Genomic DNA, 55,306 nt, shown 5'->3' with positions numbered 1-55,306 from the left:
GCTGCGCTTCAGCGTGACGAGCTCGAACAACGCGTCGGAGAGCATCACATTGCCCTTGTCGGCGTTCACACCCTCGAAGATGGCCGCCATCGCGGTGGCGACCTGCTGGCCGATCTCCGGCGGGCAGCCGATCATGTCATTCAGCACCTGGAAGGTTAGTGGAAATGCGTACTGGCTGATCAGGTCGGCCGCGCCGTCACCGCAGAAGGCGTTGATCAACGGAATGGCGGCATCTTCGACGACTGTATGCAATGCGTGCAGATCGACTTCGACCAGGCTCGCCGCATTTGCCTGTCGATAGCGCAGATGCTCGTTTCCCACACTGCGCAAGGCATTCGGCCGCCATTCCAGCATGGGCAGAACCGGGCATTCTGCGGGAATATTCTGTTGCCAGGTGCGCGGATCCGCCGGAAAGTGGGCGGGGTCGTTGAGGATCCGCACCGCAGTGTGATAGCCGATCACCAAAGTGGCCGGCACACCGGGCGATAGGTCCACCGGTACCAGCGATCCGTACCGTCGCCGCATATCACGGTACGCACGCTGCGGATCGGATGCGAAATCCTCGGAATAGAGCGATACGCGTGGGCCGTCGGTATCGAACGGCGACCCGAACGCAACAGAGCCGGGCTTTGCGGAATCAGCTTGCAATGGATCAATTACTTCCGGGACTCTTGACGACGGAACAGGAACTCGACGAGCGTGATCAGTGACATCAGGCAAGTGCCGCGCTGACGGGCATCGAGCGATGTCAGTGGAGTGTCCGGCGCGAGATCCAGTGCGTCACGGATCTCGTCGAGCGGATAACGCATGGCGCCTTCGAACTGATTGACCGCGACCGAATACGCCACCCCGCGCTCCTCGAGCACCGACAGCACCTCGTCGGCCTTATCGATGCGCCGAGTATCCACCAGCACCAAGGCGCCGAGCGCGCCGCGCGCCAATTCCTCCCACAGCGGGACGAAGCGCCGCTGTCCCGGCGTCCCGAAAAGATACAGCGCGAGTGTGGGATTCAGTGTGATGCGGCCGAAATCCATCGCCACAGTCGTCTGCGATTTGCCGGGTAGCCCGGCCATATCGTCGACGCCGACACTGGCCTCGGTGATCGTCTCCTCCGTGCGTAGCGGGCGGATCTCCGAAATGCTGTTCACGAATGTCGTTTTACCGACACCGAAATTGCCTGCCACCAAGAGCTTTACCGACCGGGTCACGGTCTCCGGCACATAGTCGACAGTGCGCTCAGGCCGGGAGAGCACGGAGCCCATTGAGTACCTCCTCGAGCAGGGTGATCTCCGGCATGACTTCGGCCGGGGTCGGAGTGGCCAGGTGTTCGCTGTCCAACAGATCGGCGACGACGATCTTCACCACGGACGGCGGCAAGTCGAGATAGGCGGCGATCTCGGCAATCGACAGGGCGCTGCGTCGGCTGCACAGGTTCAGCACCTGGCGCGCATCGGGAGTCGCACCGGGTGCCGGATCCTTGGCGGCGACAACCAGCGTGACCAGGTCCAAGTCACGACTGGGACGGATTCGCCCCCCGGTACGCACATAGGCCCGGACCAAGTCGGGGTCTCGCCGGGACCTCGTCATGACGACAAGCCGCCCTCAACCCTCCCGCGCGGCTGGGCGCCTAACTCGTGCCCCACCCGCCCGGCGAGCTCGTTCATGCGGTGCGCGACCAGACCGATATCGGTCTCGGGCGTCGTCGAAACACCGAGCAGCGCCCCCTCACCCGCCGCGGTGATGAGGATCATACCCTGGTCGTATTCGGTCATGTTCTGACGCACACCGTTGTCGAGGCCACCACAGAATTCGCCGAGCGCTTTACCTAGTGAGCGCAGACCCGAGGCGGCCGCGGCGAAACGCTCGGCATCATCCTTTTTGACACCGTCGGAGTGCGCGATCCGCAGTCCGTCATCGGACAGCAGCACCGCGAACCGGACGCCGGGAACGTTGCTGAGATCCTCGAGTAGCCAACCCAGCCTATTGCTGCTGTCGGTCACCGGTGTGCTCATCAGGATGACATCCCTTCGCTGTTATCGGAGGCAGCAGCCTCACGGCCGCTCTTGGAACCCATCTGCCAGGCGGAGGCGATTTCGGGACGTGCCTGTCCCGCTTCGGATTCGGTGCCGGTCTGCGCGGGCACCGAAGACACCGCCCGACGACGTCGCTTGGGAAGGCCGCCACTGGTGATCTCGTGCACAGCGAACTCCTCGTTCTCGGCGGGCTGTTCGCCCACCCCGGCCAAGACCGGAACCGGGGATAATTCGAAGGGCCTATCCTCGCCGGCAGCGGTCGGCACGGGTTCCGGGGCCGGGGTGACAGCGGGAACGGCCGGTGCGGAGCTGTTCGTCACCGCGCTGACGAGCAGTGCCTCGGGGATGTAGACCATCGCCCGCATACCGCCGTAGACGTTCGGGCCGTCGATGTAGACGGTGAACCCGTAGCGCCGGGCCAGTGCCGCGATGCCAGGGAAACCGACGCGCGGGGACGGGCCGAGCTGGTGGATGTCGATCGGGCGCTCGTTGGCGAGCACCTGCCGGGCCTCCTCCATCTGCTCCGCGTTCATCCGCACACCGGCATCGTCGATGATGACGGTGACGCCGTGGTGGCCCTCCTGGAAGGTCACATCCACATAAGACGTCGGCGGGGAGTAGCGCAGCGCGTTGTCGAGCAGGGTGGCCAAGGTGTGCACGAGCGGTTCCACCGCCCGGCTGATGACGATGCGGTCGAGCTGGTTGGCCCGCACCCGCAAGTAGTCGCGGACACGCCCGATCGCGCCACCGACCACATCGGTGAGCGACTGCGCGGGCCAGCGCCGACCCGGCAGACCACCACAGACGATCACATACGACTGCGCCTGACGCAGCATCTGCTGCACGGTGTGGTCGATGCGGGTCAGGGTGGCGTACACCTCGTCGTCACGGTGCTCGCGCAGCGCCGCGCTGACCACCTGACTGACATCCGCGCCGAGGCTGACCACGGAGGTGCCGAAGGAACGCACCGCCGCACTGGTCGCGGCCCGCGAGGCGGATTCGATCTCGGCGCGAGTACCCTCCTCGGTCGCTTCGATCGCTTGCTGAGCCTTTTCCTCGGCTTCTCGCGCGGCCTGCTCGTGTGTCTCCGACTGCACCATGCGCAGATCGTCGGCGTACCGCTCGGCAATCCATTGCAGGCACTGGACGAACCGGGAATTCTCTTGCCCCGTCGGGACCTCGATGGCCGAAACCGGTGCCTCGAAGCGGCGCACCGCATCGATCATCGCCGGCAGTGTCTGGTTGGCGAAGTGCTCGAGAGTTTCCTCCTGCACCCGATTCGCTCTATTGAGGGCGTCGGCGCGGATCTTCTGTTGTTTCGCGTACTGCGCTACATACAACGCCGCCGCCACGGCAATAATGAGAGCGGGGGCGAGGATCCATGAAAGCACCACGGCGATATCTTGATTCATCAGCTCTCTCGTCGTTGCGACAGCCGGTGTCACAGCGCGTTTTCTCGCCTTCCTCGCGACGCCGACCAGGATCTACATTCGTCGAATGCGGCCACTTCGACACCGGCACCAACCCCAGAGTGCCCGCAGGGCAAGCGATTCGAGGAATCACCCACCGCGCGGATCGAGCCGATCAGTAGCTCGGCACCCGACGACCCGCCCACAGTAGCAGCATCGCCCGGAAGTCTCTCTCGATCGGAGGACCACATTCCCTATTCCTCGAACCCGCCAGCGTCTCCATAGATTTCGCAGACCACTCGATCGGTGCGATTTGCCTGCCCGAATTTTCCGTCGACGCCGCCGGTTCGGTAGCCGGGCGCTATGGCCGAATGCCTCGAATAGCGAACCGCCAGTACCGGATACTATGCGCGAATGGCAAAGCTCAAGGTGTCCGTCGACGTGCCGATTTCCCCACAGGATGCCTGGTCGCACACCTCCGACCTGACCGAGCTCGACAAGTGGCTCCTCATGCACGAAGCGTGGCGCAACGAAGTACCCGCCGAACTCACTGTCGGCACCCAACTGGTCGGTGTCGCATCGGTCAAGGGACTGCGCAACCGGGTCACCTGGACGGTCAAGGCCGCTGAACCGCCGCGACGACTCGCCTTGAGCGGCGCGGGCAAGGGTGGCACCAAATTCGAGCTCGAACTGCTCGTCGCCGCCAAGGGTGCGGGCTCGGAGGTCACCGTCGATATCGCTCTGGGCGGCGCGCCCCTCTTCGGCCCGATCGGTTCCGGTGTCGCGCGGGCGCTGAAGGGCGATATCGAGCGCTCACTGGAGCGTTTCGTCAGGCTCTACGGCTGAGGGAGTTCGAACGTGCCGCATGCCAAGGCCTCGGATGGCGCCCGGATCGCTTATCAGAGCGCCGTCGACGGACCGTCGGTGCCGACTCACCGAACAGGCCGATAAACACCCGAGCGACCCGCCTGATTCGACGAATTCCGAAGCATCGCAAGCCCACTTGTCCCGGAATTCCTGAACGAAAACCGGCCAGGGGCCGAGTTCGACTGGTGCACAGTCGAACTCGGCCCCTGGGGGCTAATGCACCAGTGCCGGTGCCTCCGCGACCTCGGCCGTCTGCGGCTTGGTGCGCGGCAGGAAGGCCGCGGGCACTACGGTCAGTACGATGAGCGCCAGCGCCACGATGTAGGTGTGGCTGAATGCCGTCGCGGCCTGGCTCAATCCCGTCTCGACCGCCCCGGGCGGTAGATGCGCCGCAATCGAGGGATCGTAGTTCGACGCGATCGCGGGCTTGGCGAGCGGATGGCGGTTCAGCAGGCTGCTGAGCACCACCGACATCGTCGCAGTGCCGATGGACCCGGCGGACTGGTTGATGATGTTCATCAGCGTCGTGCCGCGCGCGACGTGCTGGCGGGTCAGCGTCTGGATCGCCGCGGTCATGGTCGGCATCATGGTGCAGCCCATGCCGAGGCCCATCACGAACAGCGCGCCCAACATGTACGGGTACGACGTATCCGCCTTCAACTGCACAAAGAACACCATGCCGAGCGAGATCAGCGAAACACCGGTCAGCACGATCTTGCCCGGACCGATCTTATCGACCAGTCGGCCCGCGATCGGCATCGTCACCATCGCGCCGAGGCCCTGCGGTGCCAGCAGCAGACCGGCCGCCATAGCCGTCTCGCCGCGCACCTGCTGCAAGTAGGTCGGCAGCAACAGGCCCGCGCCGAAGAACGCGGTCGCGAACAGCACCATGGTCAGCACCGCGAAGGTCAGCGACCGGTTGCGGAACAGATGCAGATCGATCAGCGGATGTTCGATGCGCAGAGCGTGCAGGACGAACAGCGCGATGAGAACGACACCGATGGCAACCGGTATGAGCACCTTGGCCGCGATGACCGTGCCCTCGCCCGGAATCGAGGAGACGCCGAACAGGAACAGCGCCAGACCCGGTGAGGCCAACAGCATGCCGAGGACGTCGAAGGATTCCGACGGCTCCGGGTTATCCGCGGGGAACACGATGAAGGCGCAGATGAGCGCTATGATCCCGACCGGAACATTGATGAGGAAGATCCACTTCCAGCCGTAACTGTCGATCAGCCAGCCGCCCAGGATCGGACCGCCGATCGGTCCGAGCAGCATCGGCACGCCGAGTACCGCCATCACCCGGCCGACGCGTTGCGGGCCGGCCGCGTGGGTCATGATCGTCATGCCCAGCGGCATCAACATGCCACCGCCGAGGCCCTGGATCACGCGGAAGGCGATGAGCGACTCCATACTCCAGGCCTGGCTGCACAGTACCGATCCGAGCACGAACAGCGTCAGCGCGAGCATGTACAACCGTTTGGTGCCGAAGCGGTCCGCCGCCCAACCGGTCAGCGGTATGACGCTGGCCAGCGCGAGGGTGTAGCCGGTCATCGACCAGGCCGCGATCGCGGTGGTGGTGTGGAACTCGTTCTGGAATTTCGGGATCGCGACGGTTACGACGGTGATATCCAGGATCGACATGATCGCGCCGAGCACGACCACCCCTGCCACCTTGAAAACCGCGATGTCGAGTTTATCGGTCGCGGGATCCGCTGCGACCGACGTGGTATCCGGAGGATGTGTCACCGCTTAAGCCTTGCACCTCGCCGACCAAATGACCAGCAAATTCTGCGGCGTTCGCCATACCTCGGATTTGCCGGACTCCATCTGAAGTGTGCGCCAGTTCACACGCATGCCTTTGTGTGAGTATCCAAAGCGCTACCGGCTGCCTCAGGATCGGCAATTAGCCTCGGCAGCTGTGCGACTTAGATCACTTCTCACCATGGATCTCGGTCTCGAACTCGTCACCGGCGTAGCCGAGCTCGACCGTTTCGTGCGCTGGGTCCCGACTCGGCTCGGTACCTTGTACGTCCTAATCACCGGCCGAACTCGCGACCATGACGCGGTCCATTCCCGGTGCGGAACTCACGATTGTCGAGGATGCCGCGCACCCCGCCGCCGCGGAAGTGTCCGAGATCGTCAACCAATTGGTCGACGATTTCCTGGCAAACCGCGCCGGAGCACACTGATTCGCGCCGGTCTTGCGTATGGCCGCGCCGCGGCGAACTATTAGCTGTGCGGTGGCCGTGTTCGCGGGCCGTGCGGTCCGAGTGCCCTCGGTGGACCACGACGCGTCAGCCCTCGCGACAGAGCGGAGTGATCCCTCCGCACTAGGAGGACTCGATGTTCATCCAAGTTATTCAAGGAAAGGTTTCCGATGCCGATCGGCTGGGTCGCTGTATGGATCGGTGGACGAAGGAATTGCAGCCGGGAGCCGTCGGCTACCTCGGTATGACCAGCGGGCTGTGCAATGACGGGACGTTCATCGCATTGACGAGGTTCGAATCCGAAGAAGCGGCGCGACGCAATAGCGCTCGTCCCGAGCAGGGCAAGTGGTGGGCCGAGACCGAGCAGTGCTTCGACGGACCCGTGGCATTCATGGATTGCCCCGAGGTGACGCAGTGGCTGGGCGGCGGCTCGGATCAGGCCGGATTCGTCCAGGTCATGGAGGGCCACACGCGCAATCCGCGCCGCATGCGCGAATTGCTCTCCGAAGGCACCGAGCGCATCCATGAACTACGTCCCGAAATCCTCGGCGGCACCCTGGCCACCTATGGCAGCGACGGTTATGTAGAGGCCGTCTACTTCACCTCCGAAGCCGAGGCCCGCGCCCACGAAAAGCTCGAGATCCCAGACGATCTGCGCACCCTCTTCGACGAGGAAAGCGAACTCATGGGCGAAGTCGAATACTTCGACCTACACCGACCGATGCTGGTCTCCCCCCGCCGCTGACCCGAGCCATCGCACATCCAGTGACACCTTCGCACAATCTGCAGAGCCTGTGCGAGGCACTCACTGGATATGCGAATGAGCGGTACCGCCGATCACCGGCAAAGGCGGCCAGATCTTCACACACATCCGCGACACCTTCGGCAACAACTTCGGCGTCTTCAGCCCACCGCCGCAGGCATGATCCGACGGGACCTCGGCCATCAGCCGGGTCCCCTGGTCGGTTCGAACTTTGTTGCGGGGAGCCAACTTAAGCATATTTCGAGTCCATCGCGATTCGGCAGCTATCCGATTTATCGAGTGGATAGCTGCCGAATGCGCGGGCTAGCCTCGAAGTCCATTGCACTGCGCTATCGGATGCTGACGGCCATCAATCACGGTTGAACTCGCGAGAATCGAGGATCCCGATGAGCATGTCCCTGGTCACGGCACCGGACTACACATGATCCGCGCACGCTGCTCGGCGGCACTGGGCGCCGTCATTCTCATACTGGCACTGGGCGGATGCGCGTGCTCGTTCAACGACTACCCGGATGACGCCCGGGTAGCGGTCGAACAGTTCACCGAACTGCTGAACAAGCGACAGGCGGATAGCGCCGCGAAATTGACCTCCCAACCGGGCAATGCCGCCGTATCGCTGCGGCAGGTATTCGACGGACTGGGCCCGGGTGCTCCGGACTTCCGTTTGACGCAATTCATCGCCTTGGATAAGGGGGAGGCCCTCTTCGCCCTGCAGGGCGCGTGGACATTCGGACCCGATCGAAACTGGACATACGATGCGCAGGGCGCGGTGCGAAAGCTGGCGACCGGCTGGCGCATCTCCTGGGATCCCACCATCGTGATGCCGAAATTGGACAACACCCGCACGGTCCACTTGGTCAAGGCCTATGCGCCGCCGACACCGGTGGTGAAGGACGGCCTCGGACAAACGTTGATGACCGAGCAGACCATCGATGTGATCCGGCTCGATCCCACCCGCATCACCGATCCGGTCGCCACCACCGATGCGCTGGCCAAGGCCATCGAACCCATCGCTCCGCTGATCACCGGAGCGTCCATGCGCACGCAACTCGCCGCCGCCCAAGGTAAGCCGGTAGTCGCGGTGAATCTGCGACACGACGACTTCGAGGTCCTCGAACCCGACATCGCGCCGATTCCAGGGGTGGTGACGCAGGCGCGGCCACGGCTGATCTCCGCCGACCGGCGCATCCAATCACCCATGCTCGACGCCCTGCGCACGGCATGGCAGACGAACCGGGACCGGACCGCGGGCTGGGCGGTGCAGCTCTCCGGACCCGACGGACTTCCGATCGCCAACCTCGCCGGACAGCTGGGCGCACCGGCGCCGGATGTGCCCGCGACCCTGGATCCGCACTGGCAGCGCGCCGCCCAGGACGCGGTCAACTACGTCGGGAATCCGGCGGCCGTGGTCGTGATCCACCCCGCGACCGGAGCCGTGGTCGCCGCCGCCGACAACAATGCGGCCAGCGCGAACGAATCGATGGCCTTCACCGGGCTCGCCGCGATCGGCGGCACCATCGAACTACTGCGCACCGCCGCGGCGACCATCGCGCACAAACCACCGCAGAACGTATCCCTCGACGAGATCACCCAGGCCGCCCGCATGTTCGGTCTCGGCGTCGATTTCGAGCTGACGGGTCTGGACAAGGTGAGTTCGCAAATCCCGGCCCCGGGCACCGAAGAAGTCCGACGCGGCGGCCGGACGAATGAAATCCAGGCCAGCCCCTACGGTATGGCAATCCTCGCCGCCACCATCGCCAATGGGCGCATCACCCCACCGATGATCGAAGTCGGTCGCCCGGCCACGACTTCCGCCGCGTCGACACCATTGCCCGCCGAGGTGGTCGATCAACTTCGCGGCCTGATCGGCGGCGGCGGATATGTCACCACCACGGGCGGGCAGGGTTGGCTGCTGGCGAATACCGGCGAGTTGGCCTTCGCACTCCATGTCGAGAATCCGGACAGTCGCGAAACCCTGATTCAGGCAGCCAAGCGCATCTTTCATCCGGAACCGGATAACTAGTCGCCAGCGGATCGAGGCTCACAGCCAACCCCCAGCTTGTCCTGAGCTCCCCCCTTGCTCCGCCCTGCATTCTGATGGAATGAGCACAGCAGAGCCGCAAGCGCGCATCATCGTCATCGACGATGGGCCGATGATTGTCGAACTCCTTGCGGCAAGTCTGCGATTCCAGGGGTTCGAGGTGGTCACCGCGATCAGCGGGGCGGACGGGCTGGACAAGGTGCGCCGGTTCCGGCCCGATGCAGTGATCATGGATGGGATGATGCCGGGCATGGACGGGTTCGGGCGCAGCGTCGGCTATGTGCTGCGCGCACGGCAGCCGAGCCGGATATGAGACCGCGCGAATCACTCGGCCGCCGGGTCTCCGCCATCCCGCTGCGGGTGGGACTTGTTGTCGCCCTGGTCTTCCTGGCCGCCATGGTGCTGTTGTCCACGGGCTTCGCGGTCACCTCCGCCTTGAGTCGATCGCTGACCGCGCGCACCGACGAACAACTCTACGATGCCGCTCGAACCTGGGCCGAGCCGCGCGAGATGAAGCAGGTCGTCACGAATGATGGTGCGACCGTGTGGATTCCGGTCGACCTACCGCAGGTGCCGACACCGCGACTGTTCACCGATCAACCCCGCCGCTTCTACGAGTTGCACAAAGGTCCAGAGGGACAGATCTATCCGGGCACCGCGGTCACGGTCGCCAGCACCGGCACCACACCGGATATCGCTGGGCAAACCCGATCGGAGCCCACGACCGTCGGCTCGACAGACGGATCCGAGTTGCAGTGGCGCGCCCTGACCACCAGCAACCAGTACGGCTCGACGACCATCGCGCTGCCGCTCACCGATAACCAGGAGACGGTATCGCGATTGATCTACTTCGAACTCGGCACCGGAGCGGCCGCGCTGATCGCGCTCGGTGTGGTCGGATACTTCGTCGTGCGGCGCAGTCTGCGACCGCTACGCAAGGTTGAGGAGACCGCGGCAGCGATCGCGGGCGGCGATCTGCACCGGCGGGTTCCGGTGCGCGACGTCGATACCGAGGTCGACCGGTTGGCGCGGTCGTTGAATGCGATGCTCGCGCAGATCCAGCACGGCGTCGCGGCCACCGAAGCCTCCGAAGAGGATGCCCGACGCTCCGAACGCCGGATGCGCCAGTTCATCGCCGATGCCAGCCACGAATTGCGTACCCCGCTCACCACGATTCGCGGTTTCGCCGAACTCTATCGCCAAGGCGCGAGCAAGGATGCGTCCCTGGTGGTAGGACGCATCGAGGCCGAGGCCGAGCGCATGGGCCTGCTGGTCGAGGACCTGCTCATGCTTGCGCGGCTGGATGCCAAACGCCCACTCGACCGCAGCCAAGTGGATCTGCTGTCGCTGGCCGGCGATGCGGTGCACAATGCGCAGGCCATGGCAGCGCGGCAGCAGAGCGATCCGCAGCGCCCGATCACGTTGGAGGTCCGTCCCGGCGTCGGCACCATGGACGTGACCGGCGACGAGGCGCGATTGCGTCAGGTGCTGGCGAATCTGCTCGGTAACGCGCTGGCCCACACTCCGGCTACCGCCGCGATCACCGTGCGGCTCACCCCCTCCGCCGATGAGGTGCGCATCGATGTCGTCGACACCGGCCCCGGCCTCACGCCGGAGGCCGCCGCACGAGTCTTCGAACGCTTCTATCGCACCGACGACTCGCGCGCCCGGGCCAGTGGCGGAACCGGTTTGGGACTATCTATCGTGCACGCTCTCGTCGCGGCGCACGGTGGTCGGGTGCGAGTGGACAGTGAGCCGGGCAACGGCGCGACCTTCACGGTGATCCTGCCGCGTGCGGCGGCCGCCACCGGATAGCTCACCGCGTCGGAACGAGTTGCGCAGGCGGCGGTGCGGGCCTCGGCATTTCGTGCGGCAGCGGTGCCGTACCGCCGAAGGTGTCGCGGACCTCGGCGCACACTTGGATGAGTCGATCCACCTGAGTATCGGTGAGACCCGCATGGAGCGAGAAGCGGATGAGCGCGCGTTCGGGCGCGGTGGCCGGCCAGCACAGGACCGAACCGAAAACGCCACGGGCCTCCAGGAAGTCACGGATCGCGATGGTGCGCTCATCCGATCCGGTCTGTAGCGCGACAATATGGCTGGCCGAACCCTCCAGGTCGAACTCCAGGGCCAGCAGCGCACGTCGCACAATCGTGGAGATTTCGCGCAGCCGGACCCGCCGCCAATCGTCGGCGCGAATCACGTCCAACGTCGCGGCCAGACCGGCGATATCGTGCGGCAGCAGCGTCGCGGAGAAGACCGCGGGATCGGATTCCATCTTGAAGTAGTCGACGAAATCGATATTGTTCGCGGCGATGAATCCGGCGCGTCCCGCGAAAGCCGTCGCGAGGCTGGCGATTCGGAACGGCACCCGGTCGGTGAGTCCGAGCGCGACCACCACGCCGGCGCCGTAGGGCCCGTCGGTGCCGAGCGAATGCGATTCGTCGACTACCAGCACACTGCCGGTTTCGTCGACCACATCGCAGATCTGAGTCAGCGGACACCGACTCCCGTTGGTGCTGTAGATCGAATCCACCGCGACGATGCCGGGGCCATGCCTGCGGATCTCGTCGCGCAGATGGCCCGGAAAATTGTGACGGAACGAAAATACTGGTGCGCCAGCGGTTTTCGCGCCGTGCCAGAAAGACATATGTGCGATGTGGTCGACATAGACCGGCGTATGCGCGTCGGCGATCGACTGCATCAATCCGGCATTCGCATCCCAGCCCGACTGGCACAGAATTCCGGCCGCCGCCCGCATATGTTCGGCAAGCGCCCTTTCCAGCGCGATCTGCGGGTGGTCGTGGCCGTGCAGGAAGACACCCGACGGCGGCGCTCCCCCGCTTGTGTTCTGCAACGCCGCGCACATCGCGCCGACGATATGCGGCACGCGTGCCAGTGCGAGATAGTCATTGCTGGTCAGCACGACATCACCCGGCCTCGGTCTGCGACCGTGCAGAATATGCCGTCCGCCCCAAGCGATCGCAATCCGTTCCGTGTGGAATCGGTTGACGCGAAGGAATATGCGGTCGGCGACCGACATTGTCATCTGAACTCCTTTCACTGCAATCAGCTACTACAGAGCACATACCGAGCAGATTGAATCACTCCCCACCGCCAGATGCACCGAAATCGCCAACTCGACCCGGGAATCTGTCGCACACCGAGGCGGGCAGCGATCTGACGGCGGCCCCGGCACCGCCGCCGGGGCCGCACACCAATCTCCTAATTCCTCGCCGGCGCGGGCGCGGCCAGTGCGGTGAGCGCCTGCGGCAACGGGCCTTTATGCAGGACGCCGAGCCGTTGTGTCGCCCGGGTAAGGGCGACATAGAGTTCGGCCGCACCGCGTGGCCCGTCGGCCAGGATCCGCACCGGTTCAACCACCAGCACGGCGTCGAATTCCAGGCCTTTCGTCTCCGATGCAGGCACCGTGCCCGGCACGCCCGGTGGTCCGATCACGACGCTGGTGCCATCGCGATCGGCTTCGTCCCGCACGAATTCCACTATGGCAGTGGATAATTCGTCCTCGGACACCTGCTTGGACCACGGCTGGACACCGCACGCGCGGACCGACTCGGGTGGCTGGACTCCGGGCGCGAACTCGGCGAGCAGCGCGGCGGCGACGGTCATGATCTCCGCTGGGGTGCGGTAGTTCACCGACAGCGACCGGTAGACCCAGCGGCCAGGCACGTACGGCTCGAAGATCGTGTCCCACGATGTCGCTCCGGCCGCCGACCGGCGTTGGGCGAGATCGCCGACCACCGTGAACGATCGGCTCGGGCAGCGCCGCATCAATACCCGCCAGTCCATTTCGGATAGTTCCTGGGCCTCGTCGACCACGACGTGCCGGTAGGTCCAATCCCGATCCGCGGCAGCGCGTTCGACGAGTTCACGGGTGTCGCGTTCGAGGAAACGCTCGGCGAGATCATCGGCGTCGAGCATGTCCTGGGCGATCAGGCCGATATCGTCGTTCAAGTCCTCGCGCTCGATGAGTGTGTCGAACACACCGGCGGCGTACTCGGCCGCGGCCTTGCGTTCCCGTTCGGCGGCGCGCGCGGCGGCCTCATCGGCCGCCTTGTCGCGGCCGAGCAGGTCGACCAACTCGTCGAGCAACGGCACATCCGACACCGTCCAGGCCGCGCCGTCGGCCCGCCACAGCGACTGGTCGGCACCGGCCGCACGCAGCCGTTCTGCGGACGAATATAGCTGTGCCAGCAGCGTTTCCGGTGTCAGAATCGGCCAGAGTTCGTCGAGCGCGGCGGTGAACCGGTCGGTGTCGGCGAGTTCGGCGAGCAGGTCCGTCCGCAGGGTCTCCCACGCTTCGCGGTCCTCCCGGGTCAGCCAGCCGCGGCCGATCCGGGTTATGGCCCGTTCGGTGAGTACGTACGTGACGATCTCGCTGAACACCGCGCGAGCTTCGTTGTGCGGCAACCCACTTGCGCGTGCCTCCGCCCTGGCCCACTCCGCGGTCTCGGCATCGATCCGCACGGTGACGTCGTCGAGTTCGATCCGCATCGGATGTTCCGGCAACCGCTGCCGATCGGCGATCGCCGCCGCAAGTACGTCCAGCATCTTCAGCGAGCCCTTGCACCGCACGGCTTCCGGGGTGTCCTCGGCGGTGACGCGCAGACCTGGCACAAGGTTGCCAGTGGTCATGAATACGACGTTCGTCTCGCCCAGCGATGGCAGGACGCGGCCGATGTGGTTGAGGAAGGCCGGGTTGGGCCCGACTACGAGCACACCGTGACGTTCCATCCGCTCCCGCTGGGTGTAGAGCAGGTACGCGACGCGGTGCAGCGCCACCACGGTCTTCCCGGTGCCCGGACCACCCTCGATCACCAGCACACCCGGATGATCGAGCCGGATGATCTGGTCCTGCTCGGCCTGGATCGTCGCCACGATGTCGCGCATCCCTTCACCGCGTGGGGCGTTCACCGCGGCAAGCAGCGCCGCGTCCCCCCGCTCGCCCGCACTGGGGCGGCCGAGAACCTCGTCGGTGAAATCGACAATGCGACGCCCGCGAGTGTGGAACTGGCGCCGACGACGCATATTTTCCGGAGTCGCGGCGGTAGCGATGTAGAACGCGCGCGAGGCAGGTGCCCGCCAATCGAGCAACAGCGGTTCGTACTCGTTGTCCTCGTCGAAAATTCCGATCCGGCCGATGTAGGAATGTTCACCCGAAACGGTGTCCAACCGGCCGAAACACAGCCCGTTGTCGGCCACGTCCAGCCGCTTCGCCTCCTTGGCCAGTGCACGCACCTCGAAATCGCGCTCCATCGGTGACCCGCCGGTTCCCCGCAGCGCGGCGGTGTACCGCCCCTTCACGCGCGCGCGTTCGGCGTCGAGCCGCGCGTACAGCGCGGCCACGTAGCTGCGCTCGGACCGCAATTCGTCTTCGTACTCCTGGGTGGTCAAATGTCCCTCCTTTTCCTGACTCGACGGGTTCATTTCCGCAGGTACTGGCTTCGGCCAGTGATTGTGCGGGACGACCGGGGTCTTGCCGCAAGCCCCCGGGTGCGCTATAGGTTGAATATGGAGGGAGTTCTTCCCTTCTCCGCCGTTTCCGAGGCCGATAACGGTTGGGCGAGGACGATTCGGGCAACCAGGACTATCTCGACGGCCGCCGAGCCGCGGGTGCGGGGGCTCGCATCAGCCAGTGAGGTATTCGCCTCCCCCTTCTGAGCACAGGGCGTCATCGCGATGAGCATTCCGTCACGCTGATCTTGGATTCACACCGCAGGGCGGACGGCTCGCCAGGTCGGAGCTGGCCACGCAGACCGAACCGCCGTAGCCGGCGACGGCGCACTGCCTGTGGCGACGATCTGTCGGGGCACGTCGTTAATCTGCGGACATGGTCAGACCCGAGTCGGCACTACGCCGTCTGCTGCGTGAAACAGGCAAACTATTGCAACCGTATGGGTTTCACGGCTCCGACCCCAGGTGGATTCGGGTCGAGCCGGGCGGCGTCGCGTCCGTCGGCCGCACCCGAGTCTCCCGCACGTGGACCAGCGGACAGCAGGTGATCCGATTCGGGCTGGAGCTCAACGCGACACCGACGGCGTGGTGGGAATTCCGCAACTGGCGCAACGCTCAGCTGGGGCTGCCGCCCACTCCACTGGAAGAAGCTACCGGCCCAGACTTGATCAACACCCACCCTCTGCCCGAGGAGCTGACCGCGCTGTGGTCCCTGCGGCTCGACCCGGCACAATCCGGCCAGCACGTGCTGCAATCCGATATCGAGACCATTCGCACCGAACTGCCTCGGCGCGTACACGCCCACGCGCGCAGAGCATTACGGCTGCTGGAGCCGGAGCGATATCTCGATGAGTTACTCACTCATCCCGAGCCGCGCACCTGGGAGGCGATTGTCGTCCTGCTCGCCGATCAAGGGCCCAGACCACAACTCGACGACGCATTCGGCCAGCTCCGGAAGTGTTTCGCGGAGCGCGATGCGTCGACGTACGCGGAAGAGGTCATCGCGTACGCACAAACCCGAGCTGCTCTGGTCTGATCGAGTACGCGTTGACGTCGTTTTGCGGGCCGCCGGGCGAACTGTCGTCGTCCAGCTCGTGACGGTTCGTTTACGCGGAAATAACACAAAGAGGGAGTGCTCACTCACCAAGTGGTGTATGCTAGGTCACACCAAGCCCGGCGCCCGCGAAGGGCTCGAGCGTTGACGCTGCTCGAGCGTTGACGCTGAGGAGCGAAAGACGAATGGCGGTGTCGCGGGCGCGACGAATCCGGTGACGCCGACCGGCAGGCATATCCGATGGACGACACAACCCGCGGCCGACACGGCGAGCTCGGTGCCGCGTAGAGAAGCGACCAGGTGTTTTCCCATGCATGACCTTTCCAGTGAGCCCGTGCTTCCCCTGGCGCGTCACCGACTCGCGGTCACCGGTTCCCCGGAGGAGATCCAGTCGATGGTGGGCCGCGAGATCAACGACTACCGGTTATCGCTGGTCGGGCGAGGCGAGCAGCTGAGCGCACGCTTCCACGGGGTTTCGCTGCGCAATGCCGGTCTCTACTATCTGGCGTACGGTGCCCCGGTGCGGCTGCACATTCTCGACCCCGGCGGATTCGTGGTTCAGATGCCTCTCGCCGGTTCGGCGGCGATCTCCATGACCGGAGCCGAACCCTTCGTCTCCAATTCTCTTCGCCCAGCTGTCCTGCAGCCCCGCACGGGGGCGGGCATCAGTCTCGACGCCGCCTGCGAGCACCTGCTCATCCGGCTCGATGAGGATCTGGTCCGGTCTGTGCTGCGGAAGAAGCTGTGCCGCGATGTGAAAGGGCCTGTCGCTTTCGAGCCGCAGATGGACCTGACGATCGGCGCGAACCGCGCCTTCCGGGAATTGCTGACCCTGCTGACGAACATGCTGGACAACGACGTCAGCCATACTTCCCTGGCGATCTCGGAGTTCGAGACGCTCCTGGCGGGACAGCTGCTGATCGGTCAACCGAACAGATACAGCGACGAGCTGCACCGGCCGGCGCGACCTGCGGTCGCACGCACGATCTCCCGGGCCGCCGATCTCATCGAGGCCCACGCCGACCAGCACCTGACCGGCGACGACATCGCCGCCGCGGTCGGAATCAGCACGCGCTCATTGCAGGACGGGTTCCGCCGCTATTTCGGCGTGACGCCGAGAACCTACATCCGCAACGTCCGGCTCGAGCGCGTGCGCTACGAGCTGCTCTACGCGGACCCCGCCAGGGTAACCGTCACCTCGGTGGCTCTGCGCTGGGGTTTCTCCCATCTTGGACGTTTCTCCGCGTTATACCGCACCGCGTTCGGCGAGAGTCCCTCGGATACCTTGCGGCTGAAGGACGACTCGCGGACGCACATCGAATGCGGTTGACACTCGGTCGGATCCCGCCGATGAGTTGGCGGCGGCGGGGCGGGTCTGTCGGCCCCGCCGCCTGATCATCGGTATCGATCGGCGCCCGCGGTCCGGAGCCGGAGATCCGGCGCTGGGAAATCGGCTTGCCGGGAGCGTGCCACGCGTTCGACGACGTCGGCGGTCTCACGGTCCAGGAAGTCGGGGTAGCGCCGCAGCAGCTGTCGGACCCGCGCGAAAAAGATGTCGTCCGCGAGCCCGAAGGTAACCAGGATGTCCTCGGCGTGACCGCCGCCGAAGCGTGCCCACCGCTCGGCGAAGACGAGCATCAGGTGGTGCTCGTCAGGGATGCCCATCTCTCGCTGCGGCCGCCTGCCCGTGCTCGTCCAACGGGCCATGCGAACGGTCACGCGGTCACGCCGGCGAACGGACGCGTCAGCGCCGATTCCGCCGCCGTGACTGTGTTCTCCAGCAGCATCGCGATCGTCATCGGCCCCACTCCCCCCGGGACCGGAGAGATCCAGCCGGCCCGGCGCGCTACCTCGTCGAAACGCACGTCGCCGACGAGCCCCGCGACGGTGTTGTGAATGCCGACGTCGATGACGGCGGCGCCCGGCTTGATGTGCTCAGCGCCGACCAGGCCACGCCGGCCGGTGGCGACTACGACGATGTCGGCGCGTGCGGTGACGGCGGCCAGATTCCGGGTCAGGATGTGGGCGACGGTCACCGTCGCGCCGCGGTGCAGGAGCAATTCCGCGGTGGGATGGCCGACCAACTCGGACTTGCCGATCACGACGGCCTCCGCGCCCTCGATGGGTACTCCGGCATGGTCGAGCAAGCGGATCACTCCCGTCGGGGTGCACGGCCGGAGGCCGTCGACACCACGGGCCAACTTGCCTTGATTCAGCGTGGTGAGACCGTCGACGTCCTTCTCCGGCGGGATCCGCTCGATCAACGCCGCTCGATCGAGGTGCGCGGGCAGGGGAAGCTGCAACAGGATTCCCGAGACCCGCTCGTCGTCGGCCAGCTCCTCGATGCATCGGGCGACCTCGTCGCCGGAACTCGTCGCGGGGAGGTGGACATGGAAATCCGCCATTCCCGCCTGGATCGCGGCGTGGCGTTTGTTTCGGACGTAGACCTCGCTGGCCGGGTCGTCGCCGACCAGGATAGTGGCCAGGCCCGGAGCGAACCCCCTGGCGCGGGCGATCCTATCCGCCCGCTCGGCCGTGTGCGCACGGCTCATGGCGGCCACGGTCTTTCCGTCGATGACGATGGCATTCATGTGAACTCGACTTCTCCGAGTGGTAGGAACGGGTGGCGGCGATCGGCTCAGTCGCGAACGATCCACCGCACGCCGGCGACTGCCGTCGTGCAGTGCTGCCAATCCCCGTCGTTGTGGACAAAGTGGTCGCTTCCCAGCCGTTGCTTCGCGAGCTGGGAGGTGCGCAGGGCCAGCCGGGTGAGCTGCACGTTGTGCACGCGGAGGAAGGCCGCCCCGCTCGCCGCGAGCTGCGCGCTGAGCAGCGCGGTCGCCAGATCGCGCTCGCCGGACCGCGGATCGCCGGGCACGATCTCGGCCAGGAACCGCTTGCGGGATACCCCGACCATGACGGGGCAGCCGATGGTCTCCAGGCTGCCGAGCTCGCGGAGCACGGCCCAGTTGTGCTCGGGTAGCTTCGCGAACCCGATCCCAGGGTCCACGATGAGCCGATCCCGGCGCACCCCGGCGTCCTGGGCGCACTGCACCCGGTCCATCAGTTCGATCGCGACCTCGGCGGCCGGGTCGTCGTAGCGGGCGTGGCTCTGCATCGTTGCTGGGTTGCCCCGGAGGTGACCGAGCACGACACGGCAGTCCAGCGCGGCGAGGGCCGACAACATGGCGGGATCGTGGAGGCCTCCGGACACATCGTTGACGACGGCCGCTCCCAGTTCCACCGCTCGTCGCGCGGTGCTGGAGTTCATGGTGTCGATCGAAACGGTCACCCCGCGTGCCGCCAGGCCGGCGACGACCGGCAGGACACGACGTTGTTCCTCCTCGGGGGACACCGGCACGGCCCCGGGCCGGGTGGACTCGCCACCGACGTCGACGATGTCCGCCCCGTCCCGGTGTAACCGGAGTCCGTGCTCGATCGCCGTGTCGGCTCCGAAGAACCGGCCTCCGTCGCTGAACGAGTCCGGGGTGACATTCACGATGCCGACCAGGGTGGCCGAAGTCGGCTCGGAGGAGCGCATGTCGTTCTCCAGAGTTGCCGGCTCCGAAAAGTCGTCCGGGATCCGGCGGGTTTCGATCATCATGGCCTCGCGATTCTCGAGCAGGGAGCACGGGGTGCGAACGAGCCGGCACATCCCGGCCACGTCATAGGGATTTCTCTTTCCGGAGGGTGGTTCTGCGATAGCGGTCGACGGCGCTTCTCCGAAAAGACCGCGCGGCTCGCAAGGCCGACGGAAACCGACTCTGTAACGGGCACAACCTATTACCGGTCGGGGTGTCTGTCGCATTCCGCGCCGCGTCAACCGTGAACGGGGTCGGGAATCTCCGCTTCGGGCCGTCGCCCTTCGGATGTCGACAGTACGAAAGCCATTCGGCAGGAGCTATCCAGCTGCCGCACGATCTGTCCACGTCCCCGCCGCCGGTGAGCGGCGCGACCGGAATTTCTCGCGCAGTGAGAAGGCGATGGTTTCCGCGTGTCGGCGCGCGCCATGCTGTGGCCCACGGATCGGTCCGAGAGGAATGCGCCAGTGGATCTGTACGAGAACGAGCAAGCCCGGTCGAATGAGCCGAATACGGGCGCCGTTATTGCCATGCCGGGAGCGAGCGAGCTGGTGGTTCGCGAACGCCGGTCCATCGCCGAGGGCGTGGTCTGCCTCGATCTGGCCAGGCCGGACGGGGAGAGACTGCCCGATTGGACGGCCGGATCGCACATAGATCTGGTCCTGCCGAACGGGGTGGTGCGTCAGTATTCCCTTTGTGGCGACCGCTGGGACGCCCACAGCTACCGAATCGCGGTCCTGCGCGAGCCGGACGGCAGGGGCGGCTCCGCCTACGTGCACGATCGGCTCCGGGTGGGTGACCATGTCGGGGTGGGCGGCCCGCGGAACAACTTCCATGTCGTTCCGGCGACGAAGTACTACTTCATAGCCGGCGGCATCGGCATCACCCCGCTGTTCGCGATGATTCGCGAAGCCGAGCGGGCCGGGGCCGAATGGAGCCTGCTCTACGGCGGCCGGACGAGGTCGTCCATGGCGTTCGTAGACGAACTGTCCCGCTACGGGGATCGGGTCACTATCGCGCCCCAGGACGAATGCGGGCTGCTGGACCTCGCCGGATACCTGTCGGGGCTGGCGGACGGCGACAAGGTGTACTGCTGCGGACCGGCTCCGCTGCTCGATGCCGTGGCGGGCCTCACCGACGTCATCCCGCCGAACGCGCTGCGCATCGAACGCTTCGCGGCGGGGGAGGTCGCGCCCGCGGTACGCGACGAACCCTTCGAGGTCGAGCTGGCCCGCAGCGGCATCGCCGTCACGGTCGATCCGCAGACCTCGGTGCTGGAGGCGATCGCGGCCGCCGGGGTCTCCGTACTGACCTCCTGCCGGATGGGGGTGTGCGGCACCTGCGAGACGACCGTGCTTTTTGGCGAGCCGGACCACCGGGACTCGATTCTCGACGACGTCGAGCGGCGCGCAGGCGACTGCATGTACGTCTGCGTCTCACGGTCGATCGGCGATCGGCTCGTTCTCGACCTCTGATCGCAGCACACCAGTTCGAGCACAGGAGATAGTCATGCCAACGACCACCGACGAACCGATGATCCCGGTGAGCAGCCGTGATCCGTTCGACCTGGAAATCCTGCGGAATCCGCACGAGTTCCACCGTGAGCTGCGGGACGCCGCGCCCATCGTTCACCTTCCGGCGTACGACGTCTACGCGATGGGCCGGTACGAGGAAGTCCATCAGGCGCTCACCGACTGGCAGAGCTTCCAGTCCGCTGCCGGGGTGGGACTGAGCAACTGGCGCTACGAGAAGCCCTTCCGTCCGCCGAGCCTGCTGCTGGAAGCCGATCCGCCGAAGCACGATTCACCGCGACGGGTGGTCGAGGGCATCCTCGGGCCGCGTGCGCTGCGCCGGCTCCGGCCGGCTTGGTTCGCCGACGCCGAGACGCTCGTCGACGAGGTGCTGAGCGAAGGCAACGAGTTCGACGCGGTCACCCACCTGTCGGAGGCGTTCCCGCTGCGGGTCTTCCCCGATGCCGTCGGGCTGCCCGCCGAAGGACGCCGGGAGAACCTGCTGCCGTACGGCGACCACATCTTCAACGTGGTGGGGCCGACCAACTCTCTCGTCCAGTCCGGAGCAAACGACTTCCCGGGGTACGCGGCGTGGGCCGAGGAGCGTTGCCGCCGGGAAGTGCTGTCGCCGAACGGTTTCGGCGCCCAGATCTGGGCGGCGGCGGACCGCGGCGACATCCTGCATTCGCAGGCGCCGCTGCTGGTGCGATCGCTGCTGTCCGCCGGCGTCGACACCACCATAACCGGTATCTCGGCGATGCTGTACGCCCTCGCCTCCCATCCGGGCCAGTGGCGGAAGCTGCGCGACGATCCGCGCCTCGTGCGAACGGCCTTCGACGAGGCGGTTCGCTGGCATTCCCCCGTCCAGGTCTTCTTCCGCACGGCTACCCGCGACATCCACCGTGGCGACGTCATGATCCCGGACGGGCGCAAGATACTGATGTTCCTCGGGTCGGCCAATCGCGACCCGCGGCGCTGGTCCGATCCCGACCGGTTCGACCTCGAGCGTGACCCGTCCGGGCATGTCGGGTTCGGTATGGGCATTCATCAGTGCGTTGGTCAGCACATCGCCCGGCTGGAAGCAGAAGCCCTGTTCACTGCCCTGCTCGAGCGCGTGCGTGCGATCGAGCTCACCGGCGAACCGGTCATCCACGTCAACAACACCCTGCGCGGGATCGATTCGCTGCCGGTCCGGCTGCAGATCGCCTGATCGATGCTCCGGTCTACACGATCGGAGAAGATCGAGATCCCGATCATCAATATCCACCACTCGTTCCTGCCTGCGTCTATCGGCGTCGCCCCCTACCGGAAGGCCAAGGAGCGCGGTGTCGAGTTCATCGGCGCCACCGCGCACCACATGCCGCAGGATCTCGACGAAGGGCCGGTCATCGAGCCGGACGTGGTGCGAGTGACCCATGAGCACTCGGTCGCCGATCTGCAGCGCCATGGCGCCGATGTCGAGCGCGCTGTGCTGTCGAGGGCGGTGGCCTGGCATGCCGACGATCACGGTAACCACACCATCGTCTTCTGACCACCATCGTCCGCGCTGTCGTACCCCTCGCGACGAATCTCGATCCGGCCGCGCTCTTCATGGCGATCCGGACGATTGTGTATCGCGACCGCGTGGCGACGATCGGCACCCGGCGGCGGAATAACGATTCTCTCGGATCCGGGTGAGGAACTCGTCGAAATGAAATTGAAGGCCCAGGCATTGCTGGATGCGATGACGACGGGCGGCGCTGCGGGCGAATCGCGGCGGACGGTGTGGTGGGACAAGGTTTGCGCTGCAGGGATAGTCAGCCCGAACAGCGATTTGAAAGACTCCGAGAGCGAAGAGAATTCGGGCTCGGGGCCGCACCGATTCGGTGACAGGGCATCAATCTGAGGAGTCGCGCAATGCGCACAATCACAATTATCGGAGCCGGACAAGCCGGCTTGCATCTCGGCATCGGCCTGGTCGACGCGGGCTATGACGTGCGAATCGTCTCGAATCGCTCGGCTGAGGAGATCGCAAACGGACGGGTCACCTCCAGCCAGGTGATCATGGGCGTCGGCCGGGCTCGGGAGCAGGCCCTCGGTCTCGACTTCTGGAAGTCCGAGGCCCCGGTGATCACCGGTACCGTCACCGATATCACCGACGGGAACGGCGAGCGCGTCATGTCGTACGGCGCGCGATTCGATCTTCCCGCCCAGTCGATCGACCAGCGGGTCAAGATGCCTCGCTGGATGGACGAGTTCACCCGCCGCGGCGGACAGCTCGAGGTGCGGGACGCGAACGTCGACGACTTGGAGCAGTACGCGAAGTCCTCGGATCTCGTGATTGTCGCCGCAGGTAAGGGGGAGATCGCGCGGATCTTCGAGAGGGACGCGCTGCGCTCCACTTTCGATGTCCCGCAGCGGACCCTGGCGGTCGCGTACCTGAAGGGCATGCAGCCTCGTTCGTCCAGTCCGCAGGTGGTCTTCGGGATCCACCCCGGGGTCGGGGAGTACCTCGCCGTGCCTGCGCTCACCACGTCAGGACCCTGCGACATCATCATTCTCGAGGCGCTCCCGGGCGGACCCACCGACGTTTTCGCGGGGATGACCGACCCGCAGCAGATTCTCGAGCAGATCCGGTCCATCGTGAACAAATACATGCCCTGGGAAGGCGAGCGCATCCGCGATGTCGAGCTGACCGACGCTGGTGGTGTTCTCACCGGCGCGTTCGCCTCGACGATCCGGAAGCCGGTGGGAGTTCTCCCCTCCGGCGCGACGGTGCTCGGCATCGCCGATGTTGTCGTGCTGAACGATCCGATCACCGGCCAGGGGTCGAACAATGCCGCCAAGGCCGCGGCCTCCTATCTGGCGAGCATTCTCGAGCACGGCGACCGTCCCTACGACGACAAGTTCAAGATCGATACCTTCGAGCGCGCATGGGATCACGTGCAGTACTCCGCGCGGACAACCGACACCTTCCTGCTGCCGCCGTCGCAGGAAATGCTGAATGTGCTCGGCGCCGCCGCTGAGAGCCCGCGGGTGGCCGCCCGATTCGTGAACAGCCTCGACGAGCCGCGTGATTTCGGCCTGTGGCTGCTCGACCCCGAACGCTCGACCGAATACCTCCAGGAACTGTCTCGCTGACCATTCCCGCGACGGACGAATCCACAATGCGTACGCACGCACAACCCCGCTTGTACCACGGAAGGTAATCACCATGCGCACCATCACCATCGTCGGGGCCGGGCAAGCCGGTCTACAGCTCGGGATCGGACTGGTCGACGAGGGCTACGACGTCAGGATCATCTCGAATCGCACCGCCGAGGAAATCGAGAACGGGCGAGTGATGTCCAGTCAGGTCATCTTCGGCAACGGTCGTGCCCGCGAGGCCGCGCTGGGTCTGGATTTCTGGAACGACGCTCCGGAGATGGACACGATCTCGGTGACCATTCCGGACGGCCAGGGCGGCAAGGCGCTCTACTGGTCCGCCCGGATGGACCTGCCCGCCCACTCGATCGACCAGCGCGTGAAATACGCCCGCTGGATCCGCGAATTCATCGCCCGCGGAGGCACTTTCGAGGTGCACACGGCGACGATCGACGATCTCGAGGAATACGCGCGGTCCTCGGACCTCGTGCTGGTCGCCGCCGGTAAGGGCGAGATTTCCGGGTTGTTCGAGCGCGACCCCGAGCGGTCGCCCTACGATTCGCCGCAGCGCGCGGTGGCCGTGGCGTACCTCAACGGTGTCACTACCCGCGCGGGGGAGACGCCGTCGACCTTCAGCTACAACGTGATTCCCGGAGTCGGGGAGTTCATGTTGCCGCCCGCGCTCACGACGACGGGGCCCTGCCGGATCGCCGTGGTGTCCGCGGTGCCGGGCGGCCCGTTCGACGTCTTCCGTGGTCTGACCGACCCGCAGGAGCATCTGAGCCGGCTCCGGACGCTGCTCGGCTCCTTCCTTCCGTGGGAGGCGGAGCGGGTACGCGACGCCGAGCTGACCGACGACCTCGCCGTCCTCGCCGGCGCGTTCGCGCCGACCGTGCGCAAACCGGTCGGCGTGCTCCCCTCCGGCGCGACCGTGCTCGGTATGGGCGATGTGCTCGTGCTGAACGATCCGATCACCGGGCAGGGCTCGAACACGGCGAGCAAGTGCGCCGCGTCCTACCTGGCGAGCATTCTCGAGCGCGGCGAACAGCCATTCGACGACGACTTCAAGAGCCGTACCTTCGGGCGCTTCTGGGATTACGCGAAGTACGTCACCCAGTGGACCAACGCCTTCCTGGCGCCGCCGCCACCGCACGTCATGCAGATCCTCGGCTCTGCCGCGGGCAGCCCCCGGATCGCCCGGCGATTCGTGAACGGCTTCGACGAACCGCGCGACTTCTTCCTGTGGTTCACCGATCCGGCCCTCGCCGGCGCGTATCTGCAGGAGGCCGTCGGCGCACCGGCTCTGGAACACGCGCCCGCCTGACCCCACGCAGGTCTGCCCCGTCGCGGTGCCCGCCGCCCCGCCCATCGAATCAGCAAGCGGAGCTGCCGATCCAGACCAGCGGCGGAACTGACGCCGGCACCCTCGGTGCCGGCGTCGCGTCGTCTCGGCTACTCAGGGCGTCAGCAGTGCGTGGACCATGCGCCGCCACAGCTCGAAGTGCCGTTCCCGGTCGTATCCGGGAGAGCTCTTGCCGATCAGATCCCGCACCGTCGGCATGTACGACAGCGCGGAGACGAGCAAGGTCGCGGTGGCATCGGCGTCGATGTCTCGAAAGACACCGGCGGCGGTGCCATCGCGGATGATCTGCGCGAAGCGACAGAAGACGTTCTGCTCGATCACCTCCCACAACCGATCCAGCCCGGGGCCTTCCTCGAGCTCTCGGAAGATGATCCGCAGCAGGTTCCGGTTCTCGCTCAGCCCGTCGAGAACGAACCGGGCGGCCGTCTCGAGATCCTCGAAGGGATCCGCGGAGCCGGATCTCGCGGCGTCCATCACGCGGGAGATGTACCCGATGTGATGATCGATGACCGCGGTCAGCAGGTCGTTCTTCGAGGAGTAGTGCTTGTAGAGCGCGCCGGAGCCGGCGGTCAAGCCTGCTGCGGCCTGGATGCTTCCGACGGAGGTGCGAGCATAGCCGTGTGTGGCGAACAGTTCGATGGCGGCATCGAGCAGCCGGTCGCGAGTCCGCGGCGCGTTCTCCTCAGCGACCTGCGCCGCGCCGATTTCCCCAGCCACGGGGTCTCCCTTGGTCCGGCTCATGCCTGCAGAACCACCGCCCCCCGCGTGTCGTTGAGTAGAGCCTCGGCCACCGTCAGTAAGACCCTACTACCTCGCGGATCGAGCCGGGCTCCGGCCCGCCTGGGCCGGGATGCGACTCGCCTGCGGGCCATGTGGATAACGGGATAGAGGTCGCGCTGGCGGGATAGAGACGAACCGATAATCGCGGTAACTTTTCCGCACAATCCGAACAGTGACCGCGAACACAATTCGAGGTGCGGTACCTACCGTCACGAATTGCAACTTGTTTCTCGGCCGCAGGCTCACCATTTCGGGTTCATACGTGGTTCGACGCTGCTGCCGACTCGGTCCCGCAGGGTGTCGGCGAACGATATACCGCGTCAATGCGGTGCAACCACAAAGGAAGGTCGACGATGCAGAACTCCGAATCGAATCCCGTCGAGGCGCCGCCCGCGGCGGCTCCCCGGTCGCTCGAGGATTTGATTGTGGCCGCGGGTGATCCCGTGACCCTGCTCCGTACGAACAAGCTCGGCCCGTACGTCTTCCCCGGGGTGCCGCCCGAGTTCACGAACTGGCGCAGCGAGCAGCGAGCCTGGATGGAGGGCGTCGCGCTGCTCGAGCTCTCCTACCACATGGACGAGCTGCACCTGCGGGGCACCGAGGTGATTCCCTTCCTGTCCGAATTGGTCGTGAACAAGCTCGACCCGTTTCCGGTGAATCGGGCCAAGCAGATCGTCATGCCGAACCCGCGGGGGCAGCACATCTGGGACGGCATTCTGTTCCGCGAGGAACAGGAGTTCTTCCGGATGGTCAACAGCGTCCCCTGGCTCCAGTTCCACCTCGAGCAGACCTCCTACGACGTCGAGGGGACCTTCGAACCGAGCTGGAATATCGCCGAGCGTCCGCGCGACGTGTACCGGATCCAGCTGCAGGGACCCTCCGCGCTACCGCTGCTCGAAGAGGTGACCGGCGGGGCACTGCCGGAGATCAAGTTCTTCGCGATCGGCGAATTCCAGATCGCGGGCAAGCACGTGCGCGCGTTGCGGCACGGCATGGCCGGCACTCCCGGCTTCGAGATCTACGGCCCGTGGGACGATCAGCACGCGGTGCGTGAGGCCCTGATGCTCGCGGGAGAGAAGTACGGTATCCGCAAGGTCGGTGAGAACGCATACGGGCCCACGGCCCAGGAGTCAGGGTGGATGCCCCTTCCGGTGTCGGCGATCTACACCGGCGATGATCTGAAGGCCTACCGGCAATATCTCACCGAGTACCACCTTCCCTCGATCGCCTCCCTGGGCGGAAGTTTCGTCTCCGACGATATCGAAGATCACTATGTCGATCCGATCGAGCTCGGATACGCCGGCCACATCGACTTCAACCACGACTTCATCGGTCGTGACGCGCTGCTGAATCGGATGAAGAATCAGCACCGCAAGAAGGTCACGCTCGTCTGGAACCCGGACGATGTGCTGGACGTGCAGCGCGCGGCGCTGTTCGGTGACCGCCCGGCGCGCTACATCAACACCCCGCACACCACCTACGCCACACACCTCAACGACAGCGTGGTTCGCGACGGTCGAAACGTCGGCATCTCGATGCAGGGTTCGTACTCCGCGAACGCGAGAGCCTACATCTCCAATGCCCTGGTCGAGATCGGCGACGCCGAGCCCGGCACCGAACTCACGCTGCTGTGGGGCGAACCGAACACCAAGCGCCCGATCGTCGAGGAGCACGAGGTCCGCGAGATCCGAGTGACGGTCGCTCCGGCGCCGTACTTCGAGAAGAAGATCAAGACACGGGACTGACAACGGCCGATTCACCGATGCCCCGCCGAGCCAGGTTTTCCGGCCGCTCGGCGGGGCATTGTGTTCGGAGCCGGAATTCGGCATTTACGGGACGGATGGTTAACGGGTTCGTCACCGAAATGCCCCACAGGACAATGCGGGGAGAATATTCTGGACAGGTGTTCCAAATCGGATGAAGTGGTGGAGACAATGACGGGTGAGCCGAAAGGCGACTGTTATCTCGACCGGGTGGTGCGAATCCTGGAGGCATTCGGGCCGGGCGACCGGTCACTGGGCGTATCGGATATCGCGCGCCGGAGCGGGCTGCACATCGCCACCGCGTCCCGCATCGCCGCGAGCCTCGTCGACTCCGGCCTGCTCGAGCGCGATCCAGATCGACGCTTGCGCGTCGGGCTCCGCCTGTGGGAGCTCGGGGTGCGGGCCTCGCCTGCGCTCGAGCTGCGGTCCGCGGCGCTACCAGTGATGGAGGATCTGCAAGCGGTGGTCCGCCAGCACGTGCAGCTCAGTGTGCGTGAGGGCGAGGAGGTGCTGTTCCTCGATCGGCTGTCGGCGCCCGGTGCCGTGTCCCCGTTCAGCCGGATCGCGGGCCGGCTTCCGCTGCACGCCTCGTCGTCGGGCCAGGTTCTGCTGGCCTACGGTCCCCGGGAATTGCAGTCCCAGCTCCTGACTACGCCGCTGCGCGGCTACACCGCACACACCATCACCGATTCTCGGCGGCTCAGGGTCACACTCAGTGACATCCGTCAGCGCGGGTATTCCCGCTGCCTGCGGCACCTGGACGAGTCCGCGCAGAGCATCGCTGTGCCGATCAACATTCCGCGCACCGGTGTCGTCGCGTCGCTGTCGGTCGTTCTCCCGGCAGATATCCCGGACGCGATCGGCAATCTGCTGCCCGCGCTGCATTCGGCGGCCCGAGCGATCTCACATTCGCTGCTGCCCGCCGAACGCGAAGTCGGGCGGGTCGGCTGATTCCACTCCGGCGTTCCATCGTCGCCGCGCTCACGGCCGGCTCGAACGGATCTGATCGCCGGGCGCCGGAAAGCGCGTGACCCACTCGGCAGGGATTCCTGCCGAGTGGGTCACGATTCTGCTCTCCCGGGATCCCCGCTACACGACCGCCGCCGTGCGCCATCCGGCCTGGTACTGCTCGCGAGCGGTATCCGCGTACGGAACCGGGCTCACCGTGGCCCGGACCGTGATCTGCTTGTGCGGGCTCACCGTGAGTTTGCGGCTGCCGCCGTCGGGTTCGCCCCACACGAGAGTCACCTCGGTGCCGATCGGAACATCGGGGTCGATCGTGGCGAGGGAGAGCGCGCGACGCTCATTGGACGTGTAGCCGCTGAACAGCGCGTATCCGATATTGCGCCCCTCGGCGTCGTAGACGGCGTCGTAGTTCGACGATCCGTAGTTGGCGACGGGGAGCTCGAAGAACTGCCCACTCGGGCCCTCGAGATCGGCAGGCGAGGCCAGCACCTTCGCGAAATCCTCGGGATGCCACGCGAGGGTGACCTTCCGGCGCTGCGTGGCCGGGTCGATCGCCTCGAGCGCCGCGCGACCGATGAAGTCGTGATCGAACTTGATGAACGATCCGTAGCCGATCTCCCACGGCGTCAGGTAGTAGTCCTCGATGTTGTCCGACACGAAGCTGCCGGCGAGCGCGTTCACCGCCTCGTAGGTGCCGGTGCCGAGCCACTCACGGTAGCCGCGCAGCTCCTCGCCGGTGTAGATCCCGGGCAGCGGGGACGGGATCCAGCCCGATTCCAAAGTATTGGAAGCGTAGGTCCGGGAGCCGCACGGCTCCAGGCCGAATTCCTTGCCGCCCTCGATGATCGCCTCGCGGATCTTGCCGTGCGATTCGTAGGGACCCCACAGCTCGAGCCCGGGGGCGCCCGCCATGCCGTGGCGCAGGGTCGACACCTGCTCGCCGGCGATCGTCATGGTGCCCATGCGGAAGAACCCGAGCTGCTCGACGGGACCACCGTTGAGCTTCTCGATCACCTTCCACGCGTTGGGGCCCTGGATCTGGAAGCGGTACAGCGTCCGGGTGACGGCCTTGCCGTAGGGCCTGGACGGCGACCGGCTCTCCACCCGCACGTCCGCGTCGTACTCGCCGGCTTGGGCATGGTAGGCGATCCAGTTCGCGAGCGGCTCGCGCCCCACCGACACGTACTCGTTCTCGGCCTCCCGGAACAGAATGCTGTCGCCGACCACGTGGCCTGCGGGAGTGACCGCGACGAGCTGCTTCGCCATTCCGACCGGGAAATTCGCGACACTGTTGATCCCGATGTCCGAGATCAGCTTCAGCGCGTCCTTGCCGGAGATGAAGACATCGAACATGTGGTGTGTCTGATCGAAGAGAACGGCCGCTTCGCGCCAGGCCCGCTGCTCCCGCCGCCAGTTCGAGAACTCCGGCGGTACCACCGGGTAGATGTAGGCACCCAGCTGCGAATTGCGCAGCAACTGCACCGGATTGGCTGCCTGATCCAGCAGCTCCTGCACGTTCCGTGCGTTCATGATTTCCTCTTTTCCTGATTGCGAACTGTGTCCAGATGCCTGGGGTGGACGGAGTCGGCGCGAGCGACACCGGCGCCACCCGGGAATGCGAGTCCGTCGACGGCTCGCCGTCATCGGGTCGTTACTCGGTGCGATCGGGAGTCCCGATTCGGCGGTGGCTTACGCCGGCCTCTACGGATGTCGTGGCAGCTGCGACATCCGGGATGCTCTCGCGTCGAGCCCGACCTGTCGATGATGCGCCGACGAAGGATGCTGCGCCCAGGGCGTTCTCACGGCGCGAGAGCTGAATGTCTCTGTGCTGGTGCGCGTTCACCCGTCCGCGCCGGTGTGATCCGGCTCTTGGGGAACAGCGGCCGGGCTGCGGCGACAGCGGCGATCGAAACCTCGGCCCCCGCCACGTTGTGCGACGCGTCCACGATCACCATCGGTTCGTGTTCGACAGGCGGCAGCCGGCGTTCCAGCGCGGCGGGAAGGGTGTCCATGTAAGGTCTCAGGCCGTCGTCAACTCAACCGAACCGAGGCCGGCCACAGTCGCGACCACTCGCGCGCCCGCGGGGAGGGACACCGCGGCGGTGGCGGCACCGGCCAGGATGATCGATCCGCTGCCGAGCGGGAGACCGTGGGCCCGGGCCAGCCGCAACGCCTCGTCGAGGGCGGCGAGCGGGTTACCGAGAATGTCTGCGGTGCTGCCCGACGCCGCGAGTTCATCCCCGACCCGCAGTTCCACGTCGAGATCGGCGAGATCGTGCCCGGCGACGGCATCCGCGAGCGGCAGCCACTCCCCGATGACGAACCCGGCGGCCGAGGTGTTGTCGGCGACCACGTCGGTCAGCGAGAACTTGAAGTTCTCGTAGCGGCTGTCGATGATTTCCAGGGCGGGGGCCACCTCGCTCACCGCGTCGAGGATCCGGGCGTTCGGGTCGCCGGTGTCGATGTCGGCGCCGAGGCGGAACGCGATCTCCGGTTCGATCCGTGGATGCAGCCACCGTGTGACGACGTCCGGCCGGTCGTCGCCGGTCAGCCGCATACTCTCGTGCAGCACACCGATGATGAGGTCCGACACGCCCATCTGTTCTGCTTTCGCCTTGCTCGTGAAGCCCAGCTTCACGCCGACGGCCGGGTCGCCTCGACGGGCTCGGAGCGCGGAACCCCTGGCCTGCACCAGGTATGCGTCGTCGAGTGTGAGGTCGTGGGTCAGGCTGAGCTGGCTCGTCGCCGCGACCGCGGCGATCGCCTCGTCGAGCGTCCGCGCGAGCGCGTCCGCATCCATCGTCGAATTCGATCCAGCGCGGGTTGTGTTCATTTCACTACTTTCGGAGATGTATTCGAGCCGATGAATTCCCGCTGCCCGTCGGCGCGCAGGGCACCGTGCTGCGCAATCGGTAGCGGACGGGTTTCGAAGGTGCCTGCTGCGGCGCGTAGCGGCGTAATTCACTCTAACTGCGGGTGCGATTCACCGAACCAGTTGTCTCGCGTGGTGAGAATCATCTGTCACGCACCGATGGGCGGTCTCGATAATTCTTGCCAAGCTGTTGATCAAATGCGGAGGTGCCGAAATGACAGCAACCCGGCTCGATGGAGTGCAGCCGGAGCCGAGCGGTCGACGTTTCGCCGTGGTGCCGAACGCGCCACGTGCGTCGGGGCGATACGTCCACGTCCTGGAGGCCAACGGCCTGATCTTCTGCGCCGGGCAGGGCAGCAAGGATCCCGTGACGAACATCGAGGCCGGCCTCGAGCTCGACAACGCCGGAAACGTGCTGAGCTATGACATCTACGCGCAGGCTCGCGGTTGTTTCCGCAATCTCGCGTCGGTACTCGCGGCCGTGGATGCCTCGCTCGCGGATCTCGTCGAGGTCAACGTATACCTCAAGGACATGAACGATTTCGAGGCGATGAACGAAGTCTTCGCCGAAACTTTCCCCGACGTGCAACCGGTCCGGACAACCATCGGTGTCGCGGACCTTCCCGGCAGAAATTTCATCGAAGTACGTGCGACCGCCGTCGCGCCGTCGAATGCAGAAGGTGAAGGAAAATGACAGTAGAACCCCGTGAGGTCATGGCACCGCTGGAGTCGTTCTCCCTGGACGCCTGGTTGGAATTGAATCGGCCGAATATGTTGCCGCCGATCACCAACCAGACCATCTACAAAGGCAACGACACCTTCATCGTGATGGCTGTCGGCGGCCCGAACAATCGCAAGGACTTCCACTACAACGAGAGCGAAGAGCTCTTCATCCAGCTGAAGGGCGACATCGAAGTCGGGCTCTACATCGATGGCAAGATCACCTCGCAGGAGATCAAGGAAGGCGAGATCTTCCTGATGCCGCCCCGGGTGCCTCATCAGCCGCGCCGTACGGCGAACACCATGGGCATCGTGATCGAGAAGCACCGGCTCCCCACCGAGCGCGACGGCTTCCTGTACTTCTGCGAGAACTGCGATCACAAGCTGTTCGAGCAGTACTTCTTGCTCGAGGACATCATCAAGCAGCTGCCGCTGGTGCAGCGGGCCTTCTACGATTCCGTGGAGAACCGCACCTGCGATAAGTGCGGCTACGTCACCGAGCAGCCCGAGGGGTGGGCCGAGGAGGTTGCCGTGCTCGCGAAGGACAACGAGTACGCCGACGATCCGCTGCAGAAGCTGCACGGCCGCTCCTGGTGAACGGCTGAGTTGCCGCCCGGTGTCCGGGCTTGCTGCACGACGGGCGCGGCGGCCGATCTCGGCCGCCGCGCCCGTCGTGCAGATTCACCACGCGTCGGCCGCGGTGTGTAATTCGAGCAGGCGCAGGGTCTGGTCCTCGGGCGCCCTGCCGCACCCGCACTCCGTGGCGATACCGAATCGGCGGAGGTGGCGGGCCGCGGCCGCCGACCGTCGCGCGATCCCTTCGCGGCCGTCCTGCCGGTGGACCAGGCCCAAGTAGATCTCGGTCTCCGCGGGTATCTCCAGACGGCTCAGCGGGGCGAAGTACTCGTCGTCATCACGGTCGATGGGTACCGGCAGGTGCACCCACGATATCGGGCGGGTCGCGGTAGCCAACAGCTGTTCGACGAAGCGGGCGAGGTTGCCGGCGTCGACCGGCTCGACGAAGTGCTTCTCGTCGACATCGCCGTAGCAGAGGTGAAAACCGACATCGACGGCAGCGGGCACCAACGCCGCCTGTTCCACTGCCCGGTCGATGACCCCGCCCCACACATCGGAGAACCACGGGAAGTTCTCCGCGCTGATCGACGAGTACGCACTCGTCTCGATGAATCCGAACTCCACCGCGGTATCCCATTGAATGGCGAGATCGGTGTGCGGAATCGCGCGCAGGATGTCGTCGAGTTCCCGGTAGAGCGCCGCTCGGTAGACCGGCTCGAAGCGCGGCCGATCCGCGGGAATCACGTACGCCGCGACGACTGCCGCCGGGGTCGGTAGTGACACCTGGAAGCGCGTGCCGGCGGGAATGACCCCCTCGTCGCGAAGACGGCGAAAGATCGCCCATGATTGCAGCGCCGCTGCCGAGTATCCGAGCGCGGGCAGTCGGATGGACGCCGGGTCCGTTCCCTCGACGATGCGGACGGGACTGATGTCATGCTCGCCCACGAAGATCGCAGGCTCCCCGGCCCGCTCCAGGCCGGGCGTGGCGGCGAGAATACCGGCCTGAAACGAAATCCATTGCATGCGCTCGCCGACTTCGCCGTCGGGGATGCGGCGCAGCCTGCTTCCCAGAGTCTTCGCCGCGTTCCGGAACGTTGTCTCCGCGTCCGGCCAATTGATGCTGCCGACGAGATGGGCGCCCTGTGGTTGTGTCATTCCGTCAGTGTGCTGCCTCGCTCCGGCCATGCTAGACCGTGCTGCGCAATTCGGATGAAGTCTGCGCACAGTGGATAGCCCACGGCGGTTTCCTCGATGGCGGCGTCGTGAATTACTGTCCCGTTGGTGAGTTACTGTCCCGTTGTAGGGAGGTGGCGCGGTGTCTGTTCGTCGAAGCGTGCTGGTGGCGACCCTCTGCGCCCTGCCGGTGCTGGGCGCGCCGCAGGTGCAGGCCTATCCGCCGAGCGAGGGCAGTGGCGGCTGTCGGCAGGGCAGTGTGATGACCGGACGGTTGGTGCCCGGAACCGGTAGCGCGGGGCAGAGCATCCAGCGCTCTGCGACGCTGCGGGAGTGTGTCAGCTCGTTGCTTCCTGGTATCGACTCCGGACAGTTCAGTGTGACCATTCCGTGGAACGCGCCCGGTGCGCCGAGTTCTGCCCAGTTCGCATGGTCGGATGGCAGCATCAGCGCGGCCACCGGGTATGGCAATGGCTTGTGGTTGATCATCGACGGACCGGCAAGTGGTCATGCGATCCAGGTGATCGCCGCCGATACCTGGAATGGATGGTACTTCAGCTACGCCGATGTCGCCGTCACGTCGGCGATCTTCCGATCCTGAGTTCAGTGCGCGCCTAGCGCGTCGAGGATCATCGGACGTGCCGTCGCGAGCGCTTGCTGCCAGTAGGGCCACGTATGCGTTCCGTCGACGAAGTCGATGCGCGCGGGAATGCCGAGTTCCGTGACTCGGTCACGGAATATTTGTGCGGCGGTCATCGTAATCGCTTCGAGAGCCATCGCGTTGACAGTGTTGCCGAATCCGTACGGCAGGTCGAGCGGACCGGGCAGACCATTGCCCGTCGAGACGTAGGTCGGCAGTCCGCGCAGCAGTTCCGCCTGCTGGGTGGCGTCGTTGCGGCTCCAGGCCGGATCGCCGATCGGACCCCACATATCGTCCACATTGAAGTTGCCTTCGTCCCACATGGCAGCGCGCATCGCTTCATTCCAGAGCGGAAATGTCGGCTGCAGGAAGCCGGAAAACGATCCGGCGAACTTGAATTGATCGCGATGGTAGGCGGCCAGGATCAGAGCCGCGTTGCCGCCCATGGAGGCACCGACTACCGCGTCGTTGGTTCGCGAAACACCATACTGTGCCAGGTATCCGGGCAACTCCTGGGTGAGGAAGGTTTCCCATTTGTACGTCGTCGGTTGACCATTGGTACTACTGGGTCGATACCAGTCGGTGTAGAAGCTGGAGCGACCGCCGACCGGGAATACCAAATTGACATTGTCACCTGTGAATTGGCGCAGCGCATCGGTATCGCTGATCCACTGACTGTGATCGGCGGGCGCGCGGAGACCGTCGAGCACGTAGAGGGCCGCGCTCCCGCCGCGGGCCGCCCATTGCACCTGGACCTTGATCGACCCCATACTCGACGGCACGGACAGTTCCTGGTAGCCGCCTGCGGGCGTGCGCAATTTCGGTACGGCGGTGGCCACCGCCGCTCCGATCGACGACAGCAGAACACCTGTTGCCAGGACAACTCCGGTTTTGCGCAGCCAACCCCGCTGGTTTCCGAACCGTGCTGTCGCACCCACTTCGCACACCTCCTACCCTGTTCCCCGGAAGGTAACCGAGGAAACCCGAATTCGGATGTCGCTCATGCCGAGTCGCTCTCCCTGTGTGGTGCGGCCCGAATCGAAAAACCATCATAGTTTGCGCGGCGCTGACTCTCGCCTCAGCCGACCGGCTTCCCGATGAGCGCGGCGAGCCGTTCCTGATCGTCGCCGGTCGACTTCGTCAGCGCGAAGGCGGTCGGCCACATGGTGCCATCGTCGAGGGTCGCGATGTCGTCGAAGCCGAACGTCGCGTACCGCGACTCGCATTTCTCAGCGGTCCGGAAGTAGCATACGACCTTGCCGTTCCTGGCATACGCAGGCATGCCGGGGCCAACTGGGCACCGAATCGCCAGGGAATGGCTCTACCACGCACCTCCGGCAGCCGGGATCGGACGGGTGACCGCTCGCCGGCGCGCCGACCAGTGACACCTTGGTGGTGATCCGGTCCACCTTGGGGGCACGACCCCAGCACTCGGAGGCCTGATATCCGCGGGCGATGCGGTGGACAGTTGAGCAAGTCACCGCAACCGAACCGGAGCCCCGATGTCGATCACCAGCATCATCGCCACCTCGGCGGAACGTCGTGCCACGGTCTCGACCGAGGACGGCGTGGCACTCGCGGTTCGCGAGTACGGCCCGCGAAATGCCGACCTGACGGTCGTCCTACTGCACGGGCACTGCCTGCGCACCGCGTCCTGGACCTATGTCCGCGCCGCACTGATGCGCCGGTACCCGCACGCCCGGATCGTCTGCTACGACCACCGTGGCCACGGCGAGTCCGCCACGGCACCCTGGCGGACCTACCATCTCGAACAGCTCGGCAAGGACCTGCGCGACGTTCTCGACGCGGTCGCCCCCACCGGCCCCGTGGTCCTCGTCGGCCACTCCATGGGCGGTATGACGGTGCTGAACTACGTCAGCCAGTATCCGCACGAGATCGGCACGCGCATTGCCGGCGTCGCCCTCATCGCGACCGCCGCGAACGGACTCGCCGATGCGGGGTTCGGCCGCCTGCTGCGCAACCCCGCCGTTTCGGCATTCCAAGCGGTCGTCCGGCGCGCGCCGAGCCTCATGCAGCATGCGAAGCTCATGGCTTGCAAGGCTTTCGCCCCGATCATCCGTACCGCCGAATTCGGCGATCGCAAGGTGAGTCCGCGGGTGTTCGCCCTCGCCAACGCGATGCACAACGAGACCCCGATCGTGACCATGGCGAGCTTCCTCAGCGCCTTCATGGTCTACGACCAGACCGATGCCCTCGCGGCGCTGTCGAAGATCCCGACACTGGTGCTGTGCGGTACCGCCGACCTGATGACACCGCCGTCGCATTCCGTCGCGATGGCCGCCGCCATCGCATACGCGGATTTCGTCCTCGTCGACGGCGCCGGCCATTCGGTGATTCTCGAGCGGCCGATGGAGGTCGCCGAGGCCATTGCCCGCCTGATGACGCGTGCCGGAACGACCTGTCAGGATGAACTCTCGCACCTCAGCCTCGCCGCATAGTCACGATCACCGCGAGCCGAGTCCGGCCACCAGGTATTCCGATACCGAATTGGCAAGCAGCGTAACGGAAATCGCCGATGATGGGCGCGATCGCGCATGGACGCGCCAGCATATGTCGCACAGGCTCTTACGCAAGCTCGAACACTGACCGCCGCAACGACCGGGCATTGCACTATTTCGGAGCGGCGCACTGCGCTTCAATCGTTATAGAACATGTTCTAGCTGCGGGAGGTGGCCCTGGCCACGCCCATGGATCCCCCATCCACACCAAGAATCGGCGCATCGTGTCCCAAGGCTGGCTCAATGGAATCAAACGGTGGGAAGTACGTTTCGATTGATTACGGCCGGAGTCGGCGGCGCGTCGCCCTCTGTTCGACTATCTCGGTATTTCAGAGGCACAGGACCCAGGTAACCGAACCCAGCCAAATGGGGAAGCATATGGCAATCGATCCCTGCACCGGCGTGGCGGGCGCGGGCGGAGCCGGGGGCTCGCTGGCGGAGGCGCTCGGAGCCGCCGCAACACCGAGAGATAGGGCGATAGCACATGCGGCGAGGGAACTTGCGATCTTGGTAGACATCTGCCGAACCTTTCCTGATCGAACATTGCACCACTGAGATGCATCAGAGCGAAATCGAGGAGATCAACCTCCCCTTTCATCATTCGAATCTGCGGTCGTTTCGGATCCTTCTCGTAAACTGAGACGTGACCTCCGACGGTGGATCGGGAGCCCTCGACACCATCGGGGGATTATCGGTGGGCATCTCGTCTAATTCGTCAGCACAAACAGTCGGATATCCTGTTGTGTCCTTATTCTTCCGATAACCACCGAATATCCCCTTCCGCAGCACCGATAAATCTCGCCCGCACTGGTCCGGCGCACGCACTCAGGCGCGCCCTGACGACCAGGCGGGCGAAGCCGGTTCACACATCGCCCATCGCATTCGGTTCCCGCGCACCGGACTTGGGCGAGACGCTTTCTGATTTCGGCGGGCTCAGATGCAGATGCTGAAAGCGAAGCTGCCCAACGGAACGGTGAAGCAGAGGGCCACCGAACCACCAGCTGGGGTCGGCGCGGGCGTTTCTGGCGCGGCCGACGCGGTCGGCGCGAGCGTGACGACAGACAAAGCAATGGCAATCGCAGCGAAAGCCGCGGCAAATTTTGCGTACATTGCTTATGCTCCTTCGTTGTGCGACGGTTACAGCTCGAGCCGATGGCGGCTCTTATTCAGATGCTCCTCCGCCGCAATAACATTCACAAGGCCATTGCGAACTCGTGACACCAGATGGGCATTTCTGCCATAACCGGACAAATACGACATCATCTGCAATTCTATGCGCGTGGGATAATTCGAAATTCAAAGACTCGCTACGGACGAAGCGTGTTCGGATCGCTTGGGCGGCCTCATCTCGACGGCGAAATATCCACCGCCACGACGTGATTCGCGGGTGTATTCCGACAACTGTTCCCGGTCGAAGGTTCGGTTGTTGTCCTGGCGTGAATTCGGCACACCTCGGCGCGAGGTGACTCGAACCTGGCGAAATCACCTCGCCGCGAATGGGTTCCACGACATCGGGCATGGTCGACCGACGTCGATCCATGGGCTAGTTCGGGACGATGTCGTACTTCAGTAGCTCGAAGCCGGTGGGTACGATGGCGCTCATCGAGATGCGATCTCCGGCCCAGGTACCGACCAGGGCGGTATCGCCACCGGCGCAATCGGCATCTTCCGCGGTGAGCATCGGCAGCGGATGGATGCGGTGCCTGTCGTCGCCGTTTCGGACCGTCGCTTTGTCCACGTAGGTGCGTTTGTCGTGATTGAGGATGTAGCGGCCGATGAAACCGTGCTGGGGCGCGACCAGCGGGGCGACGGAGGCGGCCTTGTCGTAGAGGCTGGTCTGCTCGCCGACCTGCGGTCCGGCCCACACCACGCGGGTCGGCACCGTCAGTAGGCGTTCTACCCCTTGGACGAAGTCGTCGCCGATCCCGGCGCGCCTCAGGAATCGGACTTTGGGTTCGAGATACCCGATCAGCTTGTGGTCGGCGTCCAGGAAGACGGCTCTGCAGAACGGCCCCACGGGGGTGATTTCCTCTCTGGGATAACGGCTTTCGGATAATCTATCCCGCGGACATCGATCCGGCGCGGTGGGCGGTTACAGTCGAGCTATCGGGCTGTTCGGGTCGGGCTCGAGACCAACCCGAACGGCCGCGTCGAAGCGAACTAAGCTCGGATAATGCGATACGCCATTTCGGTTCCGCAGCTCATGCCCGACGGATCGTTCCAACCGGAAAATCTGCGGGCCTACCTGGATCGAGCGGTGGCGCTCGGCTTCGAGAGCGCCTGGACGACCGAGCAACTGCTCGGATCTGCGCCCAATCTGAGTCCGATCGAGTTGTTGACCTTCGCGGCCGCATGCAATGAGCGGCTGCGCTTCGGATGCGCGGTATTCGTGACGCCGCTGCACAATCCGGTGCACCTCGCCAAACGCATCAGCACGCTGGATCAGCTCACCCGCGGTCGGCTCGAGGTCGGTGTCGGCATCGGTGGACGCAACCGGATGTTCTCCGCCTTCGATGTCGACCCCGCCGACAATCTGGTGACCCGCTTCAATGAGGGCCTGCGCGTCATGAAGGCGCTGTGGACGCAGCCGCAAATCGATTTCGAAGGCGAGTTCTGGCGGCTGAGCGGTGCCACCATGGAACCGAAGCCATTCCAGAAGCCTTATCCGCCACTGTGGTTCGGCGGCGGCACACCCGCGGCATTGCGTCGGGCGGTCCGGCTCGGCAACGGATTCTTCGGCGCCGGTTCCGCTACGACGGCCGCATTCGCCGAGCAGGTCCGCTACGTCCGCGAGACCCTGGCCGAAAACTCGGGCGACCCATCGGATTTCCGCATTGCCAAGCGCGTCTACATCGCGGTCGACGACGATCGGGTGCGGGCCGAACAACGCATGGCCGCCGCCCTGATCGACTTCTACGGCGAATTCGGCAAAACCCTGCTGCCCGTCGCTGTGCGTGGCACACCGAAGGACTGCATCGAGGGCCTGCGCGAGGTGGCCGCCGCCGGGGCCGAAATGATCCTGATCAACCCCCTGTTCGACGTTGCCGCCCAAATGGAGCGCATTGCGTCGGAGGTGCTGCCGCACGTGGACTGACCGGGTGCGGTAACGCCTGGGCCTCGCCCGGCAATGACAGAGCAAGGGTCACGCGACGAGCCGTGCCGCGGCGGGACGAGCCGCGCTGGCACATCGCGTCACATCGATCGTCTTGATCCGATGGCGAGCGTCTTCGGGGTGCCGGCGCGACCGTGAGCCGTGGTCAGCGCGGTTCTGGGGCTTCGGTGGGTTCGTAGCCGAGGCGGACGTCGTGGGTGACCTCGCCGCCGGCGACCGTCACTCGGGTGGTGACCGGTGGGTAGCCCCGGGCTACGACCGTGTAATGGCCCTCGGGGAGGTCGGTTACCAGGTAGCGGCCGTCGGCGTCGGTGCGGGCAGTGGCGGTGATGTCGCCGGACGCGTCCAGGACGGTGATCTGGATATCCGGGACGGCTCGGTCGCCGTCGGCCCACGCGGATCCGGCCAGCACAGCCATCGAGGCCATCTCGATGTCGTGTCGCAGCAGACCGCTGTCGGAGATGGTGAGCGTGGTCGCACTGGGACGCATATGGTCGGCGACGGCCACCAGGGTGTAGGTGCCCGAGACGATGCCGTGGCAGACGTACGCGCCATCCCCTGCGGTGATGGCCGCGCCGACGACCTCACCGTGGATATCGGTCAGCGTGACGGTGGCGCCCGGTAGGGGGGTGCCGCGCCCGGCCGAACGAACCACACCGGACAATTCGCCGGAGCCGGTGAGGGTCAGGTCGAGTAGCTGTGGCCGCCCTCCGATGGCCACGCTGACCGCCTCCGGCCGGTGTCCGGTCGCCGATGCGATCAGGACGTAGTTGCCCGCGGCGGGCGCCTCGATGCGGTAGCCGCCGTCGGCATCGCCGCTCGCCCGCGAAACCTGGTGTCCCCGTTGATCGATCAGGGTCAGCACCGCGCCGGGCACCGGTCTGCCGTCCTCGCGTCCGATGCGCCCGCCGATCGATGCGCCTTCATAGTCGAGACCCGAATGCGACTGTGGCACAACGGCGGCCACATAAACACCATTGCCGCCATGATCGACGGAGATTCGGCCGACCGCGGCCGCCAGGACCGGTTCGGGCTCGGAGAGTACCTCGGCGGCACCCTCCCAGACCTGCGCCTGCGCCCAGCTGGAATCGACTTCCGCGGCCACCGGATCCGGCGCGGGAATCGGATTATCTTGCAGCGGAATCTCTTTCATGAACATCAGCACCAGGCAGGCCAGCAACGCCACCCCCGCGGCAGCATAGAAGACACCGTGCATAGCGTCGGTGAACCCGATCAGAATGGGCACCTTCAGCTCATCCGGCAGTGCCGCGATCCCGCTGGTATTGCTCTGCATCGTGCTCAACTGCGCGGTATCGAAGCCGGGGGGCAGCGCACCACCGAAAGCATCGATGATCCGATGCGGCAACAGGTTGAACAGAATGGTCAGGAATACCGCGACACCGAGCGTGCCGCCCATCTGCCGGAAAAAGGTCGCCGACGCGGTCGACACACCCATATCCGAGCGCGGACCGGCATTCTGCGCCGCGATGATCAGGGTTTGCATGCAGCAACCGAGCCCGAAGCCGATGACGCCGCCGTAGACCAGCGGCTGCCACAGCGGGCTGTCGTAATGCACCTGCCCATAGAGTGCCGCGCCGCCCGCGATGATGAATGTCCCGATCACCGGCAGGATCTTGTAGCGCCCGGTCAATTTGGTGGTCAATCCGGCCAGTTGCGAACCGAACATGATCCCCAGCACCAGCGGCAGCATCAGCAGACCCGATTTGGTCGGCGAATATCCGCGCACCACTTGGAAGTACTGCGGCACCATGACGATCGCACCGAACATCGCGATACCGACGATGAACCCACCCGCGATGGTCACGCTGAAGGTCGAATTCTTGAACAGCCGCAGCGGAATCAGCGCCGCATCCTGCATCCGGAATTCGACGAGCAGGAACAGCAGCAGCCCGCCCGCACCGATGCCGTAGCAGATGAGCGCGTGCTGCGAACTCCAGCCCCAATCGCGGCCCTGCTCGGCGACGATCAGCAGCGGCACCACACAGATCGTCAACGCCACCGCACCGAACCAATCGATACGATGGTCCTGACGCTGATGCGGCGCATCGAGTACCTTGGCGACCACGCCGAGCGCGAGCACGCCGATCGGCGCGTTGACCAGGAACACCCAGCGCCACCCCTCGAGCCCCCAGAGTTGGTCGTAGTTCGAGAAGAATCCGCCGAGCACTGGGCCGAGCACGGTCGCCGAACCGAAGACCATCATGAAATAGCCCTGGTAGCGCACTCGCTCCCGGGCCGGCACGATATCGCCGATGATGGTGAACGCCAGCGACATCAACCCGCCCGCACCCAGGCCCTGGAAGGCGCGGAATCCGGCGAGTTCGTACATCGAGGTGGCGAAGGTGCAGGCGACCGAACCGATGACGAACAGTCCGATCGCGGTGAGGTAGAACGGCTTTCGACCGTAGATGTCGGCGAGTTTGCCGTACAGCGGCGTGGTGATCGTCGCGGTGATCAGATATGCCGTGGTCGCCCAGGCCTGTTCATCGAATCCGTCCAGGCTGTTGGCGATCCGCACGATCGCGACGCTCACGATGTTCTGATCCAGTGCGGCGAGGAACATGCCGAGCAGCAATCCGGACAGGATGGTCAGGATCTGCCGGTGCGACAGTGACGTACCCTCACCGGGATCCAGGTCCGGCGTCGTTGCCGGGGCCTGGGTGGTCGAATTCGTCATAATGTGAGCCCTAGTTCTGATCGGCTAGCCGTGGTGGAAGTGCTCTCGAAACCTGAGTCGAGCCGGTTGAGCAGTTGGCACACTGCGCCACAAGTGATCACGCCGATCCCCTGTAACTAGTTGCGCCCGCTAATATACATACGGCCACCCAGGGCGAAACGGCCTGGTCGGATCATCCGACAACCGGTACTAGTGGCCGAGCGGGTCGCCAGCAGCGCGACATCACTCGTGGGCGGTCGTGCCCGGTTGATTCCTATTGGTCCGCATGGCAGGTGACGTCGGCGGCAGGCCACCGCAAAAGCCTCGCCGACAACCTTCTCGACTCGCACCAGCAAATCCCGCAATTCGGTACCGCACACCGCCCAGGGCACCCTTGCCACATGTGGTGGTGCCGCCGATACTCCAAGGGGGCCGCGCTGCCGCCGGTTCCGCGACGAGGGGAGGAATGAATGCTTCGCAATCAACTGAATCCAGTACGGACAGTGGATGATTCGCTCACGTACGGACAACCGTACGAGACATCCGACGGCGCCACGGTGATCACCGTCACCAGGACGGGCGGCCTGCTGCACGGCGCTCGTCCGGTGGGTGCGTTCGTGGTCCACGAAGGCGAGCTCAGTTGGACGCCCGCGGTCGATGCGACCCGGATCGCGCTGATGGGTGAGTTGATCGGGCTGCTGGCCGCGGTCATTGCCGCGCTCGCGATACTACGCAGACCGCCGTGGCCGGACCTCTCGCGGGCGGTGGCATTCGGGCCGCACTCACGACACACTTGATGCCGTGAATCGCATGCCACTCGGACATATCGACCGGGGCGGTCCGCCGTGACCGCGCTCGCACGCGGGGAAAATCGCCCCGCACCCGGCGACCGGATGACCGTGACCGTCACCTGCGCGGCGCCGGTCGATGTGTCGGCGCTGTTGCTCGGGGCCGACGGGCGGGTCCGGTCCGACGCCGACTTCGTCTTCTTCAATCAGCCGGTCGGGCCAGGTGTCACCTATCGGCACGGCCGCGGTGCGGGCGATATGGTCGATGTGCAGACCTCCGCACTGCCCGCCGACGTGAACAAGGTCGTGGTCACCGCCAGTCTCGACAGCAACGGGCCGCCGACCTTCGCGGGCGCGAGTTCGCTGACCGCCACGATCGGATCCGATAGCGGAACACTGACCTTCCCGATGACCGGGCTCAGCACCGAGACGGCCGTGGTGTGCGTGGAGATCTACCGGCGCGGCGGTGCGTGGAAGGTGCGCGCGGTCGGGCAGGGCTACGACAACGGGCTGGCCGGAATCGCGACGGCGTTCGGTGTGAATATCGACGACGAGCCCGAAGCACCGCCGCCGCCCACTGCGGCCCCGCCGCAATACCCGGCCCAGCCGCAGTACCAGCCGCAGGCTCCGATTCCGCCCGCCTATCCCGCGGTCGGCTCCGCGCCGCCGCCCCCACCGATGTCACCCCAGCAAGGAGCGCTGCCGATGCAGAGCGAGCTGTTCAATCCGAGCCACGCCGAGGTCAACGGCATCGGCATCCAGAAGCAGGGCAGCAAGATGATCAAGGTCGCCGTCAATGGCGAGACCATGGCGCGCGCCGGCTCGATGGTCGCCTACCAGGGCGATCTGCACTTCAAGGCACTCGGCTCGGGTGGCATCGGCCGTGCTATACAGCAGCGGCTCACCGGCGAGGGTGTGCCGCTGATGCAGGTATCCGGTCGCGGTGACCTGTTCCTCGCCGATTCCGCCGCCGACGTGCACACCGTCGATCTCGACGGCACCGATGGGCTCACCATCAACGGTTCGAATGTGCTGGCCTTCGATACCTCTCTTTCCTACAACATCCAAAGGGTGCAGGGCGCAGCCGGTTTCGCCAGCAATGCGGGCTTGTTCAACTGCGTGTTCACCGGTCGCGGTCGCATCGCCATCACCACCCACGGCTCGCCCGTGGTCCTCAATGTCGACCAGCCCACCTACGCCGATCCGCAGGCCGCGGTGGCCTGGTCGTCGAGCCTGTCCACCGGTATCAAGCGCAACGACTCATTCGGTCTCGGCCGCCTCATCGGCCGCAGCACCGGCGAGGGCTTGACGCTGTCGTTCTCCGGACGCGGTTTCGTCATCGTGCAGCCGTCGGAACTGCCGCCGGGCGGTTTCATCGGCGGCACCGGTGGCGGCCAGGAGGCCGGACAGAGCAGCGGTGTGCTCGGCGGGTTGTTCGGATAACCAGCCCGCGCTGGAACCGGCTGGGCCACAGCCGGTTCCAGCGCTTCGGATCAGTTCAGCAGACCGCGCCGGACCAGCAATGGTTCGATTTCGGGTGCGCGGCCGCGGAAGGATTCGAACGCCGCGAGCGGGTCGACCGAGCCACCGCGCGAGAGCAGTTCACGGCGGAAGATCTCGCCCTTCTCCCGGATCGACGCGTCACCCTCGTCGAACCACACGACGGTGTCCGCGTCCAGCACCTCGCTCCAGATATAGGAGTAGTACCCCGCCGCGTAGCCGCCGGAGAAGATGTGAGCGAAGTAGCCGGTCCGGTAGCGCGGCGGAATCGCGTCGATGGCCAGGCCGGCCTTGCGCAGCGCCTCCTCCTCGAACACCTCGGCATCGGTGTCGGCCAGCGCCTCGGGTGCGGGCACGCGATGCCATGCCCAGTCCAGCAGTGTCGCGCCGAGGTATTCGACGGTCTTGAAGCCGGTTCCGAACCGCTCGGCCGCCGCCATCCGCTCGACCAGTTCGGTGGGCATCGGCTCGCCGGTCTCGATATGCCTGGCGTAGTTGGCGAGTACCTCCGGTCGCGACATCCACATCTCGTTCACCTGGGACGGGAATTCGACAAAATCCCGTGGTACTTCGGTGCCGGAGAAGAACGGGTACGTCACATCCGAGAACAGTCCGTGCAGTGCGTGCCCGAATTCGTGGAAGAGCGTACGCACATTATCCCAGGTGAGCAGTGCGGGTTCACCCTCCGGCGGCTTGACGATATTGAGGTTGTTGACCACCACCGGCCGCTTCCCCAAAAGCCTCGACTGGCTGACCAATTCGTTCATCCACGCCCCGCCACGCTTCGATGGCCGCGCGAAGAAGTCACCGAGGAACAGTCCCAGCGCACTGCCGTCCGCGTCGAAGACCTCGAAGATCCGCACTTCCGGGTGGTACCCGACCAGATCCCCGCGCTCCCGGAAGGTGATCCCGTACACCCGCTCGGCAGCGAAGAACACCCCGTCGCGCAATACCCGCTCCAGCTCGAAATAGGGACGCAGAGCCTCAGCGTCCACCGAAAACCGTTCGGCGCGAACCCTTTCCGACCAGAACTGCCAATCCCACGAACGCAACTGCGGCCCACCCATGGCTCGGGCCAACTCCGCCGCCTCACGATCGGCATCGGCCACCGCCGGTGCGACCAATCGGGCGAGCATTTCCTCCACCGCCGCAGCGGTTTTCGCGGTCTGATCCTCGACCGCGTACGACGCGTGATCCGCATAGCCGAGCAGCGCGGCCCGTTCGGCCCGCAATGCGGCGATCCGCACGGCGAGCGCACCATTGTCACCCAATCCGCGGCCCAGTGATGCCGCCATCACCCGTTGCCGCAGGTCCCGATCGGCCAGTTCCGCCAGTACGGGCTGATTCGAAACGTTCTGCAGCCGCAGGGCCCACGCGCCGTCGCGCCCCAACTCCCGAGCATTCGCCGCAGCCGCCGCAACGGCTGTCTCCCCCAGCCCCGCCAATTCGCCGACCGACTCGACGATGACCGTCGCACCATTGGTCGCCGCCAGAATGTTGTGCCCGAACTCTGTTGCCGCAGAGGCGAGTTCCGAATTCAACTCACGCAATCGTGCCTGCCCGGCCGCATCCAGCCGTGCCCCCGCCCGCACGAACCGAATGTGATATTGCTCCAGCAGCCGCGCTTGCTCGGGATCCAATCCCAAGTCATCGCGACGCCCATAGAGTGCCTCGACCCGCGCGAAGAGTTCCGGATCCAAATAGATCGTGTCCCGATGCGCCGCCAACTTCGGCGATACCTCGGCCTCGATCGCATCGGTGGTCTCGGTGGAATCGGAGAGCGTGATATTGAAGAACACATTCGAGACCCGCGTCAGCACCGCACCCGAACGCTCCAATGCCGCAATGGTATTCGCGAAACTCGGCTCCTGTCCGTCCGAGGTTACAGCGGCAATCTCGGCCAACTGCTCGGCCATCCCGCGCTCGAACGCGGGCACATAGTGCTGCGTACCGATCTCCGCGAACGGCGGAAGCTCATACGGCAGCGCACTGGACTCGAAGAACGGGTTACTCGTCATAGGTGAACCCTATGACGAATTCGTGTTTCTGTGGCGGCTGATTGCTGCCGGGCGAGATCACCACGTTCATAGCGGCACAGGCTGTCCGCCACGATCGGTAGTGTCGAGCGGGTGAGTAGCTGGGTGCGACGAAAGTTCCACAGAGTCGGACGATTCGATCGGGTGGTCGGCAGCGCGGTGGCCGAGTTACCAGCCTCGATCGTCGACACCGGCATGCTGCGACTCACCAAGAGTGCCGATTTCAGCGCGCTGTGGCTGGTGGTGGCGGCGCTGCTCGCCACCCGCGCGGGAACATCGCGGCGGGCTGCGCTGCGCGGCGTCGTCTCGGTCGCGGGCGCGAGCCTGGCCGTCAACGCCGGACTCAAGACGGTAGTTGGGCGGCGCCGACCGGCCGCCGAATTATTGCCCGCCTACCGGCGGCTCACACCGGCCCCGAGATCCTCCTCCTTCCCCTCTGGACACAGCGCGTGCGCGGCGGCATTCGTCACCGCGGTCGCACTCGAAAGTCCGCGCACCGCACTGGTTATCTCCCCACTGGCCGCCACCGTCGCCTACTCGCGGGTGCACACGGGCGTGCACTGGAGCTCCGATGTAGTCGTCGGGGCCGCGGTAGGTTCCGGTATCGCATTGGCCACCCGACGCTGGTGGCCGGTGCGTGAATCGGACGAGGCACAGGCCAGGCCGGTCCGCGAGGCACCCGCTCTGGTGGCAGGCAAAGGGTTGCTGGTGCTGGTCAATCCGGTTTCCGGCGATGCGAACTACGATCCCACCGCCGATGTCATCGCGGCCCTGCCCGCCGCCACCGTGCTGCGCACCGAATCCGACCTGGATGCCGTCGAACAACTCGAGCGGGCACTGGCCGAGCACGCCGGGCCGGTGCGGGCGATCGGTATCGCCGGAGGCGACGGCACTGTCGCCGCTGCGGCCGCGGTGGCGCTGCGGCACAAGTTGCCGCTGGCCGTCATCCCCACCGGCACCCTCAATCACTTCGCGCGTGATCTCGGCGTCTACGACCTGCGTGAGGTGATCGATGCCACCGGTAGCGGCGAGGCGGTCGCGGTCGATATCGCGAGCGTCGAATACGGTGACGAAACCGGTTCACACACCAGGTATTTGCTCAATACCGCCAGTATCGGCGCCTACCCGGACCTGGTGCGACTGCGTGAGAAGTGGCAGCCGCGCTGGGGCAAATGGCCCGCCTTCGCGGCCGCGCTCGTGGTCACCCTGCACCGAGCCGAACCGATCAGGATCCAGCTCGACGGTCGCTGGCAGCGGGTGTGGTTCCTGTTCGTCGGCAACGGCCCCTACCACCCGCACGGCGCCGTGCCCGCCTTCCGTGACCGGCTCGATGCCGGGCTGCTCGACGTCCGCTGGCTGCGCGCCGATCTGCCCTGGTCCCGCACCCGCGCAGTGGTGGCGCTGCTGCTGGCCGCGATCGGCCACAGCAAGGTGTACGGCGAACGTCGCTTACCCGAACTGTCCGTAGAACTGCCCCGACCGGAGGCACTGGCCACCGATGGCGAGGTGATCGGCAAGGCCACCCACCTGCGCTTCACGATGGCGGGCCAGCTCGCCGCCTACCGCCGCGACGAATCGAACCCGCGCTGGGCCGACCGGGTCCGCCCCCACCACCGCCGCATACCGTGGCTGCGCGACGCCTTCCGCACCTAACCGCGGCCGGTCCCGCCCTGTTCGGCAGGCCGAGCGAGGACGAGCCGAGCCCATCGCGGCGGCTTGCTCGGCGGCGAATATATGGGTACCCGAGCCAGCCCGAAGCCTTCGCACGCACTCTGCGCGAGGTCCTGGCCGGGCAAAAATGACGGAAGTGTGACACGGTGCTCGGCGGGGACTTTCCGGATCGGACCGCGGGTTGTATGTGGAGCCGATATGAGGAGGTCATGTGGTGAAGGAATACAACCGGAACCCTGCCGCAGTGGACGCGCTATCACCCGAGCAGTATCACGTCACCCAGGAGAACGGGACCGAGCGGGCGTTCACCGGCGCGTACTGGGACAATCACGAGCCGGGCATCTACGTGGATGTGGTGTCCGGTGAGCCGTTGTTCGCCTCGGTCGACAAATTCGACAGCGGTTCGGGATGGCCGAGTTTCACCAAGCCGATCGATGGCGAGAATGTCGTCGAAAAGCGGGATTTCAGCCATCTGATGATCCGCACCGAGGTGCGTTCGGCACACGGTGACAGCCATCTCGGGCATGTGTTCACCGATGGCCCGCGCGCGGCGGGCGGCCTGCGGTACTGCATCAACTCCGCGGCGCTGCGGTTCATCCATCTCGATGACCTCGCGGCGGAAGGCTACGGTCAGTACAAGACCCTGTTCGAGAAGGAGGACGCGTGACTGACACGCGAAAGGCGATTCTGGCCGGCGGATGCTTCTGGGGCATGCAGGACTTGATTCGTAGGCAGCCCGGAGTGATTTCGACGCGAGTCGGCTACACCGGCGGACGCAACGATCACCCCACCTACCGCAACCACCCGGGCCATGCCGAGGCCGTCGAGATCGTCTACGACCCGGCGCAGACCGACTACCGTGCGCTGCTGGAGTTCTTCTTCCAGATCCACGATCCGACGACGAAGGACCGCCAGGGCAACGACATCGGTACCAGCTACCGCTCGGCGATCTTCTACCTCGACGAGGAGCAGAAGCGCGTCGCGCTCGAGACCATCGTCGATGTCGAGGACTCGGGCCTGTGGCCGGGCAAGGTGGTCACCGAGGTGACCCCGGCGAGCGAGTTCTGGGAGGCCGAGGCCGACCATCAGGACTACCTGCTGCGCTACCCGGATGGCTACACCTGCCACTTCCCGCGACCGGGCTGGCAGCTGCCGAAGCGGCAGACCACCGGGCAGTAGCCCGCGGGCCTTGTGCCGCAGTTGGTTGCGGCACAAGGTATTCGACGTGCCGGGCACCCCTTGACACCACGGGGTGCCCGATCGAAATCCGGTCCGCGACATCGTCGCCGACGCCTGGACCTTCCACCGGTCCACATCATCCTGACCGAAGCAGACGATGGCGTGGTCGCCGCCGAGGGATCCCGCTACGCTTCATCGGTGACTTTCACTACGAATGAGCAGAAGTTCCTCGCGGAGGCGGGGATCGGTCGCCTGGCCACGGTATCGCCCGACGGCGTCGTGCAGAACAACCCGACCAGCTATCGGGTGAATGCCGACGGCACCATCGACATCGGCGGTATGCGTATGCACACCAGCCGTAAGTACCGCAACGTCGAGGCGGGTAGTCGGGTGTCGTTCGTCGTCGACCAGCAGGTCTCGTTGGAGCCGTATGTTATTCGCGGCATCGAGGTGCGCGGCACGGCCGAGGCGCTCGAAGACCAGGAGCCGCCGTTCCCTCCCCAGGAACGCTCGATCATTCGGATCCATCCCGAACGGATCATCTCCTGGGGCATAGACGGCGGCCCCTTCGATTTCACCAGTCGCACGCCCAACAGCTGAATAGTGTCGGCCACGCGAAAGCCCCTCAGCGCACGGGGCGACTGAGGGGCTTCCTGGTTGGGGCGCTGCGGCTCAAGCACGCCCCGAAACGCAGTTTACGGCGCTACGGCCGGTCGAACTCGCCATCGTTCACACCAGCGGTGAACGCGTCCCACTCAGCGGGAGTGAATACGAGCGCCGCGCCCGTCGGATTCTTGGAGTCGCGCATGCCGACCATGCCCCCACCCAGGTGTGCGACTTCTACGCAATCCTTAGACCCGGTGCTTCGGCTGCTCTTGAACCATCGTGGCCCCGACAGGTCAACGTTCACGAGCAAACTCGCCATCATTCACGCCCGCCGTGAATGCATCCCACTCGGAAGGGGTGAACACCAGCGCCGGACCGGTCGGATTCTTCGAGTCGCGGACACCGACAAAGCCGCCGTCGAGATGAGCGACTTCAACGCATTCCTTTGACGCCTGGCTACGACTGCTCTTGAACCACCGGGCTCCAGACAAGTCAACGTTCACGGTGCGTACTCCTTTGCTACCCGCCTGAGCAGGTTCCTACTGGCGACTTCATCGAGAGCTGCTTGCCGGATGCTCTGATAGGACTGATCGTAAACCTTCACGTCATCTGGTTTTTCCAGGTACAGATCGCCAACCGCTCCTTCGAGGAAGATCACGGGCGGCTCAACCGGGTCTCCCGATGCTGACTCGCCGAAGTCCAGGATCACGAACGGCGGCATCGACACCCCCTCGGGAAACCCGGCTGCGAACGGAAGTACGCGGATGGAGACGTTGTCACGAGTCGACACGTCCGCCAGGTGACGGAGCTGTGCGGCCATGATGGCGCGATCCCCGGCGACTCGTCGCAGCGCTGCCTCACCGATCACTACATCGAGAACCACGGGCTGCGTCCTGCGGGTCACAATGTTTTGCCGCCGCATCTTGATTTGGACTCGCTGATCACGTTCTGCCTCAGTGGATTCCGGCCGCTCCAAGCGTACGAGTGCTCGGACATACTCAGCGGTCTGAAGCAATCCAGGCACCAGATCCGGCTGATACGAAGTGAGTTTCGTTGCCGCAGCTTCCAATCCGACATACATGTCGAAGTCCCTCGGCAACAGATCGCCGTACTGGTGCCACCAGCTCTTGACGTTGGCTTGCTTGGCCAGTCCCACCATCACCACGGCAAGATCTTCGGGAACGCCGTAGAGGTCGCAGGCCGCTTGGATATCGCGCGACTTGATTCGCGAATTCTGCCCCTTCTCCAGTCGTTGCAGGCTGCTCGCGCCGATCTCCAACAGGTTTGCCGACTTTTGCTGGGTCAGCCCCGCGCGTGACCGCCAGTCGGTCAGATATCGCCCGAGTTGCCGCCGAGGCAGCGTGGATCCTGTGTCTGGCATACGTGCCTACCTCCCCTTACCCGTTGCGGGCACACGGAATTGCCCGCGTCGCGAAAATGATCGCACCATTCGCGGTGCCCTTACTGGGCTTTCGGGGAACTTCTTTCGGGACACCCGATTCTCGATGTACCCCGTCTGATGCAGTGGTGTTCTGGATGTGCGACCGGAGACGAATCTCCATTCTCATCAGGAGTTTGCCGGGGACCGGGCGCACCTACATCACCGTCGTACAGAGGGGCATCGATGTTGAACCCAGAACTGCCGAAACGAACTCCGCGAATCGGTCCCCCGCCCCCTGTCGCGGTCGCCCATCCCGCCGAGTTGGTGGAACGCTTCGCCGACGCTGTGCGCGAATGGGCCACCACCGAATCCTCTCCACCTGGTGCTACCCACCCCTTCGTCGCGGTCGCCCTGATGGAGGACCACCAGTGGATCACATAGCTTTTGGCGACACACCCATGTCTCGTTGTCACTTCTACCGGCGGGTCTGCGATCTGCCCGCGACCGTCGATCCACCGCACCTCGGGCGGATCATCATGAAGGCCGAGCACGTGTGGGCAATCATCCTCCCCGCCCACCTCGGCCAAGCCGTGAAAACCTATATGCAACACCATGGTTGGGATATCGGACCGATACTGTCGCATCCGCGCTCGAACCGGTGGACGCTGCTCGTGCGGCCGGACATCCCCGACGATGTGCGCCTGTTCGCCGAGTTGTTCCGCCTGAATGTGTCGGTGGTGCGGACCGGCGGCACTGTCGCGTTGCCGTCACCCATCGACAACGGCGCGCAGTTCCGGCGCTGGATCGAACCACCCCGATGCACATTCCGGCCGTCCGGGCTGGTGGTGGTCGATGCGATTCGCGCGTGCTCAGGGCCGTATCGACCCGCACGGCGCAGCGGCGACCACGGACTCGACACCAGCGGAGTGATCTTCGATGAATGACAAGAAAGATGGGATCGACGTCCGGTCGACAAGGGTCGAAGCTCGCGAAGTGCCATGAGCGCGAATACCTCTCCGAACCCGGGCGAGCCCGATGTGCACCTGAGCGTATTCCTGCACGGGGCACGATTCGACTTCGCCGCCTGCCGCACCGCCGCCCTGGTTTTCGTACGCGAATACCAGGCACGCCACTACGCCGACGCGGTCACCATGGATTTCGGCGACACCGGCGGCTATCCACGGCTACCGTGCGAGAGGCTCTATCTCGAGCCTCGAGTGCGACACTGAGCGGAAAACAACTGTAGCCGTGACTATTTCGGTTCCGAGCGCCGTGCCGTCGTGGCCGTTGGGTAGATGGTGTTCCGCGTCGTCACGCGGCGCCGACGGCGAGGGTGCCCAGCAGCAACTCAGTCACTTCACAGTGATTTCCCGAGTCTGTTCGGCGGCGACTACAGCTCGCGGACAGGCCTGGTTTGAAACCGCACAAAAACGGACCGAGGATTCGTTGCCGAGGTGCCTCTCTGGAGAGTTACCTGATATAGCGGGCTCGCGACAAGATCGACATCCGTTGCAGCACAAACCATCTCTCATCCCACAGCGGTTAGGAGCGCGTACGATGGCACCTCAAATCGTCTCACTCACACCCTCTTCCGGTCCGGAAGCGGGTTTCAACTCCGTGGTTATCGCCGGCTCGGGATTCGCCAACGTCGGTCCATTGACCGTGGTTTTCGGCACGACCGCAACGACGTTCACCATCGATTCCGATACCCAGATCACCGCCATCGCGCCGCCAGGGACGGGCACCGTGAACGTCACCGTCACCGCACTGCTGGACGGCACGAGCAACCCGATGCCCTACACCTACAACGCTCCTGCTCAGGGCCTCATCTATGTCAGCGATGGCATAGACACGGTGTATTCGGTACCGGCCGCCGGCGGCACGGCAACCGTCGTGGTGACCGGCTTGAATCGACCCATGGGTATCGCCCGCGTCGAAAACACCCTCTACATAGCGGAATACGCGGCCAACCGGGTGGTGTCGGTGCCGACGACCGGTGGCGCGGTCACCCCCCTGGTGCCGCCGAACGGTGGCCAGGAAAACCGCCTGGCTGCGAGCGGTCTGTCGGGCCCTACCGATGTCAAGGTTTCCGGTAGAAGGCTCTATATCACCGACAGCGGTAATCTGCGGGTGGTGTCTGCGCCGATCGGTGGCGGGAACCCCACCTTGGTCGCCGGTGGTCTCACCGGCGCATCCGGCCTCGCCGTTTGAGCTCAGCACAACCGCCGAACTATCCGCGTATTGTCCCCGGCCAGAGCTGGGCCGGCCGGGGACAATCGCGGGTACAGCGACGTAGCCCCCGCACCGAAGGGTGCTCCTCGAATCTGTGTGAATTCCGACTTCAGCACGACCCTCGACCGAGTCGGGTGACGAAGACCTCGGCGTTGTGTTGTTCGAGCGTGTCGTAGCTGGTGAGGTGATCGGGCCCGGTGGCGAGTAGCCAGCTCAGGGTCGACAGGATGGCTATCGGCAGGTGTCGCAGCGGTCGGCGCATCGAGACAGGCCGACCGACCTGATAGTCGGCTGAGAACCCGACGAATGGGACACTTCCCAGCCGGTGTCGACCGTTGATACTGGTAGTTGCCCCCACGAAGGAGTTCGATATGAGTCTGATCGGCACAGTGCTCGGGGTCGCCCTGACGGTATTCATCGTGCTGCTCCTGGCCCGGCTGGTGCTCGATTGGGTAGCGGTACTCGCCGAAGGCAGCCACCCCCCGTGGGTGAACCGTGCCCGCGACCTGAGCCACTCCGCGACCGAACCCGTGATCGCCCCGGTACGCAAGTACCTGCAGCCGGTCCGGCTGGGCGGGCTCTCCATCGATCTGGCGTTCACGGTGGTGTTCATCGTCGCGCTGGTTCTGCGTCAGATCTTCTTCAGCCTCTGAGCGGGTTCGATCGACCGCATCGCCTGACCAAT

General features: G+C 65.3%; 57 protein-coding genes and 2 pseudogenes (2 of these 59 only partly in view). 32 read left to right on the top strand and 27 right to left on the bottom strand.

Going from position 1 to position 55,306, the window contains the following annotated elements:
- The 5 genes in view from ACW2Q0_RS05010 to ACW2Q0_RS04990 are tightly spaced (at most 8 nt apart) and all read right to left on the bottom strand, a layout consistent with a single transcriptional unit that may run on beyond the window.
- A protein-coding gene (locus ACW2Q0_RS05010) for a cytochrome P450 (protein ID WP_457186621.1) crosses the window boundary here: on the bottom strand, positions 1-648 show its 5' portion. The gene continues 597 nt to the left of window position 1, outside the view; the window shows 648 of its 1,245 coding nt (coding positions 1-648); its start codon is at positions 646-648; its stop codon lies off the left edge, out of view.
- Positions 649-656: 8 nt separating this feature from the next.
- Positions 657-1,262, bottom strand: a complete 606-nt coding sequence (locus ACW2Q0_RS05005; RefSeq protein ID WP_457186619.1) for a GTP-binding protein — start codon at positions 1,260-1,262, stop codon at positions 657-659.
- Entirely contained in the window at positions 1,237-1,587 is a 351-nt protein-coding gene (locus ACW2Q0_RS05000) for a DUF742 domain-containing protein (RefSeq protein ID WP_040689530.1), read from the bottom strand. The genes ACW2Q0_RS05005 and ACW2Q0_RS05000 overlap by 26 nt, the downstream gene beginning before the upstream one ends.
- The gene (locus tag ACW2Q0_RS04995) at positions 1,584-2,012 is read right to left on the bottom strand and encodes a roadblock/LC7 domain-containing protein (protein ID WP_457186617.1); all 429 of its coding nucleotides are present in this window, start codon (positions 2,010-2,012) and stop codon (positions 1,584-1,586) included. The genes ACW2Q0_RS05000 and ACW2Q0_RS04995 overlap by 4 nt, the downstream gene beginning before the upstream one ends.
- Positions 2,012-3,445 carry an ATP-binding protein gene (locus ACW2Q0_RS04990; RefSeq protein WP_457186615.1) on the bottom strand — a complete coding sequence of 478 codons (1,434 nt, stop codon included), beginning with the start codon at positions 3,443-3,445 and terminating at the stop codon, positions 2,012-2,014. Before ACW2Q0_RS04990 ends, ACW2Q0_RS04995 begins: the two co-directional genes overlap by 1 nt.
- A 411-nt stretch (positions 3,446-3,856) precedes the next feature.
- Between ACW2Q0_RS04990 and ACW2Q0_RS04985 the strand changes: the two genes are divergently transcribed.
- A complete protein-coding gene (locus ACW2Q0_RS04985) occupies positions 3,857-4,288 on the top strand; it encodes a type II toxin-antitoxin system Rv0910 family toxin (protein WP_457186613.1) in 432 nt (143 codons plus the stop codon).
- 234 nt (positions 4,289-4,522) lie between these two features.
- Here ACW2Q0_RS04985 and ACW2Q0_RS04980 read toward each other — a convergent pair whose 3' ends face one another.
- Positions 4,523-6,058, bottom strand: coding sequence for a DHA2 family efflux MFS transporter permease subunit (locus ACW2Q0_RS04980; protein ID WP_457186611.1), 1,536 nt, complete (start codon positions 6,056-6,058; stop codon positions 4,523-4,525).
- Positions 6,059-6,369: 311 nt separating this feature from the next.
- Between ACW2Q0_RS04980 and ACW2Q0_RS04975 the strand changes: the two genes are divergently transcribed.
- The 5 genes and pseudogenes from ACW2Q0_RS04975 to ACW2Q0_RS04955 all read left to right on the top strand — a co-directional run bounded on the left by ACW2Q0_RS04975 (position 6,370) and on the right by ACW2Q0_RS04955 (position 11,138).
- Positions 6,370-6,501, top strand: a complete 132-nt coding sequence (locus tag ACW2Q0_RS04975) for a hypothetical protein (protein ID WP_457186609.1) — start codon at positions 6,370-6,372, stop codon at positions 6,499-6,501.
- A 154-nt stretch (positions 6,502-6,655) separates the two neighbouring features.
- Positions 6,656-7,264, top strand: coding sequence for a hypothetical protein (locus tag ACW2Q0_RS04970; protein ID WP_457186607.1), 609 nt, complete (start codon positions 6,656-6,658; stop codon positions 7,262-7,264).
- A gap of 439 nt (positions 7,265-7,703) precedes the next feature.
- Complete coding sequence (locus ACW2Q0_RS04965) at positions 7,704-9,305, top strand: NTF2-like N-terminal transpeptidase domain-containing protein (RefSeq protein ID WP_457186605.1); 1,602 nt, start codon at positions 7,704-7,706, stop codon at positions 9,303-9,305.
- A gap of 79 nt (positions 9,306-9,384) precedes the next feature.
- Positions 9,385-9,588: pseudogene (locus tag ACW2Q0_RS04960) on the top strand (response regulator); the annotation flags it as partial.
- Between the two features lie 44 nt (positions 9,589-9,632).
- Positions 9,633-11,138 carry a sensor histidine kinase gene (locus ACW2Q0_RS04955; RefSeq protein ID WP_457186603.1) on the top strand — a complete coding sequence of 502 codons (1,506 nt, stop codon included), beginning with the start codon at positions 9,633-9,635 and terminating at the stop codon, positions 11,136-11,138.
- Between the two features lies 1 nt (position 11,139).
- On the opposite strand, the gene cqsA is transcribed toward ACW2Q0_RS04955, so the two are convergent.
- Together cqsA and helR are read right to left on the bottom strand one after the other, a co-directional pair.
- A complete protein-coding gene (cqsA, locus tag ACW2Q0_RS04950) occupies positions 11,140-12,372 on the bottom strand; it encodes an alpha-hydroxyketone-type quorum-sensing autoinducer synthase (protein WP_457186601.1) in 1,233 nt (410 codons plus the stop codon).
- A gap of 176 nt (positions 12,373-12,548) precedes the next feature.
- Positions 12,549-14,738, bottom strand: a complete 2,190-nt coding sequence (gene helR / locus ACW2Q0_RS04945) for an RNA polymerase recycling motor ATPase HelR (RefSeq protein WP_457186599.1) — start codon at positions 14,736-14,738, stop codon at positions 12,549-12,551.
- A gap of 436 nt (positions 14,739-15,174) precedes the next feature.
- Between helR and ACW2Q0_RS04940 the strand changes: the two genes are divergently transcribed.
- Together ACW2Q0_RS04940 and ACW2Q0_RS04935 are read left to right on the top strand one after the other, a co-directional pair.
- On the top strand, positions 15,175-15,834 hold the full coding sequence (locus tag ACW2Q0_RS04940; protein ID WP_457186597.1) for a hypothetical protein: 660 nt from the start codon (positions 15,175-15,177) through the stop codon (positions 15,832-15,834).
- A 328-nt stretch (positions 15,835-16,162) separates the two neighbouring features.
- Entirely contained in the window at positions 16,163-17,182 is a 1,020-nt protein-coding gene (locus ACW2Q0_RS04935; RefSeq protein ID WP_457186595.1) for an AraC family transcriptional regulator, read from the top strand.
- A 65-nt stretch (positions 17,183-17,247) separates the two neighbouring features.
- Here the strand turns inward: ACW2Q0_RS04935 and ACW2Q0_RS04930 are convergent, their stop codons facing one another.
- Genes ACW2Q0_RS04930 through folP form a run of 3 tightly spaced genes read right to left on the bottom strand, consistent with a single transcriptional unit; the run spans position 17,248 to position 19,456 of the window.
- The gene (locus tag ACW2Q0_RS04930; RefSeq protein WP_457186593.1) at positions 17,248-17,517 is read right to left on the bottom strand and encodes a hypothetical protein; all 270 of its coding nucleotides are present in this window, start codon (positions 17,515-17,517) and stop codon (positions 17,248-17,250) included.
- Between the two features lie 50 nt (positions 17,518-17,567).
- A complete protein-coding gene (locus ACW2Q0_RS04925) occupies positions 17,568-18,443 on the bottom strand; it encodes a bifunctional 5,10-methylenetetrahydrofolate dehydrogenase/5,10-methenyltetrahydrofolate cyclohydrolase (RefSeq protein WP_457186591.1) in 876 nt (291 codons plus the stop codon).
- 47 nt (positions 18,444-18,490) lie between these two features.
- On the bottom strand, positions 18,491-19,456 hold the full coding sequence (gene folP, locus ACW2Q0_RS04920) for a dihydropteroate synthase (protein ID WP_457186589.1): 966 nt from the start codon (positions 19,454-19,456) through the stop codon (positions 18,491-18,493).
- 507 nt (positions 19,457-19,963) lie between these two features.
- Here folP and ACW2Q0_RS04915 point away from each other — a divergent pair.
- The 6 genes and pseudogenes from ACW2Q0_RS04915 (at position 19,964) to ACW2Q0_RS04890 (ending at position 25,391) form a co-directional block, all read left to right on the top strand.
- A complete protein-coding gene (locus tag ACW2Q0_RS04915) occupies positions 19,964-20,908 on the top strand; it encodes a PDR/VanB family oxidoreductase (protein WP_457186940.1) in 945 nt (314 codons plus the stop codon).
- Positions 20,909-20,942: 34 nt separating this feature from the next.
- The gene (locus ACW2Q0_RS04910) at positions 20,943-22,154 is read left to right on the top strand and encodes a cytochrome P450 (RefSeq protein ID WP_457186587.1); all 1,212 of its coding nucleotides are present in this window, start codon (positions 20,943-20,945) and stop codon (positions 22,152-22,154) included.
- 39 nt (positions 22,155-22,193) lie between these two features.
- Positions 22,194-22,475, top strand: a pseudogene (locus tag ACW2Q0_RS04905) (formyltransferase family protein); the annotation flags it as partial.
- A gap of 159 nt (positions 22,476-22,634) precedes the next feature.
- Positions 22,635-22,829 carry a hypothetical protein gene (locus tag ACW2Q0_RS04900; RefSeq protein ID WP_457186585.1) on the top strand — a complete coding sequence of 65 codons (195 nt, stop codon included), beginning with the start codon at positions 22,635-22,637 and terminating at the stop codon, positions 22,827-22,829.
- Between the two features lie 11 nt (positions 22,830-22,840).
- On the top strand, positions 22,841-24,064 hold the full coding sequence (locus ACW2Q0_RS04895) for a styrene monooxygenase/indole monooxygenase family protein (RefSeq protein WP_457186583.1): 1,224 nt from the start codon (positions 22,841-22,843) through the stop codon (positions 24,062-24,064).
- A gap of 73 nt (positions 24,065-24,137) precedes the next feature.
- Positions 24,138-25,391 (top strand): styrene monooxygenase/indole monooxygenase family protein, encoded by a 1,254-nt coding sequence (locus ACW2Q0_RS04890; protein WP_457186581.1) that lies wholly within the window; start codon positions 24,138-24,140, stop codon positions 25,389-25,391.
- A gap of 132 nt (positions 25,392-25,523) precedes the next feature.
- Here the strand turns inward: ACW2Q0_RS04890 and ACW2Q0_RS04885 are convergent, their stop codons facing one another.
- Positions 25,524-26,147: a TetR/AcrR family transcriptional regulator gene (locus tag ACW2Q0_RS04885; RefSeq protein WP_457186579.1), complete on the bottom strand. Its 624-nt coding sequence runs from the start codon at positions 26,145-26,147 to the stop codon at positions 25,524-25,526.
- Positions 26,148-26,563: 416 nt separating this feature from the next.
- Between ACW2Q0_RS04885 and ACW2Q0_RS04880 the strand changes: the two genes are divergently transcribed.
- Complete coding sequence (locus tag ACW2Q0_RS04880; protein ID WP_457186577.1) at positions 26,564-27,955, top strand: hypothetical protein; 1,392 nt, start codon at positions 26,564-26,566, stop codon at positions 27,953-27,955.
- A 189-nt stretch (positions 27,956-28,144) separates the two neighbouring features.
- On the top strand, positions 28,145-28,924 hold the full coding sequence (locus ACW2Q0_RS04875) for an IclR family transcriptional regulator (RefSeq protein WP_457186938.1): 780 nt from the start codon (positions 28,145-28,147) through the stop codon (positions 28,922-28,924).
- Between the two features lie 138 nt (positions 28,925-29,062).
- Here ACW2Q0_RS04875 and ligM read toward each other — a convergent pair whose 3' ends face one another.
- From ligM to ACW2Q0_RS04860, 3 genes are all read right to left on the bottom strand, one after another.
- Positions 29,063-30,469: a vanillate/3-O-methylgallate O-demethylase gene (gene ligM, locus ACW2Q0_RS04870; RefSeq protein WP_457186576.1), complete on the bottom strand. Its 1,407-nt coding sequence runs from the start codon at positions 30,467-30,469 to the stop codon at positions 29,063-29,065.
- A 269-nt stretch (positions 30,470-30,738) separates the two neighbouring features.
- A complete protein-coding gene (locus tag ACW2Q0_RS04865) occupies positions 30,739-30,951 on the bottom strand; it encodes a hypothetical protein (protein ID WP_457186574.1) in 213 nt (70 codons plus the stop codon).
- Positions 30,952-30,959: 8 nt separating this feature from the next.
- Positions 30,960-31,772, bottom strand: coding sequence for a 2-keto-4-pentenoate hydratase (locus ACW2Q0_RS04860; RefSeq protein ID WP_457186572.1), 813 nt, complete (start codon positions 31,770-31,772; stop codon positions 30,960-30,962).
- Positions 31,773-32,025: 253 nt separating this feature from the next.
- Between ACW2Q0_RS04860 and ACW2Q0_RS04855 the strand changes: the two genes are divergently transcribed.
- Positions 32,026-32,505: a RidA family protein gene (locus ACW2Q0_RS04855; protein WP_457186570.1), complete on the top strand. Its 480-nt coding sequence runs from the start codon at positions 32,026-32,028 to the stop codon at positions 32,503-32,505.
- Positions 32,502-33,128 carry a 3-hydroxyanthranilate 3,4-dioxygenase gene (nbaC, locus tag ACW2Q0_RS04850; protein ID WP_457186568.1) on the top strand — a complete coding sequence of 209 codons (627 nt, stop codon included), beginning with the start codon at positions 32,502-32,504 and terminating at the stop codon, positions 33,126-33,128. Before ACW2Q0_RS04855 ends, nbaC begins: the two co-directional genes overlap by 4 nt.
- Before the next feature lie 84 nt (positions 33,129-33,212).
- On the opposite strand, the gene ACW2Q0_RS04845 is transcribed toward nbaC, so the two are convergent.
- Entirely contained in the window at positions 33,213-34,262 is a 1,050-nt protein-coding gene (locus ACW2Q0_RS04845; RefSeq protein ID WP_457186566.1) for a hypothetical protein, read from the bottom strand.
- A 160-nt stretch (positions 34,263-34,422) separates the two neighbouring features.
- Here ACW2Q0_RS04845 and ACW2Q0_RS04840 point away from each other — a divergent pair, with 160 nt between their 5' ends.
- Positions 34,423-34,881 carry a hypothetical protein gene (locus ACW2Q0_RS04840; RefSeq protein WP_457186564.1) on the top strand — a complete coding sequence of 153 codons (459 nt, stop codon included), beginning with the start codon at positions 34,423-34,425 and terminating at the stop codon, positions 34,879-34,881.
- Positions 34,882-34,883: 2 nt separating this feature from the next.
- Here ACW2Q0_RS04840 and ACW2Q0_RS04835 read toward each other — a convergent pair whose 3' ends face one another.
- Positions 34,884-35,858 carry an alpha/beta hydrolase gene (locus tag ACW2Q0_RS04835; protein WP_457186562.1) on the bottom strand — a complete coding sequence of 325 codons (975 nt, stop codon included), beginning with the start codon at positions 35,856-35,858 and terminating at the stop codon, positions 34,884-34,886.
- 140 nt (positions 35,859-35,998) lie between these two features.
- Positions 35,999-36,202, bottom strand: coding sequence for a hypothetical protein (locus ACW2Q0_RS04830; protein ID WP_457186560.1), 204 nt, complete (start codon positions 36,200-36,202; stop codon positions 35,999-36,001).
- Between the two features lie 220 nt (positions 36,203-36,422).
- Here ACW2Q0_RS04830 and ACW2Q0_RS04825 point away from each other — a divergent pair, with 220 nt between their 5' ends.
- On the top strand, positions 36,423-37,379 hold the full coding sequence (locus ACW2Q0_RS04825) for an alpha/beta fold hydrolase (RefSeq protein ID WP_457186558.1): 957 nt from the start codon (positions 36,423-36,425) through the stop codon (positions 37,377-37,379).
- Between the two features lie 993 nt (positions 37,380-38,372).
- Here ACW2Q0_RS04825 and ACW2Q0_RS04820 read toward each other — a convergent pair.
- Complete coding sequence (locus ACW2Q0_RS04820; RefSeq protein WP_457186556.1) at positions 38,373-38,549, bottom strand: hypothetical protein; 177 nt, start codon at positions 38,547-38,549, stop codon at positions 38,373-38,375.
- Positions 38,550-38,982: 433 nt separating this feature from the next.
- Positions 38,983-39,456 (bottom strand): hypothetical protein, encoded by a 474-nt coding sequence (locus tag ACW2Q0_RS04815; RefSeq protein WP_457186554.1) that lies wholly within the window; start codon positions 39,454-39,456, stop codon positions 38,983-38,985.
- 156 nt (positions 39,457-39,612) lie between these two features.
- On the opposite strand from ACW2Q0_RS04815, the gene ACW2Q0_RS04810 reads away from it, so the two are divergent.
- Entirely contained in the window at positions 39,613-40,533 is a 921-nt protein-coding gene (locus tag ACW2Q0_RS04810) for an LLM class flavin-dependent oxidoreductase (protein WP_457186552.1), read from the top strand.
- 163 nt (positions 40,534-40,696) lie between these two features.
- Here the strand turns inward: ACW2Q0_RS04810 and ACW2Q0_RS04805 are convergent, their stop codons facing one another.
- The gene (locus ACW2Q0_RS04805) at positions 40,697-43,249 is read right to left on the bottom strand and encodes a DHA2 family efflux MFS transporter permease subunit (RefSeq protein ID WP_457186550.1); all 2,553 of its coding nucleotides are present in this window, start codon (positions 43,247-43,249) and stop codon (positions 40,697-40,699) included.
- Between the two features lie 449 nt (positions 43,250-43,698).
- On the opposite strand from ACW2Q0_RS04805, the gene ACW2Q0_RS04800 reads away from it, so the two are divergent.
- Both ACW2Q0_RS04800 and ACW2Q0_RS04795 read left to right on the top strand, forming a co-directional pair.
- A complete protein-coding gene (locus ACW2Q0_RS04800) occupies positions 43,699-44,025 on the top strand; it encodes a hypothetical protein (protein WP_457186548.1) in 327 nt (108 codons plus the stop codon).
- Positions 44,026-44,073: 48 nt separating this feature from the next.
- Positions 44,074-45,459 carry an AIM24 family protein gene (locus ACW2Q0_RS04795; RefSeq protein WP_457186546.1) on the top strand — a complete coding sequence of 462 codons (1,386 nt, stop codon included), beginning with the start codon at positions 44,074-44,076 and terminating at the stop codon, positions 45,457-45,459.
- 50 nt (positions 45,460-45,509) lie between these two features.
- On the opposite strand, the gene ACW2Q0_RS04790 is transcribed toward ACW2Q0_RS04795, so the two are convergent.
- Positions 45,510-47,534, bottom strand: a complete 2,025-nt coding sequence (locus tag ACW2Q0_RS04790) for a M3 family metallopeptidase (protein WP_457186544.1) — start codon at positions 47,532-47,534, stop codon at positions 45,510-45,512.
- A gap of 162 nt (positions 47,535-47,696) precedes the next feature.
- On the opposite strand from ACW2Q0_RS04790, the gene ACW2Q0_RS04785 reads away from it, so the two are divergent.
- From ACW2Q0_RS04785 to ACW2Q0_RS04770, 4 genes are all read left to right on the top strand, one after another.
- On the top strand, positions 47,697-49,205 hold the full coding sequence (locus ACW2Q0_RS04785; RefSeq protein ID WP_457186542.1) for a phosphatase PAP2 family protein: 1,509 nt from the start codon (positions 47,697-47,699) through the stop codon (positions 49,203-49,205).
- Between the two features lie 229 nt (positions 49,206-49,434).
- Positions 49,435-49,890, top strand: a complete 456-nt coding sequence (gene msrB, locus ACW2Q0_RS04780) for a peptide-methionine (R)-S-oxide reductase MsrB (RefSeq protein ID WP_457186540.1) — start codon at positions 49,435-49,437, stop codon at positions 49,888-49,890.
- Positions 49,891-49,934: 44 nt separating this feature from the next.
- The gene (msrA, locus tag ACW2Q0_RS04775; RefSeq protein ID WP_457186936.1) at positions 49,935-50,402 is read left to right on the top strand and encodes a peptide-methionine (S)-S-oxide reductase MsrA; all 468 of its coding nucleotides are present in this window, start codon (positions 49,935-49,937) and stop codon (positions 50,400-50,402) included.
- Positions 50,403-50,600: 198 nt separating this feature from the next.
- Positions 50,601-51,002 (top strand): PPOX class F420-dependent oxidoreductase, encoded by a 402-nt coding sequence (locus ACW2Q0_RS04770; RefSeq protein ID WP_457186538.1) that lies wholly within the window; start codon positions 50,601-50,603, stop codon positions 51,000-51,002.
- 103 nt (positions 51,003-51,105) lie between these two features.
- On the opposite strand, the gene ACW2Q0_RS04765 is transcribed toward ACW2Q0_RS04770, so the two are convergent.
- Genes ACW2Q0_RS04765 through ACW2Q0_RS04755 form a run of 3 tightly spaced genes read right to left on the bottom strand, consistent with a single transcriptional unit; the run spans position 51,106 to position 52,389 of the window.
- Positions 51,106-51,327: a DUF397 domain-containing protein gene (locus tag ACW2Q0_RS04765; RefSeq protein ID WP_457186536.1), complete on the bottom strand. Its 222-nt coding sequence runs from the start codon at positions 51,325-51,327 to the stop codon at positions 51,106-51,108.
- Positions 51,302-51,511, bottom strand: a complete 210-nt coding sequence (locus ACW2Q0_RS04760; RefSeq protein ID WP_457186534.1) for a DUF397 domain-containing protein — start codon at positions 51,509-51,511, stop codon at positions 51,302-51,304. The genes ACW2Q0_RS04765 and ACW2Q0_RS04760 overlap by 26 nt, the downstream gene beginning before the upstream one ends.
- Positions 51,508-52,389: a helix-turn-helix domain-containing protein gene (locus ACW2Q0_RS04755; protein WP_457186532.1), complete on the bottom strand. Its 882-nt coding sequence runs from the start codon at positions 52,387-52,389 to the stop codon at positions 51,508-51,510. The genes ACW2Q0_RS04760 and ACW2Q0_RS04755 overlap by 4 nt, the downstream gene beginning before the upstream one ends.
- A 243-nt stretch (positions 52,390-52,632) precedes the next feature.
- Between ACW2Q0_RS04755 and ACW2Q0_RS04750 the strand changes: the two genes are divergently transcribed.
- The 4 genes from ACW2Q0_RS04750 to ACW2Q0_RS04735 all read left to right on the top strand — a co-directional run bounded on the left by ACW2Q0_RS04750 (position 52,633) and on the right by ACW2Q0_RS04735 (position 54,600).
- Complete coding sequence (locus ACW2Q0_RS04750; RefSeq protein WP_457186530.1) at positions 52,633-52,830, top strand: hypothetical protein; 198 nt, start codon at positions 52,633-52,635, stop codon at positions 52,828-52,830.
- 17 nt (positions 52,831-52,847) lie between these two features.
- On the top strand, positions 52,848-53,333 hold the full coding sequence (locus ACW2Q0_RS04745) for a DNA-directed RNA polymerase subunit beta (RefSeq protein ID WP_457186528.1): 486 nt from the start codon (positions 52,848-52,850) through the stop codon (positions 53,331-53,333).
- A gap of 54 nt (positions 53,334-53,387) precedes the next feature.
- Entirely contained in the window at positions 53,388-53,618 is a 231-nt protein-coding gene (locus ACW2Q0_RS04740) for a hypothetical protein (protein WP_457186526.1), read from the top strand.
- A gap of 328 nt (positions 53,619-53,946) precedes the next feature.
- Complete coding sequence (locus tag ACW2Q0_RS04735; RefSeq protein WP_457186524.1) at positions 53,947-54,600, top strand: IPT/TIG domain-containing protein; 654 nt, start codon at positions 53,947-53,949, stop codon at positions 54,598-54,600.
- 130 nt (positions 54,601-54,730) lie between these two features.
- On the opposite strand, the gene ACW2Q0_RS04730 is transcribed toward ACW2Q0_RS04735, so the two are convergent.
- Positions 54,731-54,883, bottom strand: a complete 153-nt coding sequence (locus ACW2Q0_RS04730; RefSeq protein ID WP_457186522.1) for a hypothetical protein — start codon at positions 54,881-54,883, stop codon at positions 54,731-54,733.
- Between the two features lie 109 nt (positions 54,884-54,992).
- Between ACW2Q0_RS04730 and ACW2Q0_RS04725 the strand changes: the two genes are divergently transcribed.
- Positions 54,993-55,274 (top strand): YggT family protein, encoded by a 282-nt coding sequence (locus tag ACW2Q0_RS04725; protein ID WP_457186521.1) that lies wholly within the window; start codon positions 54,993-54,995, stop codon positions 55,272-55,274.
- A 31-nt stretch (positions 55,275-55,305) separates the two neighbouring features.
- Here the strand turns inward: ACW2Q0_RS04725 and ACW2Q0_RS04720 are convergent, their stop codons facing one another.
- On the bottom strand, position 55,306 holds a 1-nt sliver of the coding sequence (locus ACW2Q0_RS04720; protein ID WP_457186519.1) for a protein kinase domain-containing protein. Its footprint extends 3,470 nt past the window's final position; only 1 of the gene's 3,471 nt is visible here; its start codon lies beyond the right edge, outside the window — the gene reads right to left on this strand; the stop codon is cut by the window's right edge — 1 of its three bases falls inside, at position 55,306.

This window comes from Nocardia citri, assembly GCF_054065835.1.
The sequence above is the reverse complement of the archived record's forward strand: the minus strand, read 5'-3'. Positions and strand labels throughout refer to the sequence as shown.

What these genes read in the sequence shown, in the direction of transcription:
- ACW2Q0_RS04725 (WP_457186521.1), top strand. Translation starts at nt 54,993, where the DNA reads ATGAGTCTGATCGGCACAGTGCTCGGGGTCGCCCTGACGGTATTCATC.
- ACW2Q0_RS04750 (WP_457186530.1), top strand. Translation starts at nt 52,633, where the DNA reads ATGTTGAACCCAGAACTGCCGAAACGAACTCCGCGAATCGGTCCCCCG.
- ACW2Q0_RS04825 (WP_457186558.1), top strand. Translation starts at nt 36,423, where the DNA reads ATGTCGATCACCAGCATCATCGCCACCTCGGCGGAACGTCGTGCCACG.
- ACW2Q0_RS04855 (WP_457186570.1), top strand. Translation starts at nt 32,026, where the DNA reads ATGACAGCAACCCGGCTCGATGGAGTGCAGCCGGAGCCGAGCGGTCGA.
- ACW2Q0_RS04745 (WP_457186528.1), top strand. Translation starts at nt 52,848, where the DNA reads ATGTCTCGTTGTCACTTCTACCGGCGGGTCTGCGATCTGCCCGCGACC.
- ACW2Q0_RS04975 (WP_457186609.1), top strand. Translation starts at nt 6,370, where the DNA reads ATGACGCGGTCCATTCCCGGTGCGGAACTCACGATTGTCGAGGATGCC.
- ACW2Q0_RS04990 (WP_457186615.1), bottom strand. Translation starts at nt 3,445, where the DNA reads ATGAATCAAGATATCGCCGTGGTGCTTTCATGGATCCTCGCCCCCGCT.
- ACW2Q0_RS04790 (WP_457186544.1), bottom strand. Translation starts at nt 47,534, where the DNA reads ATGACGAGTAACCCGTTCTTCGAGTCCAGTGCGCTGCCGTATGAGCTT.
- ACW2Q0_RS04970 (WP_457186607.1), top strand. Translation starts at nt 6,656, where the DNA reads ATGTTCATCCAAGTTATTCAAGGAAAGGTTTCCGATGCCGATCGGCTG.
- ACW2Q0_RS04895 (WP_457186583.1), top strand. Translation starts at nt 22,841, where the DNA reads ATGCGCACAATCACAATTATCGGAGCCGGACAAGCCGGCTTGCATCTC.
- ACW2Q0_RS04935 (WP_457186595.1), top strand. Translation starts at nt 16,163, where the DNA reads ATGCATGACCTTTCCAGTGAGCCCGTGCTTCCCCTGGCGCGTCACCGA.
- ACW2Q0_RS04735 (WP_457186524.1), top strand. Translation starts at nt 53,947, where the DNA reads ATGGCACCTCAAATCGTCTCACTCACACCCTCTTCCGGTCCGGAAGCG.
- ACW2Q0_RS04845 (WP_457186566.1), bottom strand. Translation starts at nt 34,262, where the DNA reads ATGACACAACCACAGGGCGCCCATCTCGTCGGCAGCATCAATTGGCCG.
- ACW2Q0_RS04880 (WP_457186577.1), top strand. Translation starts at nt 26,564, where the DNA reads ATGCAGAACTCCGAATCGAATCCCGTCGAGGCGCCGCCCGCGGCGGCT.
- ACW2Q0_RS04755 (WP_457186532.1), bottom strand. Translation starts at nt 52,389, where the DNA reads ATGCCAGACACAGGATCCACGCTGCCTCGGCGGCAACTCGGGCGATAT.
- ACW2Q0_RS04900 (WP_457186585.1), top strand. Translation starts at nt 22,635, where the DNA reads ATGAAATTGAAGGCCCAGGCATTGCTGGATGCGATGACGACGGGCGGC.
- ACW2Q0_RS04915 (WP_457186940.1), top strand. Translation starts at nt 19,964, where the DNA reads ATGCCGGGAGCGAGCGAGCTGGTGGTTCGCGAACGCCGGTCCATCGCC.
- ACW2Q0_RS04940 (WP_457186597.1), top strand. Translation starts at nt 15,175, where the DNA reads ATGGTCAGACCCGAGTCGGCACTACGCCGTCTGCTGCGTGAAACAGGC.
- ACW2Q0_RS04890 (WP_457186581.1), top strand. Translation starts at nt 24,138, where the DNA reads ATGCGCACCATCACCATCGTCGGGGCCGGGCAAGCCGGTCTACAGCTC.
- ACW2Q0_RS04765 (WP_457186536.1), bottom strand. Translation starts at nt 51,327, where the DNA reads ATGGCGAGTTTGCTCGTGAACGTTGACCTGTCGGGGCCACGATGGTTC.
- nbaC (WP_457186568.1), top strand. Translation starts at nt 32,502, where the DNA reads ATGACAGTAGAACCCCGTGAGGTCATGGCACCGCTGGAGTCGTTCTCC.
- ACW2Q0_RS04930 (WP_457186593.1), bottom strand. Translation starts at nt 17,517, where the DNA reads ATGGGCATCCCTGACGAGCACCACCTGATGCTCGTCTTCGCCGAGCGG.
- ACW2Q0_RS04985 (WP_457186613.1), top strand. Translation starts at nt 3,857, where the DNA reads ATGGCAAAGCTCAAGGTGTCCGTCGACGTGCCGATTTCCCCACAGGAT.
- ACW2Q0_RS04805 (WP_457186550.1), bottom strand. Translation starts at nt 43,249, where the DNA reads ATGACGAATTCGACCACCCAGGCCCCGGCAACGACGCCGGACCTGGAT.
- ligM (WP_457186576.1), bottom strand. Translation starts at nt 30,469, where the DNA reads ATGAACGCACGGAACGTGCAGGAGCTGCTGGATCAGGCAGCCAATCCG.
- ACW2Q0_RS04995 (WP_457186617.1), bottom strand. Translation starts at nt 2,012, where the DNA reads ATGAGCACACCGGTGACCGACAGCAGCAATAGGCTGGGTTGGCTACTC.
- ACW2Q0_RS04800 (WP_457186548.1), top strand. Translation starts at nt 43,699, where the DNA reads ATGCTTCGCAATCAACTGAATCCAGTACGGACAGTGGATGATTCGCTC.
- msrA (WP_457186936.1), top strand. Translation starts at nt 49,935, where the DNA reads ATGCAGGACTTGATTCGTAGGCAGCCCGGAGTGATTTCGACGCGAGTC.
- ACW2Q0_RS04820 (WP_457186556.1), bottom strand. Translation starts at nt 38,549, where the DNA reads ATGTACGCAAAATTTGCCGCGGCTTTCGCTGCGATTGCCATTGCTTTG.
- ACW2Q0_RS04925 (WP_457186591.1), bottom strand. Translation starts at nt 18,443, where the DNA reads ATGAATGCCATCGTCATCGACGGAAAGACCGTGGCCGCCATGAGCCGT.
- ACW2Q0_RS04830 (WP_457186560.1), bottom strand. Translation starts at nt 36,202, where the DNA reads ATGCCTGCGTATGCCAGGAACGGCAAGGTCGTATGCTACTTCCGGACC.
- ACW2Q0_RS04875 (WP_457186938.1), top strand. Translation starts at nt 28,145, where the DNA reads ATGACGGGTGAGCCGAAAGGCGACTGTTATCTCGACCGGGTGGTGCGA.
- ACW2Q0_RS04860 (WP_457186572.1), bottom strand. Translation starts at nt 31,772, where the DNA reads ATGAACACAACCCGCGCTGGATCGAATTCGACGATGGATGCGGACGCG.
- ACW2Q0_RS04740 (WP_457186526.1), top strand. Translation starts at nt 53,388, where the DNA reads ATGAGCGCGAATACCTCTCCGAACCCGGGCGAGCCCGATGTGCACCTG.
- ACW2Q0_RS05000 (WP_040689530.1), bottom strand. Translation starts at nt 1,587, where the DNA reads ATGACGAGGTCCCGGCGAGACCCCGACTTGGTCCGGGCCTATGTGCGT.
- ACW2Q0_RS04865 (WP_457186574.1), bottom strand. Translation starts at nt 30,951, where the DNA reads ATGGACACCCTTCCCGCCGCGCTGGAACGCCGGCTGCCGCCTGTCGAA.
- cqsA (WP_457186601.1), bottom strand. Translation starts at nt 12,372, where the DNA reads ATGACAATGTCGGTCGCCGACCGCATATTCCTTCGCGTCAACCGATTC.
- ACW2Q0_RS04965 (WP_457186605.1), top strand. Translation starts at nt 7,704, where the DNA reads ATGATCCGCGCACGCTGCTCGGCGGCACTGGGCGCCGTCATTCTCATA.
- folP (WP_457186589.1), bottom strand. Translation starts at nt 19,456, where the DNA reads ATGATGATCGAAACCCGCCGGATCCCGGACGACTTTTCGGAGCCGGCA.
- ACW2Q0_RS04730 (WP_457186522.1), bottom strand. Translation starts at nt 54,883, where the DNA reads ATGCGCCGACCGCTGCGACACCTGCCGATAGCCATCCTGTCGACCCTG.
- ACW2Q0_RS04810 (WP_457186552.1), top strand. Translation starts at nt 39,613, where the DNA reads ATGCGATACGCCATTTCGGTTCCGCAGCTCATGCCCGACGGATCGTTC.
- ACW2Q0_RS05005 (WP_457186619.1), bottom strand. Translation starts at nt 1,262, where the DNA reads ATGGGCTCCGTGCTCTCCCGGCCTGAGCGCACTGTCGACTATGTGCCG.
- ACW2Q0_RS04910 (WP_457186587.1), top strand. Translation starts at nt 20,943, where the DNA reads ATGCCAACGACCACCGACGAACCGATGATCCCGGTGAGCAGCCGTGAT.
- ACW2Q0_RS04955 (WP_457186603.1), top strand. Translation starts at nt 9,633, where the DNA reads ATGAGACCGCGCGAATCACTCGGCCGCCGGGTCTCCGCCATCCCGCTG.